The sequence below is a fragment of the Brevibacillus sp. 7WMA2 genome (assembly GCF_010748895.1).
Lineage (GTDB): Bacteria > Bacillota > Bacilli > Brevibacillales > Brevibacillaceae > Brevibacillus_B > Brevibacillus_B halotolerans.
Map to the genome: position 1 here is coordinate 2,925,001 of NZ_CP048799.1, position 57,671 is coordinate 2,982,671.

Sequence of the window (57,671 nt, forward strand, 5' to 3'; positions counted from 1 at the left end):
CAATATTTCGTAGGAGATGAGTCCCTACCATTCGATTAACATCCATCGAAGGCATTGGGTAACGTTTATCAGCTCTGCGCGTGTCTACACGGAAGGTACGCGGAGCAGGGGTCAGAGACTGAACCAAGCGAAGCGTTCCTTCTTTAATAGCTTCATCGGTTTGTTCAACCTGAATCGTTGGGCTAATGGAGGTAATTCCAAACACTGCTTGTAACTTCTCCATTACCTCGTAGGGATTCTCTCCATTCAATTGGACATACATCCGCCCGTACCGTCGATATACCTCAACGGATGGGTGAACCTCCAGTACATTTCGGACATTTCTCATCAGCGTATCTTCAAATTGATCTCGATTACGTCCTTTTAGTGCTAATTCGCCATAGCGAATCAAAATTACATCATAGTTCATTGCTGTCATCCTCTACACTTTTGTATATGGTAAAATGCGATTTTTGCATGTTTGCAGCGCTACTAAAAATTTCTCCACGTCATCCATGGTATTTTGTTTACCTAGGCTTATTCGCAAAGAAGATTTGGCCTGTTCGCGACTCATTCCTGTTGCTACCAATACTGGACTTGGCTCATCAGACTTAGCTGAGCAAGCGGAGCGAGTAGACACACAGAATCCTTCCGCTTCTAGGGCATGTAACAAAACCTCGGCTTTCATCCCTAGCACGGAAATATTTATGATATGAGGTGCCGCTTCTGTTTCAGGAGAATTAATTATACATCCAGGAATTTGTTGAATTCCGTCTCTTAAACGTTGCTGCATCTCTTTTAGCCTTGACATATCCTGTGTAGCCGTCTCTTCAATTAAACGCATGGCTTTTGCCATTCCTGCAATTCCGGGGATGTTTTCCGTACCGGAACGCAGTCCACTTTCCTGACCTCCACCTTTTAATAAAGGCTCAATCAGCATATTCTCACGTTTTACAAGAATACCAACACCACGAGGACCGTGAAATTTGTGAGCAGATAAGCTTAGCAAATCAACTCCCCACTCATTTATACGAAGGGGTACCTTTCCAAAGCTTTGTACTGCATCGACATGAAAGATAACCTTAGGAAACAGCTTCAGATATGTACCAATCTGATTAATCGGTTGGATAGTCCCTAACTCATTATTGACATGCATAATAGATACAAGAATCGTATCAGGGCGCATAGCCTGTTTCACATCTTCTAGGGAGACTCTCCCTTCCTTATTAACAGGAAGATAAGTTACATCGTAGCCAAATTCCTCTAGCTGTTTACAAACATCCAAAACAGAGGCATGCTCTATTTGGCTTGTAATAATATGGCGACCACGCTCACGATAACGCATGGCTACACCTTTAATGGCTGTATTGTTACTTTCCGTGCCACCGGAAGTGAAGAAAATCTCTGTTGGTTTCTTTTGCAAAGCGTGGGCAGCAATTTGACGAGCCTGTTTTAAAACATTCTCTGCCTCTACTCCCAAACGATGCAAGGAAGAAGGATTCCCATAATATGCTTCCATAGTCCGCTTCATGGTGTCAATCACCTGCGGATGGGGTTGGGTCGTGGCACTGTTATCCAGGTAAATCACGGCAAAGACACCCTTCCTACAATTCAAATCTGGGTCGAACTGTCTTACATCATACCATATTGTTTGTTTTTACAACTACCTTCATGCTGTAGTTCTTTACTTTGGCTTGATAATTGCTGTAGGGCGTTAGCCGTCCTTTGGTATAAAAAGCGGCTTCTTGTCTTATCCTAACCATCAGTCGAATGAATCTACCAAGCGCTCGTTCACATTTAAGTCATAGTTGTAAACGTTTTCAACAAAGATCGCTGCTTTACACACTTCTTTATACTTGTTAGAATTATCAATAAATTCAGCTAGAAAGGGGACCTTATCATGACAGTAATGGAAAAAATCAAACAAATGGAGGATGAATTGCAAAAGCTAAAGCAAGAGGTTGAAAAGGCAGAAAAATCAAAGCAAATCTATATTGATGATGAAACCTCCCACGATGTCTTAACAGAGGTATACAACTAAAGATGAACATGAAAATTCTCATATGTCTACTGGCTAGTTTCTATAGGAAAAGTGGTTACTCACACGATAAGGAGATAACCACTTTTTTGCCCTCTTTTATCTAAAATAAAGGATGCTATTGATCTAGTAACGGCAATGCTCCAAAATACTCACCTGCAAATACCTCGGCGGCTGCACCTGTCATATAAACATGCTGATCAGCCTCACGCCATTCTATCTGCAAATCGCCTCCCAGTAAATGTATCGTGGCCATTCGCTCTGCTTTTCCTTCTAAAACAGCGGCTACTAATGCAGCACATGCTCCCGTTCCGCAAGCAAGTGTTACACCAGAGCCCCGCTCCCATACACGAAAGGTAATATCAGAAGGTGTATTTACGGAAATAAATTCAATGTTCGCTCTTTCAGGAAATAAAGCATGCTTTTCTAGTAATGGACCATAGGTTGTTACTTCTTCTTCGGAGATTTTATCCGTTAGAATCACTACATGAGGATTCCCCATAGAAACTGCTGTGAAAGTCAAGGTCCGCCCGTTGATTTGCACCTGTTCACCAATCGCTTTCGTATCGGGGTCCCCCGCCATAGGGATTTGTCCACGCAATAAACGTGGTTTTCCCATATCAACTGTCACCTTCTCTACTTTCCCATCCGCACCTATATGTACAACCGGGGTAACAATTCCCCCATTTGTTTCAATGGTAAAGGATGTCTCCTTCGTCAAGCCATGGTCAAAAACATACTTACTCACGCAACGTAGTCCGTTACCACAATTACGGGCCTCGCTACCATCGTTATTAAATACTCTCATCCGAAAATCTGCTATTGTTGAAGGCATAATCAAAATTAAACCGTCTGCCCCGATTCCGAAGTGTTGCTGGCTTACTCTTCGTGAAAGTTCCGGCAAATCTACATTCGTGAGAGACTCTTCAAAACAATTGACATATACGTAATCGTTGCCTATCCCATGCATTTTCGTAAACCTCATGCCCGACTCCCACCATTCCGATATTTTTTCTCATTGTATCACAGGCGATGTAGTTCATGATTTCTTCTTTACAGCTTGTTTCGTTTCTATTAAAGAAATCTATTCGATAAGCTTTAACATGCACGTTTAATAGATACACTTCCAACCTGTTATAATAATCAAGAAGCAAAAGGTGGGAGTGAAAACTATTGTATAAAACGCTTGCTTTAGGAAGTCAGAATCAGGCTAAACAGAAAGCCATCTTTTTAGCTACTGATATTCAGCCTCAGTGTGTAAGTGTGCCTTCTGGGGTAGCTGAGCAGCCTTTATCTGAGGATGAAACGATTAGAGGGGCCATTACGCGGGCCAAGCTAGCCCTTGAGGCTGTCCCTAATGCTGAGATAGGCTTCGGACTAGAGGGTGGTCTGACCTTTGATGCTATCTATACGAAACAGTGGTATCTCATCTCCATCTGTGCCGCTTGGAATGGGGAAACCTTACATATTGGGAAAGGACTTTCTTTTCCCATCCCTAATCATATTGGAGAAGATATGAAAAGATCGGGTAGGGAATTACGCGAAGTGATTGATAGGTTATCAGGAACTAGTAATAGTAATCACAAAGAGGGAGCATATGGTCTTTTTACAAATGGTAAAATTACTCGCGCTCATGTTTTTAAAGAAGCGGTAATCGCCGCTCTTACACCGTTTGAGTCCGTTTTGTATCGCTGAGAATAAGTCCTCACCCTACATAGGATGAGGACTTTGGTGATGCTTTCTGATCTTCTACTATTCTTCAAATTTACCGGTTATCGCATCCATACTGCCTGATCCTCTCTTGTTTGGTATAGGCGTATAGGCAAGGATCGGGGTTTGTTGAAGGTTTTCATCTTTCACTGGGTAAACGTATGTCAGATGAGTGGCGGGTTATTACTATCATTTTTTTGTTCTTCCATTACGAGAATGATCGATGGCTACATACCTCGCTATTCTCAAGATCCACGTCTTCATAGTCGAATGCAAGAATTGAAGTTACACATGTCCAAATCTAAATGATAAAAATCTCAGCATCAATTGCAAGATTAGCACTTTTCTATCGTATTTTCCCTTTATTTCACACAAAGGAGGGGCTAGCCTTGCAGGTTCAATGCCTACAAGTCAGCCCCTCGCTTTGCTTTATTTTGTCGATAATAATGATTTACCGGGCAGAGTAATACGGATAAATTAAAAGTGCTCCTACAAAGGCAAGAGCTCCGATAACCATTGCCCACGTCCCCATTGATCTTGCCTCACGACGATAAGCTAGGAATCCCAGCACAATTCCCAGAGGGCCTAGAACATAAGGTAGCAGGAATAAGGACAAGATGGATGAGCCTATTCCTACCATTCCTATTCCGCTACCTTGGACTAAATTGCCATCCTTATCTTCAGCTTGTCTTGCTTCTCGCAAGCTAGAATTATCGCCATTGCGTAACCGTGTCGGACGGTATGGCTCGGCGATTTCCGCAGCTGTTTCTGTTGAGACATCATTTCGATACGACATGGAATCATTATTATTGACCTGAGAAGATTTCGCCACCGCTTGTGTAGATTGATTTTGATCGCCTGAATAGCGCTCCGTCTGTGTCAAAGGATTATATTCAACATTCCCCTTCGTTTGGGTAGCGCCTGGCTCCAGTGAAGCCCGCATCCATGAATCCTGAGCTAGCTCCGTATCATACGACTTAGTATCAATTTTGTCTCTGCGGCTTTGAGCAGTCCCCGCTTCCTTCTGCTCACCACGTAAACGTCGTTTCTGATCGTTACCCATGCTGTGCTCCAACCCCTTTTTAATCAGGATGAAATGAAGGAAGTAGCCTTATTCTCTGTCTTCGGTGTACAATTTACTCAGGAGGCGAGGAGATGACAAACAAAAAATCACTAAAAATTGGTATTGATATTGACGGTACAGTTACCGATCCTAGCAGTATTGTCCCTTTTTTGAATCGATCCTTTGGCAAAAATTTAACACTACAAGATTGCTTTGAATATAATTTAGCGAATGTATATGGAATCACAGATGAAGAGTTTACTACCTGGCTTTTACAAAATAGCCAAGAGGTCTACTCCCACTCTCTTCTACATGGCAACGCCTCCGAAATTTTGCAAAACTGGCACTTCACTCATGAACTTATTTATATCAGTGCCAGAGCTTCAGAGGATATGCAGGTAACCAAAGCTTGGTTTGCTAAACATCATATCCCTTATCATCATATCGATTTGGTTGGCAGTCATGATAAAGTTCGTGCCGCGAAAGCATGGGGCATTGATCTATTTATGGAGGATCGATTAGAAAATGCCTTACAATTATCCAGTGAACTGAACATCCCTGTTCTATTGTTTGACACGCCGTATAACCAAGGTGAGCTTCCGTCCTTAGTCCATCGCATTACGAACTGGAATGAAGCGGAATCCTTTATTAGACGTCTGGAAGTGGAGCATGTCCTGACTTTAGTAGAGAAACAAGCCCTGTAGGTTTGAAAAATGCATTTGATTTACTTTAAAGTTCCCAAATAAAAAAGACGTAACCTTTTAAGGGGATACGTCAGGGTGTCGAAAAGATTTCGGCGACCTTTTTTATATGACAAGATACCCCGTTTATCCAGAGATATTATGGGATGCGGTGGTATCTTTGTTGTATTTATTAATAAAAGATGATGTAAGCAGTCGCTCGCAGATGGTATTTACCTAGGGCTCTTCCTCTTATAAAAAAACCCTAAAAGCCCAATGACAAATATCTAATATCTCTTACAAAGATCCGTATTAAGAAAAATTACAGGACTAGGTTATAACAAAAACAACGATAATTGGTACCCCGGGGTCAAGTGTGTCTCCTCCTGGAATACCAAGTGTAGTTGTGCTAACAGTCGAGGCATTAGCTAACTGAAGCACACCGTTAATATAAAGATTGTAATAGGTAAATGACGGGAATGCTGTAGCCGCTGCATTAGTATCATCTGTAAAAGCTGTAGCTGCAATTGCAAATGCCGCACCTGTTCCTGTACCAGCTCCTGCTGTGGACACAAATCTTCTCGATGTAACAAAGGGTTTGGTAATTGCCATTTTTCTTCACACCTTTTCAATATGTGGGAATCTCTTTTCGAGTTTCCTTGATTTATCATATACAACCCTTACTAGTTTCGTAATGGACAACCGACTCAGCATATTAGCTGTATTTTGCGTTTCTCTTTATATTAATTAAATTTTTTCAATATTTTATCTATTAGGCAAAACTTCGTATAAAAAAAGAATTAAACAATATTTGTACGCAATCAAGCATTTGCTCAGTCTAATAATTACAATTGGTTTATCATAATACATTTCTTGCCATGACACCGCTATGCTCACTTCCGAAGAAGCTGCTGATGCTGCTGAAATTGTCAAGCTTTCATCTGGACTTAGCTCAATGTCTATTTCTCCCAAAACCAGTTGTCCTGAATCTACCCTACCAAGGGCAATTAAAAGTACAGTTTTTCCGTCTGAAACAGTTGTACCATCCGTATCAAATTCCATAACGCTTGTATCTGTAGAAACATCAGTAAAGACTGGAGTTCCTTCTAAAGTGGCATTCTTGACTAGACGAATAACCGTTGACCTGGTCCCATCTACACTAAACGATATATAATCCATACGAATTGGCTTAAATAAATCAGTATTAACATTATAAGTAAACGTCCATCCAACTATTGGCATAAGATCAATGGTACGTAAATCCCCGATGACGAAAGCGGAAATTCATCACTTAGGGGTACAATTATTGACATTTGAATTTCACATCTCTTTTATAAATAATACTATTATCAGATGAATATTAGAGTTGAAACGAAAGGTACAAATAACATTTTTTACATAAAAAGGCATCAGCTACCCGTATATGCTTTCTTCGGGATATATTTTTGAATATTCAACCATATAAAAAGCTGCTTGTAGGCCTTTTAAGCCTTATCTTGTCCTAAGCTTCTTGTCTTATTTTCATTTAGACGTAAATCAACACTTTCCTTGATTAGCAATCGTACTTGTTCTATGATGCTAAACGTAAATTCAGATACACCACCCCCTAATTAGCCTAAATGCATAAAAATAGATTTCAACCTACCAGATATTAGTTGAAAGTCTAATTCACTAATAGGTAAAAAACGTAGCATAAATAGTAGTGGAAAATATTAGGGGGGGCTTACATTGGAAATCTATGATTCAAGAAGAAAATGTAAAAATAAAACTTATTATAAACAAAGAAAAAGATGTAAGACAACTGTCTGTGTAACTTGTCGCCCTTCTAAAGTAGTTATATGTTATCCTCAGTGCGGGCCTACCGGGCCTCAAGGCGTTACCGGACCTCAAGGCGTTACTGGACCCCAAGGCATTACTGGACCTCAAGGCGCTACCGGACCTCAAGGCGTTACTGGACCTCAGGGGATTTCTGGACCTCAAGGGGCTACTGGACCTCAGGGGATTTCTGGACCTCAAGGCATCACTGGACCTCAAGGCATCACTGGACCCCAAGGCATCACTGGACCCCAAGGCATCACCGGACCTCAAGGCATCACTGGACCTCAAGGCGTTACTGGACCTCAAGGCATCACCGGACCTCAAGGCATCACTGGACCCCAAGGCATCACTGGACCTCAAGGCATCACTGGACCTCAAGGCGTTACTGGACCTCAAGGCATCACCGGACCCCAAGGCATCACTGGACCTCAAGGCATCACCGGACCCCAAGGCATCACTGGACCTCAAGGCATCACTGGACCTCAAGGCGTTACTGGACCCCAAGGCATTACTGGGCCTCAAGGCATCACTGGACCTCAAGGCATCACTGGACCTCAAGGCATCACTGGACCCCAAGGCATCACTGGACCTCAAGGCATCACCGGACCCCAAGGCATCACTGGACCTCAAGGCGTTACTGGACCTCAAGGCGCTACCGGACCTCAAGGCGTTACTGGACCTCAAGGCGCTACCGGATCTCAAGGCGTTACTGGACCTCAAGGCGTTACTGGACCCCAAGGCGTTACTGGACCCCAAGGCGTTACTGGACCCCAAGGCGTTACTGGACCCCAAGGCATCACTGGACCTCAAGGTGCTACTGGACCTCAAGGTGCTACTGGACCTCAAGGTGCTACTGGACCTCAAGGCGCTACCGGACCTCAAGGCGTTACTGGACCTCAAGGCATCACTGGACCCCAAGGTGCTACTGGACCTCAAGGTGCTACTGGACCTCAAGGCGCTACCGGACCTCAAGGCGTTACTGGACCTCAAGGCATCACTGGACCCCAAGGCATCACCGGACCCCAAGGAATTACTGGACCCCAAGGCATCACCGGACCTCAAGGCATCACTGGACCCCAAGGCGTTACTGGACCTCAAGGTATCACCGGACCCCAAGGCATCACTGGACCTCAAGGCATCACTGGACCTCAAGGACCTACAGGACCTCAGGGACCTACCGGATCCATCAATTCCATTAGTATTTTCCCAACTGTTAATCGATACTTTTTTACCGCCAGCTCAGATATTGAACTAACTACCCCTACAGTTATTCTCGCTACTCAATTTACTAATGATTTAGGTAACTTGAGTACGGGATTTATTGGACTCGGGCAAAATAGCTATAACAATTTATACATCAACGGGATATTGCAGGAAGGCAGTCTATATGTAGTAAATCCAAATGCTCTTATTTTCTATCCGAAAGGAGGTACGATTTTTTTAGGAAGTCCAATCATTGTAGAAATTGTTCATTTTACGGTTCAATTAATTCTCTAAAAATGATTTAGAGCGATCAATTGATCCGCCCTGTCCTTTATTCAATTACTTGCATTTAATATAATAGAAAGGAGGTGCATGTAAAATGGCGATTACAAAACCTTTTATTGCCGGTAGAAGATTCGCGTCTACTGCAGGAGCTGGAACGGGTACCGGCGCTACATTTTCAGTTGCAGCAACAGTTTTCACTAATGACGCTGGTGCGGCCGCGACTGCATTTCCAGCATCATTTTCCTACTACAATCTTTATATAAATGGCGTACTTCAAACAGCCGATACTTCTTCTGTCACGACGACAGCAATCACAATTCCTGGTGGCGATGCGCTCGATCCAGGTACACCGATCATTGTAGAATTTGTAGTTACGTAACTCCTTATCACTTTTCAAACACCGGCAATTCCTTTCTTGAATTGTCGGTGTTTCCATAAAATGATAGGGCCATCTCTGTACTACACATATATACTGGTCAAGACATCAGCATAAAATAATAGTAAACATCTAGAAAAAATTGATTTTTCAGAACCATTCGAGTTAATCTGATAGTTCTATTACTGAAAGCTTTTAATCAATTGAACAAATTTTATAGGGTGAAAAAAAGCATGCACAGCCTTCTCTACACTGTTCGTAAAAGACAAAGCAATGGTATAAGACCGGCACTACTGATCAGCAACTGTACAGAATAAAAAAGATCGCTCTGCACCTTACTAAGTGAGAACGATCTTCTTTTATAATACTTTCGTACAGTATGATCAAATTCGATTTAAGGAAAATAAAAGTTTCTCCGCAGTATGACGTACCCTGATCAGAGATTACGTCCTTTTTCTTTGTCGCTACACATTGAATCCCCCTGCCAAAATCTAACCCACTTTCGGCAGGGGGATTCTTTCAACCTAGGAAGCGATTACGCCTTTGGCTTGAACGTATGACAACAGGTTTCTCGAGAAGTTGTTGCATAATCACGGTGCTCGGTATCATAACCGAACTCGTTTGCAAATTCAGCATCATAATCTTTGTTTGCATGAGGATCAATGTCCACCATAATAGCATCAGCATTACAATTGTTTCCTTGTCCCCAGTACGTGCAACTCGCTACACTGCATTTTACAACTGGCATATTGGTCACCTCCTATGGCTATACTGCACCCAGACAAGGACTTTTATAACCTTTCCCTTCAGGTTTTTTTTACATAGAATATCGTTAATGGTAGGATGTTTTATAGGAGGTGAATGAGTAGCATTATGAGTAAACCAGTAGTAATTGTTACAGGCGGTACCGGTGGACTTGGGATGGCACTTGCCAAGGAGTACATTCGTGAGGGATACCATGTGGTTATTACAAGCAGAGATCACACGAAACTAAAAAGAATCCAGCGTGAATGGAACCGTCCCCCAATGCTTCACATCTATAAACTAGACCTGTCCGATAATGAAGCAGTAAGAGCCTTTTCTGCTTGGATAAAGATTCGCTTTGGCCGTTGCGATATTCTCATCAATAATGCAGGCTCTGCTTTATTTAAGCCCTTTTTAGATCATTCACTGGAAGAGATTCACCAGACCATTGAATCAAATTTATTGGGCACATTATATATGACTCGTGCTTTCCTGCCTATGATGCTCGCTCAATCAGAAGCTAGGATTGTGAATATTGCTTCTCTAGCAGGTCGTGTTGCTTCTGCTAAAACGGCTGTATATGCTGCAACAAAAGCCGCTGTTATAAGATTCAGCGAGTCACTTCGACATGAGCTAGCTGCTACACACATCTCAGTTACCTGTGCCTTACCTGGTCCGATTGATACGCCATTTCTCATGTACGCAGACAATACAGGCACATATAAACAAAAAGTAAGTGGTTATCTGCTATCTCCCGAAAAAACGGCAAAAGCTATAATGAAAGCAACAAAACAGAAACGCTTTGAGGTAGCCCTACCAAAGCGTCTCCATCTACTGTCGCTCATTTATCCTTTATTACCAGATTTTATTATGAAACGAGTCGCACCCTTGCTGAATCGCAAATAATCCTAAATTATCGTAAAGCTCGCAACCTTACCATCGCTATGATCCCAACCAACATACATAGCACGGCACAATAAACAAAGATACGATCCATTCCTAATGAAGAAGCCAGGAGGCCGGATAAGAAACTTCCAACAGGTAAACCAAATCCTGTGATGGAACGATTGGCAGTTAAAACTCGCCCCAAAATCTCATTCGGCACCTGTTTTTGAATATAGGTTGAAATTAATACGTTAAATGGAGCAAAAACAACCCCACCAACAAAGAAGCACACAACAGCAATCTCCATGCGCTGCGTAAACCCTAGAGGGAATATAGCTAAACCCCACAAAAAAATAATCGCCCCGACTGTCACTCCAATTGGGTATTTCCAATTCTTGGCGATAAATAGCATCGAACTACCCAATGATCCGATCGCTATCGCTGTAAGCATATAACCTTGATAAGCCTCTTTTCCAATCCCCCATACTTGCTGTATGTATACAGGCAATAATTCTACAGGTGAATATCCCATATTAAAAAACAGACTAAAGAATAACAGAGAAAGGAGCATCGAATTCGTTCCTATATATCGATAACCTACCACAAGATCTTTCCAAAAATGAAGTAACGCCTCTCTTTTTGTCTGACTTGATATGTTTGAGTTTGGCTTATATGTATAGGAAACTCGTAAAAAGCACGCTGCACATAAAAAGAAACTAATTGAATCGATAATAATGACATTGGCCGGTCCGATTAACGTAACCGCTAACCCGGCTAGCATAGGCCCAAAAAGCCAAACAATCTGCCATTGCGCACTCATCACGCTATTTGCTTTAATGAGCAGTTCCTTATCCTTGATTAAGTTCGGAAGCATTGCTTGCTGACCAGTGCTGCTTAGTGGTGACAACATACCAGCTAAGGCCATGATGATATAAACGGTAGCGACTGGTACGGCTGGTAAAGACAGCAAAAAAACAAGCAATCCATATAAAGAGCCTCTTACCACATTATCAAAAATAATGAGTTTCCTTCGATCAATGCGATCCAATAAAACGCCTGCTATTAATCCAGATATCAGAGCTGGTACATAATAGGACAAAATAGAAGTCCCCATAATCGCTCCAGAACCTGTTCGATGTAATAAATACCAGCTTACCCCAAACGATCCAAATGAATTTCCGACAGCTGATAAAAAGATACCAAGCCAGAACCAACGAAATGATGGAGTTCTCCATAGCTCTTTCATGCTGTACACCTCCTAATCAAAAAGATATCATAATTATACGACTTTTTAAATATAAAAATTTAATAAGTAAAAATATTTAGTATTATCTACACGTAGATATCATTTCTTTACTACAGTAAAGTTTCACATGAAACATTAAAAATAATAAAAAAAGGCATGCCCGAAATAGGCATGCCTTACAACTGGAAGGAGAACATGGTAATCGTTACTACTGGCTTATGTGATTATGATGTTTTCCATTTTTCTAACTCAGAATGGAATTTATCATTTAGCACCTTAATATAGGTTCCCTTCATACCAAGAGAACGCGATTCAAGAACTCCTGCACTAGCAAGCTTACGCAATGCATTAACGATCACAGAACGGGTCAATCCAGCCTGATCTGCTAATTGACTAGCTACCAGCAACCCTTCCTTAGCATCCAATTGCTCCATGATTTTTTCAATCGCAATTTGCTCACTATAGGAAAGAGAAGACAAGGCAATCTTAGCAAATGTTTTATCACGAACTTCATTTTCAATCTGTTCTGTTCGCTGACGTACAATTTTCATCCCAACTACAGTTGCACCAATCTCAGCTAGGATGAGATCGTCCGTCTCAAAAGCACCAAATGCACGAGTTAATACTAATGTTCCTAATCGACTGCCACCTGCATTAATAGGTACGATGGTGGTCATCATTTGAGGGAACAGATTTTTCCACTCAGCAGGAACCATGCTGTAGTTACTGTGAACTGCCTCGTTAGCTACTGAGAAATGAATCTCTAATAATTTTTCCTTATAGTTTTCAGGTAAAAAGCTCGTAAAACGACCTGTTTCCTGAATCGAAATCTCTTGTGCAAAACCACTTCCTAAAATCTGACCATCTGCCGTGATGATATACATATTGGAATTGATGATATCAGAGAGCAATTTAGCAATATCCTGATATGATACCCCGTTTCCGCCCATCGTCTTTTGTAGCATCGCATTTATTCGTCTCGTTTTTTCTAACAAATTCATTTGGAAAATTCCTCCTCTAAATGTTTCATGCTCACAGTATTGTCTGAAAAATGTGCCTTGATACCTCGTATTCGAAAAAAATTTTTTCAGACGGTGTACGGCATACCATTTTGAGACGAAAATCGATGCTTAATCGGGGTTACTCAATAAAAAAAGCCTGGCATCTGCCAAGCTTTTCTGACTAACAATCTCAACTTATTCTGTCTGGATCATTCCACGACGATTCCACAAAAAAGTAATTCCTGATACGATCATGATCGCTAAAAAAGAATAAAAATAATGGGGCGTATCGCCTAGCAGTGCGCCTATCAACAAGATGATGATATCAAATACAAAGATCACAATCCCAATATTAATTCGTATTACATCAGATAGAAGTTTAGCCACCAAATCAAATCCATCTGTCGTTGTATTAAATCTAAGTAACAGCCCAATTCCCATGCCAATAAACAAGCCTCCCAAAATACTACTGAATAATAGAGAACAGGAGGTAAATACAGAGACATGCTGCAAAGGCGAAAATAAATCAATCAAAAAGGACGAAAGCAACAATCCATTGACGCTATCGTAAAAATAAGATCGCTTTGTAAACCAAGCATATAGATAAATTGGAATACTCATAACGATCATGACCAGCCCTACTTTATAGCCCGCCATATAGTTGATTATTAAAGCAATTCCGGTCAAGCCGCCGTCCATTAATTGATGCGGAATGATGAAACCGTTTACTCCAAGTGCAAGTAATCCACTGCCAATAAGCAAGGCTACTCCTTTACGTATCATATATACCATGCTCTACTCCTTGGGATGAGATCAAGACTAGTGTGTGAAGCAAGCTTGTATCTCATACCAAGGAGTTACGACTAGCTTTTTTCCTATCCAATGCTTTTCATAATCATCTGCTCAATCCATGCTGTCAGCTCTCGAATTGGTCTATTTTGATCCTGCTCAGTTAAACGCAGCCTCACATACCGCTCATCCATATCGAATGCTTCCTCCAGCATGCCTGCAAATCCGCGCTTACGTTTATCAACCTCTAACAGAACCTCTAGTTCATTTTCCTGTAAAAAGAAAATGACCTCCAGTTCATCTACATATTTACGGAACCGCCCTTGTGGCCGAAATTCAAATTCTTGTACAAATGGATAAGGCTGACCAAGCCGACGATTCCATTCACAATCGACTTTATATAACTGAAATCCTAATGTAGAGAGTGCCTCTAATACGTTCCCCATCATCGGATGCGGTTGTACCTCAATATAATCTGAGTCACCAGGATCAATTGCATTTTTTATATCTAGGCCTGTACGTAAATAGACCGGTTGTCTTCCTATCGTCAAAGGCGTTGCATAAGGTAATGGAAATGAAAACGAATAGACCTTTGTTTCCTGCGGTTCTATGCTAAAGGGTTCTGTCAAACGATGCTTTAACAGGATACATTCTTCTTTTGTCTTGTTTTGATTATTTTCTCGTTCATAATGAGTAATAACATAAATATAAATCTCATCAATATCCTGCTGAATATCTCCTCCCATAATATGAACTTCGCCTGTTACCAATTCACCAGGAAGCAATGTTTCCTTGAAAAGGCGTGTGTCTACAGTAGCTGCTCCAATTCCTACACGCGCCATCATCTTTTTAAATAACGACATCCCCCATGCCCCCTCGTTCCAAAAGCCCTTCTTATTTTGTTATAACTATATACGAACAAGCTGGGGTTTTGTTGCATTTTTCTCTTACAGCCATACACAAGCTATCCGATTGTTTTTGGTTGCTCTTTAGCCACTACATATAAGTGCAAAACCCGTGAAATAACGAGGGTTTTTATATTTACCTCTATGACCTTTCCTTGGATAATGTACTCTTTTTTTTGCAGTAATTCATGCAATATTTCATGCATTTCGCCTACTTGCTCCACTTTTTTCCTTTTCAATTGGGCCAAGTCTTTTTCTAGGCTATGCTTTAATTCTTCTTCGACAAAGGTGTTCGGGCGTTGTCCTAAAAAGGTGATCTCAACATCTTCAATCACGACATTCTGCTTTTTTCGTGCTACTTTATGCAGCTCGTTAAGATTATCCATTTCGTTTTGGAGACGATCATTTAATACATATAAATTTTTGTTCTCCAGCATTAGATCTTCCATTCTTTGAATAAATAAAAATAGAAATATCGCTCCTCCTGCGACACCTCCTAAAATAAACAAGCTGATATACCGAAGATATCGACGTACTTTAGGTAATCGCTCCTCTTGTAGAGTTGTCATGAAGCTTTCCCCTGCGTCAGCCATAGCATCGAAATCGTTCCGAGATGCGCTCCGATAAACGCTGCAAAAATATAAATGAGCTGTTTTAAAACAGGTGAGAAATTGCCGACAAATAATTTTTCAATTTGTAAAAATGAGTCAAATGTTCCTCCAAGGGCTCCCACCAGCCCCATAATTTTGAGCTGGATTGCTAGATCTGACATGACAAGTAACGGAGCTCGATCACTAAAAAAAGCACCCATGCCTCCTAGTATTGATCCCCCAATCACGATTCCATAAGCAACACAAAACGTTAAAATGACTTGAGCCACTTTTCTCACGCTCCTTGTGCTTCATACTTGTACCAATTTTGCGTATGCTCTACCCTACGCGCGAATAGAGCCAAATATGATTGTCGCTAAAGGAAAGCTTATAAAACCTCTCTCTTTTATTTATTCAAATCCATCATCCAACACGATGGAGATAAGAAAGACGACAACGATGATTCCAATGACCATCTCAAGACCACCTAATTTAAAAATACTCCCCATAAAATTCCCTCCTACTAGCCTCTTTTTATAGGGATATGTCACGGTTTACAAAAAGTCTCTAGGCATCTGCCCAGTTTCATGCATTTTGGGCTACGAATAAAGGGCGTCCCTCTTTTCACATACTAAGTCTGACATCAGAAGAGAGAGGAGGGACAATACCTTGGCCACCGCACGCCACTTACTTGGTAACCGCACATTTCTCTTTCTGTTGATTGCAGCTCTTTTTATGCATATTGCAATCTTTCTGGTGACCCCTATTTTTCCTATCTTTTTGGAAAAGGCACGCCATTTGCATGCAAGTCAAATTGGTTTCATTCTTGCTATCGCTAGCTTAATGTACCAAATCGGAAGTCTCGTTGGTGGATTTTTATCTGATCGTGTGTCACGTAAGCTTGTCATGGTAAGTGGAGCAGCCATTCAAGCAGGTGCTATGTTTGGTTTTAGTGTAAGCCAAACCTTTCTGCTTTTTATGGTATTTTCAGCCGTTAATGGCAGTGGTATGGGGTTAGTAGCCCCTGCCATAAAAGCAAAGATAGCTGATGTAGTAGGACAAGAAGATCGAACAACTGCATTTTCCTGGCGTGGAATCGCGGCCAACATTGGTATTATTATTGGGGGTCTTACGATTACGTTACTTGCATTAAGTACGAATCGAATTGTGTTCATTTATGCAGCAGGTGTTTATATTCTGTTGACCTTTTTTCTTCTATTTGCTTTACCTAAAGCCCGTCAGGAGAAAACGAAAAAGGATTCCTTATCATGGAGTCAGTATAAAGGTTTATTGGGTCATCGTAGCTTTTTGTTTTTCTGTCTGGTATCTTTGCTGGTTTGGGGGTTATATGCTCAATTTCCGCTTGTTGTTCCATTACGCGGACAACATATTATGGGGACAGGTGCCAAGGTAGGCTTGATATGGACGATTAATTCAACCTTTGTGGTTCTATTTCAAGGTGTTATTGCCCGTTATATCTTAGAAAAAATTAGTCCTTATTGGGCAATGGTCAGTGGTACCTTGTTCCTTGGTGCTGGCCTATTCGCGATGGGCTTTACTCATCAGTTTTGGACGTTTAGTGCAGCAGCCGTTGTGTTTATTATTGGTGAAATGCTGGCTGTACCTGTATTCGACAGTTTAGTTGGGCATTTTGCTAAGCCTCCTTTATTGGGAGCTTATTATGGGATCGGCAATGTAGTCACAGGGATTAGCGGTGCTTTAGGTAATGCGCTTGGTGGCTATATGATTGAGTCGCTTGGCGGCGTAGGCAGTATGCGACCATGGTATATGTACGGCATCATTACATTAATTTCTGTTGCCATTCTGACCGCTTTTGCTATCTATGCTAACGCCCGTCATAAAAATAAAGAATCTTCCTCTTCTCTACACCCTAAAAAGGAGCGTGCGCGATGAATTCTTCTACAGATGATCATAAGCAGCAAGGAGCCAATCTTCTTGATAAAGCACCGTTTTGCTCTTTATTGTTTCATATGGAAAATGAAGCTCATGAGTCAATACTTGAGGAATACAAAAGATATAAGCCTGAGTACAGGTTTTTGTTTTGGGAATAATAAGACCTTGAAAGGAATGATAAGAAGATGAATATGGATAAAAAACGCTTTTCCAATAACTCCAATGAACGCAGTGAAACAAATACACAGCCAAAGAAAACCCAAGACGATCGTCCGGGCTTTGGTGACAAAAAATTAGAAGGACCAGATCGTCCTTCCACATAATTCTGAGTGGCTTTCACTTGCTAAGTAGTAAGGCAGGTGGAAGCCTTTTTATATGAGGAAAGATACTTTTCTTGATGGAATGAGCCTCTAATTTTCTATGGAGGCTTTCCTGCTTCGTACGTAGTTGAATTGTTAGCATGTCAGCCAAAAAAGCACCCCTCTTTGTCCTGTAATACTCCTACAGAATAAAAAGGGATGCTCATAAAGCTTGTAGTTGATTCATAGATTATACTGCGCTGTGCATTCAATACTTTCTGTAACGAAATACATCTTCAGCCTACTTCTGAACTGCTTGAATCTGGTAAGGAACGTGCATGGCCCGAAGCAGTTCAAAAAATTGTTTTTCCTCCTCAAGAGGTATCACTACTAACAAATATTGATTAAAATATGAGACAATGCGATCTAATTCCTGTTCTTTTAGAGCAAACCGCGATAACTCACCAACATCTTTTAGTTCATAAAAATATTGAAAGCGTTCAGGCGTCATCTTTGCCGTAAAAGTGCGGCTTACAACCGTTTCACCCCGATAATTATTCTGTACATTTTCCGTAGAAGCTCCCAGCAGTGTAAGAATCCTCGCTGCATTTCCCCCTACTTTTTCCACCAGCATATTGTCGTTATACTCCACCTCTAAATCAGTAAGACGATTTTGGACAGAATGAAGCATAGCCATCAATACCTTACGTACCACTAAATTCGTTGGAGCAAATTTATGGTCATAAAAATTATATTCCAGTACGGCATCTGTAGCCGTTTCATGGCGATAAAATTTGATGGCATTCATTGAAAATCACGCTTCCTTTCACATACGCTTATCGGCGACGAGTAGCCTCAAGCGTAGCCCAATCCAACTTTTTAACCAGAGCAAACAATAGCTTTTTCGCATTTTGATAATCATCTTCATGCATGATGGATGCATGGCTATGAATGTAACGAGACGGAATACCAATAACTACTGAAGGAACACCTTTACCATGCATATGGACAGCCCCTGCATCAGTCCCACCTTGACTAATAAAGTATTGGTATTTGATCCCTAGTTCTTCGCATGTATCAATTAACAAATCACGTAAGCCTGGCTGCATAATCATTGTACGATCCAAAATACGTAATAGTAAGCCATCCCCCAATTTACCCATGCCATCTGTCACACCAGGAATGTCGCCAGCCGGGCTAGCATCTAATGCAATAAACATGTCAGGGTCAATCATGTGAGCCGCTGTCTTTGCACCACGTAAACCGACTTCTTCCTGTACGGTAGCACCTGCATAGATAACGTTAGGATGCTGTGGATTTTCGTGCAATTCTTTTAGTAATTCTAATGAAAGGGCGCATCCATAACGGTTATCCCAAGCTTTTGCCATGAATTTTTTCGGGTCAGCCATTTGGGTAAAGGGGCAAATCGGCAGGATTGGATGTCCTGGTTTAACCCCTGCCTTAAGAACTTCCTCTTTCGTATCACAACCGATATCAATATACATTTTCTTTATATCCATTGGGCGATTGCGCATATCTTCACTTAATACATGTGGTGGAATGGAACTAATTACCCCGATAATCGGGCCATTTTCTGTAATAATTTGAACTCGTTGGGCCAATAATACCTGACTCCACCAACCACCTAATGGCTGAAAGGAAATAAAACCTTTATCGGATATTTGGGTTACCATAAACCCTACTTCGTCCATATGGCCTGCAACCATAATACGAGGTCCTTGTTCATCCCCGCGCTTCACTCCAAAAATACTTCCCATATTATCATAGGTGACTTCTTCTGTATAAGAGGAGATATATTCTTTCATAATGGAGCGGACAGGTCCTTCAAATCCCGGAGCACCAGGCGCTTCTGTTAATTTTCTCCATAAATCTAACTGAAATTGATCGGCCATTACCTTGATCCTCCCAAACTGAGTCTTTTTTGTTGTATTCTATGTAAAGACAACTGTATACTTTTCCATTATCGACTACCTGTTAGACTTATGCAACCATGTAAGTAAGGGAAGCCTGAAGAGTACCACTGTGAAAAATACTGGTAGAAACCATGTAGAATGGCTTTTTTGAATGTAATGGCATACTTGATCTAACTTACATCTAGTTTGCCCAGTCAATATCTCCTTATCACATCTTGTGTAATGATGGAGAAAAATGTGCTTATTACTCTATACAGTAAATAAAAGGATGAACATTTCATGAAGAAAGAAAGATTTGATTGCATTGTTATCGGTGGCGGTCCCGCGGGGCTTATGGCCGCCTATTCAGCTGCCAAGCACGGAGCCAGTGTCTGTTTGCTTGAAAAAGGTGAAAAACTAGGACGCAAACTGATCATTTCAGGTGGCGGACGCTGTAATGTCACGAATGCTAAGGAGTTAGAAGAACTGATTAAACAAATTCCGGGAAATGGTCGTTTTATGCACAGTGCCTTTGCCCAATTTAACAATCAGGATATTATCTTCTTTTTTGAAGGAATAGGGGTTTCCTTGAAAGAGGAAGATCGTGGTCGAATGTTTCCAACGACAGATAAGGCTATTACTGTAGCCAACGCTCTTGTTAATCAGTTAAAACAGGAGGGAGTTCACATCCGTCTGCATGCAGAGGTAGAGCGTGTCCTGTATGAACAAGATGCCTGCACAGGGGTTGAATTAAAGAACGGAGAGATTCTGAAGACAAAAGCGGTTATTATAGCAGCAGGCGGATGCTCTGTTCCTCAAACAGGCTCCACCGGTGATGGCTATAAGTGGGCAAAAGCAGCAGGCCATACCATTACTGACCTATATCCAACAGAGGTACCATTACGAGCAAGTGATGAGATCATTAAACAAAAAACGTTACAGGGTCTCTCTTTACGTGAGGTCGAACTAACCCTTACTGATCCAAAAGGAAAGAGGGTAACTACACAGGAAGGAGATATGATCTTTACTCATTTCGGTGTATCTGGTCCGGCTGTCCTACGTTTAGGACATTATGTATCCGTTACTCAGCGTAAATTCGGCGCCGTTCCCCTCCAACTGACAATTGATTTATTTCCTGGGCGTTCAATCGACATCATTTCCCAGGAAACTTGGAAGCTTTGTGAGGAACAACCGAAAAAAGCGATCAAAAACGCTTTAAAGGGCTATGTGCCGGAAAGGCTTATCCCTGTTCTTTTGCAGAAAACAGAGCTAGAAGAAGAAACCACCTTCAGTCATCTTAACAAACAAAAATGGCAAAATTTCGCTCGTCTTCTGAAATCATTTCCGTTAACAATCATTGGAACCCTGTCGCTGGAAGAAGCCTTTATTACAGGCGGTGGCATTCATACTAAGGAAGTGGACCCGAAAACAATGCAGTCTAAAAAAGCTGCTGGTCTATTCTTCGCTGGAGAAGTTCTTGATGTCCATGCACATACAGGTGGATATAACATAACCATCGCCTTTTCTTCTGGTTATGTAGCAGGCCTACATGCGTCTCAATACTCCCTATCAAGCTAGTTATCGGGAGTCTACTCAACTTTTAGACAAATAGTAGATGACGTACATTTTTTTAAAATACATGTTTAACGATCTGTTTTATTGGGGAATATATTACTAATTGCTCTTCCTCCCAGAAGAGCGTCTCAGAACCCTACTCCCCCTAAAAGTAGTTGGTTACTGATTCTCACACCTCTACTCCCTTTATCTTTATCTTTAGAAGCGTCGATCGTTGACGCTTCTTTTTTTTTACACATCATCAACAAAAAAAGCACGCCTTTAAAAAAGACGTGCCTTCCCTTATCATGACGAACCTATGTCTAGTGAAACCTATTCCTCTTGCTAGCTGACTAAAGTACGCAGTAGCAAAAAGCATCCCAGTATCACACATGATACACCCAACAGATAAAACGTATTCGCTCGTTGCTTCACGCGTTTTTCGTTACCTGCGAAATGAGCGCTCAAGCGTCGCTTCCACCGTTTGGTTGTAGGCTGGATGGCAACTACTACGCCTGCTACCAGCAAAACATACGGCATAGGATCATTCATCGACTAACGCTCTCCTCTTTTTTTCTTACGTAGCATCCAGCGCCCGCCTGCATCGTCATCATGATCACCCTCAATAATCAGGCGAGCTTCTTCTGCCAACTGGTAGGCTTCGGTAAAATACAACTGACGGAAAGCTTGCTCTGATTTTGTTAGCAATTCATTTACCTGACGATTTAAGCGTCGGTAGCGATTCGTGTATTGAATAGCCCCCTCCGCTGATTGGCAAGCTGCAATAGTATTTTCAGCCATGTAATGTGTATCCATTAGCTGTTCATGCGCCTCTTCCAGATAATAAGCAACCTCACGAATGTCATATCGAGTATTCTCCATTCGTAGCTGAATTTGCCCTAATAGACCGACAACAGTGTCAAACTTTGTTTTCAAGTCATCTGGTACGCCCGGCAAGTAACTACGCTTAATGCGCTGTCGGATACATATTAATTCGCCTGAGATACGCTCCATTTCGTCCAAAATATCATCTTCTGTTTCAATAAATGGTCTTTCCTCAATTTTAACCAGCTTCTCAGATTCCTGTGACATTGGTTTAGGAATTTTCGGCATGACCAATTCATACTCATGCTGCTCTTCTCCGTCCGCTTGTCCCCGCTTCCTGCTATTTATAAGAGAACGGCCCTTTTGCAGATCACTTTGCGGAGCAGGGGCGCTTTGCTTTGCAGCAGGCGCGTCCTCTGTCATTGTTTCACTTACCGCGGCTTCCCGGTATGCTACCGTCGTATCTGCCGCATCAGAAGGTTGAGTAGCAGGATGATCTGTCTCTTCCCTCGGTTCTTCATTGCTTCGTTCGGCATTTTCCTGAATAGCTTCCCTTGTATTCTCGGCAGTGACTTCTTGATGGTCATCTGCAAGCTCTTTGAAGGTATCCTCATGTGTTAGAGTAGATGAGGACTCTACGGGCTGAGCCTGATCGGTAAGCCCCTCCCCTTTTTCTCCAAGCACGGCTTGTTCCAGATTGCTGTAAATCGATTCCACCTTTAAGACGAATGCTTTTACATGTGTTTGCAGCATGTGGAAATTGCCCTCTTCTAATGCATTCCCAGCAGCGGTCACCAATTGTTTTACTTGTAGCAATTCCTCATCTAAAGCCGTTTGGTTCAGATCATACTGACCACCTAATGCAGTCTCGATATCCTGTTCAAGCTGATGCAGCTCTTCTTTCATTTCGGTACGCACTTGATTGACATAGGTAGGCAGCTGTTCTAATAAGTCGCTCGTTTCTCTTAAAATAGAGTGAGCTTCAAAAGCTACTTCTGCCGCTTTGACATTATCTCCACTAGCAATAGCAGATTTAATTGTTGCCTTCATGTCGCCAACGCGATCTAAATCGGTTTTTAATTCATGGAAGGAAAGGCCATACTCCAATCTTACATCAGACAGTTTTCGTTCCACCTGTTCTAGCATCTTTTCAAGCTCTGGTATCGCTTGCTTATTCTCATTTTTAGCTTGTACAACCTGAGTCGTATCATTCTTAAGATCTTCTAGTTCATCCTCAATGTCATTGAGCATCGTTTCGCCTTCAAGAATCAGGTTATTGGCTACTTTAAAACGGAAACGATCACAAGCTTCATCCGCTTCTATAATCAACATTTCGATATCGGGAATACTGGTTCCAAGCAGTTTTTCCTTACGTGCTGCAAGGGCTACATAGCGTTCCTCAGTCACCCCTGACACGCGACGCTTATTTTTTTCCACTTCTATTTTTTCAATTTTTTCCAGCAATTCATCTTTCCAATCTTCTAGTTCATCAATATCACGCATAAGCGTGCGACGACGCATCGTGAGTATCATCAAATAAATGAGTCCCACAAACAAAGCTCCTGCCAAAACAAATACCCACCACGGCAGCCAATTCAACAATGTATTTTCCTGAGATTCGATGTTTGGATCTGCATCAGTCGCAGTCGCTGTTTCCGCAGGCTTTGGCAATTTACTCAATTCACTCTGAACTTCCTTGGCAAATTGAGAGATACCCTGATCAAATTTAGCCGTGTTCTTCCAAGGATCGAAATAAGCGGTCAATTTCCCCTTTAATAGCTCGGATTTTGCTCCTTGTTGAACAAGCTTAGGGCCGGCATAAACACCTAAATCCTTCTTTTGCTTGTCCAACACCATCAAAAGGGAATCTTCTTCTAATTTATACTCAGCATAGAGCTTCTGGGCATACTCATCAGGAGACTTTGCTTCTGGCTCTGTACTTTCGACTACAACAACCTTATAGTTACCTGGTGTTTGTTTAAGTGATTCTTCAAGATTTTTTCGTTCATCTTTTTTAAAAATCTTTGCTTGGTCTTGTACAATGTCACTCGTCTTCTTCGGAAATGGAGACGCCATTGCCACATTGTGAAAGCAAAGAGTACCGGCAAGACATAACAACAACAGCCTTTTTTTCACGGTTGGACAACCCCTTTACCAACTTGTTTCTCATTCAACTTGTATGTACTAAGAGGGAACGCAAAAATTGAACGCTTGAGGTGACAAGCCATTCACAAAAATCAGCAGAACCCGGTTCTAAATAATATACTTCACGGACAATTTGTGGATTCAGGTATGGATAGGTCAAAATACTGGAAAGATTCATCAAAACAGCATCGACACCGACACCTCGAAACTCCCCTGTCCGTATCCCATCTTCTATCACGGTAGCAAAGCAATGCTTCAATTGATGTATATAGACGGTCATTACCTCTCGTGCGAGCATGGATTCCACACTTAATTCCCGCTGAATTAGCCTAGTTACCAACGCATGTTCATGTTGATAAAAAATAAATAACCTTACGATCTTTTCTAACTGTCCCATCGAATCCTGCGGCTTTTCCCTCTCCCATTGCTCCTGTACGATTTGGAAAAAATGATCATAGTAGTGGCTGATCAGCTTTTCCAAAACTCCCTGCTTGCCTTGAAAATGGTAAGAAATTAAAGCAACGTTAACCTGAGCCTTCTCAGCAATTTGACGCACAGTAGTACGATCATATCCCTGTGAATAAAATAATGAGGCTGCGGCTACCAGTATTCTTTCTTTCGTGTTATGCTGTTCAGTTCTCATCTTTATCATCCTCGGCTACTTCTTCTCCGTTTTTTTCCTACGATAGATCCAAGCCATATGAACTTACCTATAGCGGCAGTCCTTAGCAAAAAACGTAGTGTATGAGCGTGAAATTCTAAAAATCATGTCCCATTGTAGCCTCTAAGATGGTGTGTTGATATCTTGCCAAATCATGCTGTAAACCGTAAAGAGCGATTACATCTAGCAAAAAAGGCTGCTGGCTCACTTTTTTTGGCCCAATCAAAAGAGGATCAGGTACCGAACCATAAAAAAGCGGAGAGTAGCCCCTAAGTCGTAGACAGCCATGTAATAAAAAAGCTGGCTATCTCGCCAAATATCAGAACCGTTACACCTACAAGCAATAAAAAGGGGACAAAACGGAAAGAAGGTTAGTAGGACGGCGATAATACAGCTTACCACAATCGCCCAAATGCCAAAAGAGTGTATATAATGAGCAATACGTTTGCAGATTCTCCTGTACCAATATGTTCCCTAGTTTCACCTACGTTACTAAAAAAGAACTAGTAAAAGGTAGGAGTAACGGAAGAATGATTTTGATCATCCATCCACCTCTCTATCTTGAATAGGAACTCATTTATTATAGTACAGATCGACATGCAAAAAAAGGGTGCTTCCCTGTTCTTTCGACAATAAAAGCTATGTATAAAATTACCTTACTACTAGTTCCTTACTCACTCTCTCTACATAGAAAGACGCAAGATAGGAGGGAGAGGATTCATTTCACTAAAAAGTCCTTACCCGCTTTGTCTAACAGGAAAGGACTTTTACTGAAGGAAGGATTATAGTGAATAATAGAGAACGCCCTCTTTATTTTGTACGTGTATCTGATGAACCATCACTAGTAAATCAATATGTCCCAAGGTTTCAGAAATAACGAGAGGCAATTCCTTGAGGTAGAGCAGCGGAAATAAAAGGACAGCTAATTCAAAGGCGGTCTTTGGACCATCATGCAAAAAACGGCGGATCGCATTGGTACGCTCCCAGGTCTTCTGCAATCGCTCAAAAATCAGCTCGCGACTGTTCTCGATCGGTTCACCATGTCCAGAAACCACTAGCTTAATATCCATCCCTGCACACATCTCCAAGGCGGTCCGGTACTGCACTAATGTTAGCGGTCGAGTCATGCTACGATCTCGTGGTGGTTCAATAAATGCATTGGAAGAAATGGAAGAGATCAGATGATCCCCCGCTACCAATAATTGATCAGAGGCCCGATATAGTGATAAATGAGACTGAGAATGTCCTGGTGTAAATAATACTTGCCACTCAGGAAAATGAGGAAGGGCTTGCTCATGAACAAGAGATTTATCCACCTTGCTTTTCTCTTGGAAGGTGGCCATCATCCTGCGAAATTTTTCCACAACAGATAGTAATTCCTCTGGTAGTCCACACTCTTTATACAAAGTAATAAAAAATTCATCATGGAACTGCATGAATTCCTCATCTTGTTCAACATATGGTGCTGCCAGAGGGTGGGCATATACCTTTGCTTGTGATAGATGTTTTACCTTCTCCAATTGTCCAATGTGATCCACATGGTGATGTGTAAGCACAATTTGCCCCACGTCTTCCAGCCGATATCCAATCGAGGCTAGTCCATTCTCTAAACTACTCCACGCCTCTTCTGTTAACGGACCTACATCGACTAGCGTGATACATTCTTGACCTTCAATTACATATACGTTCACATCTCCTACTGTAAATGGAGTAGGCAGAGAAATTTGATACACTCCCTTTGCTATCTCTGTAGCGGCCTTTGACAATCTATTCTTTGATACGGCAGACATCCTATCTCCCCCAGATTTTTACGGATAGCATTTTCCCATAGCCTACCATATTTTACTCGACTCACTCTTTCTTACCTGATTTCGCCCCTCTTGCTTTGCTTTATATAAGGCCACATCTGCATCGTGAAACAGTTCTTCTGCCGAGCGATTTTGTTGAACATCCCTGCTCCACATAGCAACGCCGCAGGAAATCGTAACACTTGGTTTACTTTCCTGTTGCACACGAATACGAATGCGTTCTGCTATTTTACTGGCAATCAGCACATCAACATGCGGCAGGTAAATCGCTATCTCTTCGCCGCCCCATCTTGCTGGAATATCGCTGTCCCTAATACAGTTCTTAATAACAGAAGCTACCTGATACAATATCTCGTCCCCAACAAGGTGGCCATAGGTATCATTAATTCTCTTGAAGTAATCAATATCAATTAAAATTAAGGAGCCCTGCTCATCTGCAAGTAAGGATTTCTTCACGTTCTCATTTAAGTATCTACGTGTAAAAAGCCCTGTTAAATTATCGGTGATAACCATGCGTTCCACTTCACTAAGCAAGAGAGCATTAGTAATAGCTAAGCTAGTGTGTTGCCCAAATAATTCCAGTAATTTATAGTCATCATAGGTAAAGAAATTAGGCTTATGATCTGCTACCAGTAAGAGTCCTGATACTTCTGAATCTTGCAACAAAGGAACCCCCATCACAGAATGATAGGGAAATAACTGATGAGGTAAATGAGTAAAGCTGTCGGAAGAAGGCAAAATTTTCCGCTTATCAATTACAATTTCAGCAATCGGAGTAGCCGAAATCGGTACGAATTGTCCGATCTGATCGCTCTTGGATGAAGAGATGATTTGCATCCGCTCACCGTCTGATGCTTTTTGCAGGATAGCAGAATAGCTCGCATCAAACGTTCGATGCAGCATCTTAATCACGAACTCAAGTATATCTATCATGTTCAAACTACGATTAATCTGCTGGGCCATCTCATTGATTAAGCGCAATTCACGAACCATGTCGCGTGATTGCTGATACAACTGAGCGTTTTCAAAGGCGTTCCCTGCTGTTTCCGCTAAAATAGAAATAAATTCGGTCTCTTTCGCGGATAAATTAATGATTTCATGGGTAGCCAATTGGAGAATCCCATAAATTCCTTGTCTCCCATGTAACGGAGCAGCGACAAAAGTAATCGCTTGCTCATCTATGATCTCTTGGCCCATCATTAGCTTTCCTTCCAGATAAGCCTGCTGACTGACCTGATTATGTTGTTTTTTTAAGGAAAAGGTCTTGATTGGTAGATTTGTTTCCATTTCCATAGTAAGATACAGTTCCGCTGAAAAATACGGATATAATTGCTTGATACTTGCAAGCACTCCAGCTAGTACGTCATTTACGTCAATCGAGGCATGAATTTGTTTTGTCAGTTGATAAAGAAGCTCCTTCTTTTGAGTTTCCCGTAAGATATCATGCATGTGTAAAGTCCTATGCAACTGATGGCTGACCTGTTCTCCAGTCGAATGAAGCATCTCGATATCCAATTTATCTAAGCATTGCTGTTCTTGATCGGCTACATGAAGAATAAGTGCCGCGATCGGTTCATCCTCCACATAAATTGGATACATCGCAACGCGGGAATCTTCTTGATAAACCTCTGCCTTTTTAGATACAAAGCAATGTAACACCTGATGTATTTTAGAACCTGCGTATACAGCGGAATCTGTTGTGTAACGCTCCTGCGGCAATAAATGTCCACTTTCATCCAATTTAATAAGCGAACAATGCCCCCTTCCCACCATAGCGTGTAAACCGTTAACAACTGTCTTCATAAATGGAGTGGCTTCCTTACATTTGCTCGCTTCCACTACGATCTCACTGGCCATGCGCTGAATAAACCCTTTATAACCAAGCGAATATAATCCTTTTACCATTTCACCGTAGGTTCGTATATTGACCAAAGCTTCCTGTGCACAAGTAAGAATGCCTGCAATCGCATGTATATCATCTGGTTGAGGACCTAAGGCTTGCAACAGCCATTTGTAATCACCACACTCAGAAGTAACTCGCTCCTTACTAATTACCTGGCCTTTTTTCCAAGCTTTGGTTACCTCCTGCTTAACTAGCTCCTCCATAGCATCTTGAAAAAAAGTTGGAGGCAAATGTGCCGGGAGTGTTCCCAATTCATAAGTAGCGATTACACCACGCTCTGGAGTAGCAAAGAAAAGGAGCCCTGGTGCTTGTATGGGCCAAGAAGGCAGAAAAAAGGGAACAACGCTATCAAATAATTTACCTACTGTTCCTATTTGCGTTCGTGTCCGCAATGCTGATTCCTTCTTCCTCTATATTAATCATTAATCGGTTATGGTTTCCTCTAGATGGTCAACTCGACTTATCTCCATAACTTTCCACGATTTATTCTCCACATGCAAAATGGTGATTCCCGTATTGCCAATTTTAGTGATCCCCGTACCAAGCTGACCTTCAGTAATATAATGCAGAAAAGCATTAATCAAACCACCGTGGCTTACAACGGCAATTTTTTGACCGGGATGTTTCTCAATAATTTCGCTTAGAACACAATCAGCTCTCTTTTGCATAGCGTGATAGGATTCAATCCCGCAGATTGACTGATGTGGTTCAACATTTAGCATATCCTTTTGTACATCAGCAAGGTGGCGCCCCTCCCAATCGCCATAGCAACGCTCACGTAATCCGCGTACTTTCGTGACAGGAACAGGAATCTGCTGGCGTTCTCCTACACGTTTCGCCGTCTCAAAGGCACGTTTTAAATCGCTTGAATACACATGAGCAAAGCCTTCTGAAGCAAGACGATTCGCCAGCTTTTCCGCTTGCTTATACCCTAGCTCGTTTAAATCGGTATCCGTATGACCTTGTATTTTCTGTATATGATTCCAATCCGTTTCTCCATGTCGGATTAAGTATACGATGGTTTCCATGATAGTAAGACACCCTACTTTCCTTGCATGAATATGTACAATTTAATTATAATGGATATAATCACGAGATACTAGAATCTTCAAAATTCAATAACACATTTTTCCTAATTTTTAAATTCCACTGAAATGCTCAAAACTCCTCTTTCGTTCTAGTTCTTTATACGACGCCAGCATGACTTCCTCGTCTCATTGCCTCCCTGTTGTTACCGTTATATATATGTCAGTTTCATGTACATACATTACACATTGCAGGTTTAGGAGATTTTATTTATGCATTCATTGATCCGTTCAATAAGCCTACTTAGCTTATCAGGCATGTTGCTACTTTCAGGCTCAGTCGTTGAAGCTAACACAAACACAAAATCACCCCAACAGCATCTCCAACCCACAGCTCCTCTAGTGAGCAAGTCCCAATTAACAAGAGAACAAGCACTCGCTATCACGTCTGAGTTCGCAAAGGAATGGTCCAGCATGAATCCAGTTCCAACCGATAGCTACTTTACATTAAATGAAGATATGAATTTATCTCCCACTTGGACGTTTGCTTGGGAGAATAGTGGTAACATTGATCGAAGAAAGCCATTCTTTTTACTAGTCGAAATCAATGCAAACTCAGGCGAATTAAATAGTTATTCTCTTTCACATCCATCTCTCTTAGCAAATAAAAGCAAGAAACCTATCTCACTAGAGCAAGCTCAACAAGCAGCCGAAGCGTTTCTACGTAAACATGCTGGCAAAAAATTATCAAGTATTTCCTTGAAGCCTACACCTCTTTCAGATAACAGAACAGCACTTACCTCTACAGAATACATTTTTACCTACCAAAGACAAATAAACGGAATACCTTTTCCTGATGATTCTGTAAGAGTTACAGTCAACCCTAATGGGACAATTGTATCTTACTTTTCTACATGGAGTGAAGATTTGAATTTCCCTGCTGATTCAAAGAAAATATCTCCTGAGGAAGCTACTAAAATTTTTAAAGAAAGCCCTTTTATTACTTTAAGCTATAAAATACCAGATTCTAAAGAAACGGAAATAACTGATCCTCGACTAATCTATGATTATGAATGAAACAAGAGGATCATCGTGATAAAAATCAACAGTCGTCAAAGTCAAATCCCTTGACTCTCGTCTATACACTACAACCCTCTAAGTCTCGGCATTAGTCATCCGCAAGCTTTGATTTTCCCAGTGGATTCCGGCTGTTATTCTTAGACAATCTCTTGACTTTACCTAGAGTCAGCATATAAAATAAGAGTTATGTTTGAATAGGGTAGCATTGATTGTAGGTAAAAACAAAAGGAATACGAGGTTTGCCTTTTAGTTTCACCCCCTTTGCCTTTTGACTGCGGCTGTTTTTCAAGAGGAGCACGATGCAGAAACGCTACCGTCTGAAGTTCGTGTATGAAGATGAAACTTGCCTTTTGGAAGTAAACACCTACGAATCCAACTTAAAGGAGAATGAGCATATGTCTCGTTATACAGGACCACGCCACAAGCTGGCTCGCCGTCTAGGTATCTCTCTAGATGGAACAGGAAAAGATCTTAAACGTAACTACGCACCAGGACAACACGGTCAAAGCCGTCGTAAATTGACTGAGTACGGTATTCAGTTACAAGAAAAACAAAAACTACGTCATATGTTCGGTGTAAACGAAAAGCAATTCCGTCGCACTTTCGAACACGCTCAAAAAATGAGAGGCGTATTGGGTGAGAACTTCATGAAGCTTCTTGAATCCCGCCTTGATAACGTAGTTTTCCGCATGGGCTTTGCTGCAACTCGCCCAGCTGCTCGTCAGTTGGTTAACCATGGTCACATGACTGTTAATGGTAAAAAAGTTGACATCGCTTCTTACCGCGTACAACCAGGAGATGTTATCACTCTTCGTGAAAAATCTCGTGGCCTTGCTATCGTAAAAGAATCTTTGGAAGCTCGCACTTTCGTACCAAACTTCATCACTTTCGATGATAACAAAGTAGAAGGTACTTTCACACGTCTACCAGACCGTTCTGAAATGCCTGCTGAAATCAACGAAACTCTGATCGTTGAGTGGTACAGCCGTTAGTCTTTACTTGGAAACATCAAGCTTCACATCCTTTGGGTGTGGAGCTTTTTTATTTGTACGCGACAATATTCGATTAAATCCTCGCTTCCCACCCCCTAGGTCTATTGCGTTTATAAAGACTCTTATGTGTCATCAGCTATCTTAGGATAAAGTCAGAAACATCAAAATTTAGAGGAATAGCCTAGTATTTCGAAACCTTGACGTTACATTTGCGTCAATTATTAGGGAGAGTTTTTTCGTTTACGTAGCAATAGCTTATTTACAGGGAAAATCTAGTATAGAAGGGCTTATTTGCTGGAAAAGAGAGGTTCAGCTTACTCTATCATTCTATTTTTCATACGCTAGCTAGCATTGCCAGATATGGATGTGATTCTGACCTACAAATGCCTTCATTCATGGTTATCGGTCATTTTACACTCAAATTACCTATGGCTCGACATGATTCTACCCCAGTATTTTTACTTATGGTATAATGGGGCTGATCTTTTAAGGGGGAAAGGACGTATATGCAGAATAAAGATGCTTCTGCCAAGAGGCCTAGACGCAAAATAGGGCAGCGCGGCAGAAAGAAGCACCCTGTACGAGTAGTTCTTGCATACTGTTTTTTGTTAGGATTTATGGGGCTGTTTCTCGCAGGTGGAGTTGCTACGGGCTACATAGCCGCTCTTGTGAATGATGAGCCGATCCGAAGCAAAGAAGAGATTCAAGAGCTCTTGTTTAGCAAGTTTCAAACAGGGTTCGCCTACTATCAAGATGGTTCCTTGATCGGTCAGCTTCGAGCTAAGGGAGAAGATCGCCGGATGGTGAAGATTTCGGAGATTTCACCCGCGCTCATTAACGCCATCATTGCCACAGAGGACAAGTATTTCTATGAACATAATGGAATAGTTATTCAATCTACCTTACGTGGAACCATTCAAGAGCTTACTAAACAAAGTGTTATAACAGGTGGTAGTACTCTTACACAACAATTGATTAAACGTACCATCCTCTCACCTGAAGTAAGCCATAAACGAAAAGCGAAAGAAATTCTTCATGCCATACGAATCGAAAGAATGTTTAGCAAGAATCAAATTTTGGAAGCTTACATGAATGACGTTTATTTTGGTAAGGACGCCAATGGCTCTAACATTTATGGCGTTCAAGCAGCGGCAAAAGGGATTTTTGGCAAAGATGCAAGCAATCTTGATCTAGCCGAAGCCTCTTACTTAGCTGGACTTCCGCAGAGTCCTATGGCCTACTCTCCTTTTAACAAGGAAGGGTATCGTCGCGGACTGGAGCGCCAGAAAATGGTGCTAGAACGGATGAGAGAGAACAATTACATAACAGCTGCTCAACAACAACAGGTCCTCTCCACTAATTTACAGGCACATCTCGCCAAACCAGAAAAGCGTGCATACGCTGAACACCCATTCCTTATGATGGAAATTGAGGAACGTACTGCTGAGGTTCTGTTGGACCAAAAGCTAGCAAACGAAGGTCGTGATAAATCACAAATTGGCCGCAATGAATATCGTCAGCTCCTAGAGGAGCAACGACGTCAAATTCTCCAAAAGGGCTATCATGTGTACACGACTGTGCATAAGGAAATTAATACCGCCATGGAAAAGATCGCTGCTAATCCCAAAAACTTTGGTAGCAATCGTACCTATTCTGTGACACGTGGTGGAAAAAAGGAAAAGATCGAAAACGCTCTAGAAGAAGTAGGCGCAACACTCATTGATAACAAAACAGGTGCAATCATCGGCATGATGGGTGGCCGCGACTTTAACGTTGAACAAACCAATCACGCCACCGCCTCTCGACAACCCGGTTCAGCTATGAAACCAATCGCCGCATATGCACCAGCATTGGAGCTTGGTATCTTACAGCCGGGAAGCCCAATTGACGATTCACCTGTACTATTGGCAGATGGAAGTAAAGGTACTCACCTGCCGCTTAACTGGGACCGCAAATACCATGGTATGATGAGTGCCCGCGAAGCTCTGCGTCAATCCTGGAACGTACCAGCTATTAAAACGTATTTGAAAGTCGGAATTCCGACCGCTTTAAATTATGTGAAAAAAATGGGTGTCACCACTCTGGTCGATAGTGATAATTATGCGGCTACCGGAGTTATTGGTGGGCTAGCTTACGGTCTAAACAGCGAAGAAATTACCAATGCATTTTCTACATTTGCCAACGATGGAAACTTTGTGGATGCCTACATGATTCAAAAAATCGTGGATAGCCGTGGAAATACCATTTATGAACACAATGTCACACCTGTTAAAGTATTTAGTCCACAGACCGCCTATCTGATGACAGACATGATGCGTACCGTTGTCAACTCCGGTACTGGTGCTTCTGTGCGAAAATATGTACCCAAAGGCGTAGATATGGCCGGAAAAACAGGAACTACCAATGATTCCTACGATCTTTGGTTTGTAGGCTACACACCTGATGTTACCCTTGGTGTATGGACAGGCTATGATGTTCCAACTACCATTCCTGGTTCTGCACAACGCCGACCAATGGAAATTTGGGGTAAGGTGATGACAGAGGTCTTTAAAATTGATTCCAAAGTGGCTGACAAATCAGCGAAGTTTAGTAAACCAAGCGGCATTGTCAGCGCAACAATTGATAGCAAGTCCGGCATGTTGCCAAGTGAGCTATCGAAACAAACCGGCCACGTGATTACCGATTTATTTAATCAAAGATTTGTACCAACCAAAGTGGACGATTCTCATCAAAAAGTTCGTGTTGTTCAAGTCGGTGAGGTTCTCTATCTGGCACAGGAAAATACACCAGATGATTTTGTAACAGAGGGCGTCTTCTTTAAGAGTCCAGAGCCACTCCCATCATCTGATCAAATTTCTGCGAAAAATAGCAGGGTTGGAACTAAACCTGCCGATTGGGCAGAGCGGATGCCGGAAAAAGAAGATCCACGCGTAGCTGTAGATGGAACACCTTCTGCTCCATCAGGCGTTACTATTGCGAAATCAGGTAGTGGCACGACCCTTACGTGGAATGCCAGCCCAGAGCAGGATGTACTAGGCTATCGTATCTATCGTGCAAGCGCAAACGGTGGATTTGAAAAAATCGCAACCGTTAAGGACCCGAAAACGACAACGTACACTGATGCGAAACGTAGTGACCATGGTTACTATGTAACAGCAGTTGACCTTTCAGGTAACGAGTCTCAGGCATCTTCTACGTCAGGTGCAGGTGTGGATATCCCAGGTGATAGCAATCCGCCTGTACAGCCAAATCCTGACCACAATCAACCAGGCACGGAAGTAGATCCTATTGCTCCACCTGATGGCGGCCAAACAACGCCCCCGCCAGTAGCTACTAGTGCACCGAGTAAAGTCCAAGGCGTTAGTGCTTCTAAAACAGCAGATGGAATTAAAGTCAGTTGGAAAAAGGGTCCAGCGAAAGATCACATCGTTGCCTACAACGTTTACTATGCTATGAATGGTACAACGAACTATCAATTGATGGATTCCGTATCCGAACCAAGCTTTGTATTAACCACAAGTGAGCCTGGAGGCAGCTTCTACATCACTGCAGTGAATACCTATGGTGAATCTGCTCCTTCAGCTCATGCGAAAGTAAAATAAATAACCACAAAAAAGACTGTTGGGGCATCCATCCCGGCAGTCTTTTTTTATCCATGGCGGATTCTTGAATTTTCAAAAATATAAGACTCCTTTTGTGTGGAATAAGATATACTAAGCATGTAGATTCGTGGGAAGCGATGGTGAGGCCTAGTGATTCATAGGAAAACATTTTATCAAAAAAAAGTATGGGTTCATGATAACCAAATTATAATTGAAGGGCCAGTATGCTCTGAGGACTTGGCTACTATGGAATTTGATGAAGGTTTAAAAGCATTTCGCGCTCCCAAGCAACAACAAGAAGCACTTGTCGAAATTGCTGGCCTGCCAGAAGGACGAATTATAGTGGCACGCCATGAAAATGTAGTTTTGGCCTACGTCACCTTCCTACATCCTGACCCACTGGAGCGTTGGTCTATGATTAAAATGGACGATTTGCTGGAGCTGGGAGCTATTGAGGTAAGCTCAAAGATTCGTAAAGGCGGTATAGCAAAGCAGATGCTAGAAGTGGCCTTTATGGACGATGCATTGGAGGATTACATTATATTATCAACAGAGTACTATTGGCATTGGGATTTACAAGGAACTGGTTTAAGTGTCTGGGACTATCGCAAGGTGATGGAGAAATTGATGGGCAGTGTCGGTATGATGTGGACGGCCACCGACGATTCCGAAATTTGCTCACATCCAGCAAACTGTCTAATGACACGCATTGGTAAACGAGTTCCGCTTGAAAGTATGACTACCTTTGACAGCATGCGTTTTCAATCACGTTATATGTATTAAGAAATTACGCTCTTGATTGTTGAAAGGAGTTTGTCTATGCGTTTAGAAGACTTTATGCGCAAACAGGTAGTCACAGCTACCGCTACCACAAGTATAGGCGAAGCATTAGCTCTCTTAAAGCAAAATCGCATTCGCCATCTACCTGTCCTAGATAATCAAATCCTTGTCGGAATCGTCTCCGACCGAGACTTACGTGATGCACTCCCCTCTTCCTTATACGCTAGAGCCGATGATCATATTATTATGACCAAACCCGTACAAGAGATTATGAATACAGAAGTGATAACCGCCCACCCTCTTGATTTTCTTGAGGAGGCTGCCAAGACCATGTACGAGTACAAGGTCGGGTCGTTGCCAGTGCTTGAGGAGAATAAATTAGTAGGCATTGTTACAGAATCCGATATTTTATATAAAATGATTGAACTGTTTGGTGTAAACAAAGCCAGCTCCCAGATAGAAATCGAAGTAGAAGATCGCTACGGCGTGTTAGCGGAAGTAAGCCAGATTATCCGTGAATCGAAAGTAAATGTTAGTAGCGTTATTGTGTTTCCCTCCACTACAGAAGGGAAGAAAAATCTGGTTTTTCGAGTGACGACCATGGATACTCGTACGGTGACAAGCATGTTACGTGACAAAGGCTTTCATGTACTCGACCCGATCAGGGGGGAATTCCTACGTGACTAGTACCCCCCGTCTAATCTATTCAGCCGACTATACCAAATATTTTTTTCATGAGGAGCATCCCTTTAATCAAAAACGTTTATTACTCACATATGATCTCATGCAAGCTTATGGATTACTCACCCCAGAGAATATTATAGCTCCACGCTATGCCACCGATGAAGAATTACTGCTCGTACACGATCCCAGGTATTTAGAAATAGTCAAACGACAGGGCACTCAGCCAGAAGAATTGCCGCTTGCAGCTAGCTATGGCTTAGGAACCGAAGATGTCCCTATATTTGCAAATATGCATGAAGCTACATCTCTAATTGTGGGAGGAAGTATTTCAGCAGTCGATATCGTGATGAACGGACAGGCGGAGCATTCCTTTAATCCTGCCGGTGGATTGCATCATGCCTTTCGGGGGAGAGCATCTGGCTTCTGTATTTACAACGATTGCTCTGTAGCAATCGCATACATACGTAAACATTGGGATGCCCGCGTCTTATATATCGATACAGATGCCCATCATGGTGACGGCGTTCAATGGGCCTTTTATGACGACCCCAATGTCATGACGATCTCCCTGCATGAGACAGGAAAATATCTTTTCCCAGGTACAGGAAATGTTACGGAGCGTGGAGATGGCCAGGGCTTTGGTTACTGTGTAAATGTACCACTTGATGCTTTCACTGAAGATGATTCTTTCCTTGAAATATACGAGTCGCTCCTCCCTAGAATCGCACATGGTTTTCAACCTGATATCATCATTACTCAAAACGGTTGCGATGCCCACAACTACGATCCTCTCACACATTTGAGCTGCTCTATGCGTATCTATCAGCAAATCCCCCGACTTGCTCATAAACTAGCTCATGAGTTATGCCAAGGAAGATGGGTAGCCGTTGGCGGTGGAGGCTATGATATTTGGCGTGTTGTTCCACGTGCTTGGACGCTATTATGGAGCGAGATGACAGATCAATGGCTATCAGATGGTCCTCTTCCTACTGAATGGTTACAAAAATGGCTTCCGTACAGTCCCTTAGAATTACCTCCCTGTTTATTTGACGATGTGAGTGCGTTCATGACGATCCCAAGACGTGGAGAAATTAGCGAAAAAAATCGTCTCTCCTTTGGTAAAGCAATCTTGCATGCTCCTCATTTATAAAATGATTGTCTCAGCCTTCTTATTTTTCTTTTAAAAAATAATCTCTAAAAGAGAAGAGTATTGTTACGTCTCCTCTCTAACACGATAAAAAGAGGTATGCCAATTCCAGCATACCTCTTCTCTTATCTATAACACCTACATTGTTACACGACTAAATGAATCGTATTGCCAAATGGATCTTTCGTAATCTTGATCCCGTTTTCTTCTGTGACAGTAGCCCCGAAGCTTTTTACCTGCTGAACCATTCTTTCTCTCGATTCCTCGTCAGGTAATACCAGCGTATAGGATTGTAAGCCAACGCTATTTGGGCTTGGCGCAGATGCACCGGCACTTACCCATGTATTCAAACCGATATGGTGGTGATATTTTCCTGTAGAAATAAAGAGTGCCTGATTCCCATATCTTGATACAACTTCAAATCCAAGCCCTTTCGTATAAAATTCCTCCGCCTGCTGTAAATTGGCTACCTGCAAATGGATATGCCCCATAATCGTACCGCTTGGCAATCCCCTCCAAGCATCCTCTTTATTTTCTTGTAACACTCCTTCGATATCCAAAGCTTCCGTGCTCATTCCTACAGAATCGCCCTCCCAAACCCATGTCTCAGATGGTCGATCCGCATAAATTTCAATTCCATTTCCATCCGGGTCTGCCAAATAAACTGCCTCACTGACAAGATGATCAGAAGCTCCTTGTAGCGGATATCCTTCTTGTAGGAGGTGTAACAACGTATTAGCCAAGTCCGCACGATTAGGAACCAAGAGGGCAAAATGATATAATCCTGTCTTCCATGGTTCTTTCGGTGTTACATGGTCTGGCTTCTCAATTGTTACCAGAGGAGTTTTTCCATTAGCAGTAAAAACCACTTTTGTTTCTGTTTGATCGAGAATCTTAAGCCCTAACATATCTTTGTAAAATGCTATAGAACGCTCTAGATTTTCAATGATAAGGTGAACCTGACTTACAAATGTATATGGATAACCATGGAAATTCATTCTTTCCAACCCCTTTTGCTCGATATATGGAATAACATCTTTTTGATTATTAAATAAAAGTAAGTTGATTACTTAATGTAAGTATATATAATATCAATGTCCTTGTCAATTCATTATCTATCGTAAATTTTCATGAGGAATTCCCCCTCCCCTGCCTGAAAAAGAAAAACGGATTCGTACGATGCATAATGCATACGATACAAACCCGCTTTTGTCATATAAGCGACCCTTACCATTAAGTATGAGTATATCTGCTTATTTTTATGTTATTTTGATTTTCCTAACATTTGTAAAATACCATCAGGCTGGTATCCTTTTACTGCTTTCCCATTCACGACAGTAACAGGAACACCCATAAACCCGAATGCTTCTACCTCTTCCTGATACTGGCTACTGCTCATAACGTCTCTCACTTCATAAGAAACGGATTTCTCATCTAGCATTTTTTTAACCATATCGCATTCAATACAGCCCTTTGTTGAGTATATAATTGCCTTTGATTGACTCATCTTGTTAAGCCCCCTCTTTTTTCATCGTATGAAGCATGTTCCTTACCATTTGATAGGAACGCTTGGAAGCAAGCTTCGTAAATTCAAGGAAATTAACATGAGCTGAACCATCTGCACAATCAGACATCGCACGTACAATAACAAAAGGCACCTCATTCATGGAGCATACCTGAGCGACTGCTGCCCCTTCCATCTCTGTGCATGATGCTTGGAATGTTTCCGATAATTGCTGGACTTTTTGGCGATCTGCAATAAATTGATCACCTGAGAGGATACGTCCTGTAACAATCTGAATATCAGCTTCTAACTGATGGCCAGCATTTATTGCTAATTCCTTCAATTTATCATCTGCGATCCAACACCATGTTTTCTCAAAAGGAATCTCCCCTGGTTTGAATCCAAGTGAAGTGGCATCGATATCATGCTGCATGCAATCTGTGGAAATAACAATGTCACCGATGTTTAAATCTGGATGGACAGCACCAGCCACACCAGTAAAGATCACCTGACTTACCTGAAATTCCTGAATGAGGATTTGTGTGCAGACAGCAGCATTTACTTTACCTACACCTGATTTGCAAAGCACTACTTTTTTCCCCAGAAATTCACCTATATGATAAGTGATACCCGCTTTTGTGACGGTTTCTTTATTTTGCATGTCTTCTAAATACAAAGCGATCTCTTCATCCATCGCTCCCATGATTCCGATAGTCATCTTCTCACCCTCTATCCCGCGTAACTATTCTTCTGCCATTTCCTTCGTACTTTGACGATACTCAATCCGATGTGGCAATAACACAATATGATCTTCAACTTGTTCATTATTCATATACTTGGTTAACAATCTCATCGCAACGGCCCCAATATCATACATTGGTTGAACAACTGTAGAAAGACGAGGGCGTACCATCTCTGCTAACCGCACATTGTCGTGACCAATTACTTCTACATCCTCAGGTACAGAGTGTCCCAAATCCTGAACAGCATGAATCGCACCTATTGCCATTTCATCGCTGGCTGCGAACACGGCTGTTGGAGGTTCTGCTAGTTTCATGAAGTCTCCCATGCTTTGAAGACCTGATTCATATCGGAAGGAACCATTAGCAACCAATTGTTCATCATACGGTAATCCCGCATCCAATAACGCTTGTTTATAGCCCTCAAAGCGCACGAGTCCTTCTAACGGGTATGACATTGGCCCTGTAATGATCGCTATACGTTTATGCCCACGTCTAATTAAGGCCTGAGTAGCATCATAAGCCGCTTGGAAATGATCTATTGTCACTGCTGGTAACTTTCCTTCTGGATCGCGAGTAGCCGCTAGAACCGTTGGAATGGACGCCGTTTTTAAGGAATGAAAATGATCTTCTTTGATCTCGGCTCCCATGAATAACAATCCATCCACCTGTTTTTCTAATAAGGTATTGATTAATTGCAATTCTTTTTCTAAGCGGTGATCTGAGTTACAAAGAATGATATTGTATTTATACATGGTAGCGATATCTTCAATACCCCGTGCTAGCTCAGAAAAAAACTGACTGGAGATATCCGGAATAATAACCCCTACCGTTGTGGTTCTCTTGCTTGCTAGACCCCTTGCTACTGCATTGGGGCGATAACCTAGACGTTCAATAGCGGTCATTACTTTTTTACGTGTTAATGGCTTTACATTCGGATTGCCATTAACGACCCTTGATACAGTTGCCATCGATACTCCTGCTTCACGTGCTACATCATATATTGTAATTGGCATATTACGTCCACCTATCTTTTCCAGATTATACCTTTCAGTATTATTTTCATAAATTTATAGCCATATAATACGATATGATACCCATAGTTGCAACCGTTTTCTCAACCTACATTTTTCCTATTAACGGCATGATTTCGCCGTTTTTGGTCCTTTCGTCTCTTAATAGGCTGGTTCCATTAGCACAGAGCCCGCCGGAAACCACCACCCTGCACTCTCTTCAAGCTATGTATAACATCTACTCCTGACTCACCCTACCATAAGAGAAAAGCAGACCGCTCCAATGAGAGGCCTGCTAGGGTTACACACGGTTTTGGTTCTGCTTTTATTTCAAAATAGCGGTTTCTGGTTTGTAAAGACCAGAAGCATAAAGTTCATCTAGCATTTCATTGAAAGCTGGGATCGTTAGCTGTTGTTTTGCATCGGATAATGCTACATCTGGATCAGGATGAACTTCAACCATGATACCATCCGAACCTACTGCCAAGCCCGCTTTCGCTGTTGGAAGCAATAGGTCTCGGCGGCCAGTCGAATGAGTCACATCTACAAATACAGGTAAATGAGTCTCTTGTTTTAAGATTGGCACAGCAGAGATATCAAGGGTGTTGCGGGTTGCTTTTTCATACGTACGAATACCACGTTCGCAAAGCATTACCTGCGTATTTCCTTCTGATAGAATATATTCAGCAGCGTAAATGAATTCCTCGATGGTCGCTGAAAGCCCACGTTTTAATAAGATAGGGTGATTAGTACGACCCGCCGCTTTTAGCAGTTCGAAGTTTTGCATGTTACGTGCACCAATTTGAATAACATCTACATATTTTGTCGCCATTTCAAGATCAGCTGGTGTTACGATCTCACTAATGGTTACTAAATTAAACTCATCGCCGATGCGTTTCAGAATCTCTAATCCTTCCACTCCAAGCCCTTGGAAGTCATATGGAGAGGTACGCGGCTTGTATGCACCACCGCGAAGCACACGCAATCCCTGTTTCACGTGATTTTCAGCTACAGCACGAACTTGATCATAGCTTTCTACTGAGCATGGGCCGGCAATCAGAATCTTCTCTTTTCCACCAAATTCCACGCCTTTAATAGTAAGAACCGTATCCTCTAGTTGTTTTTTACGGCTTACTAGTAGAATTTTCTTATCCTCATCCTTTTGCAGGTCAAGAGAAGCACTAAAGATTTGTTTGAATAAATGACGAATAGCCTCGTCGCTGAATGGTCCATTGTTATTCTCTACAATTAGATTCAACATGTCGCGTTCACGTTCTGGATCAAAACGATTCACGCCCTGCTTGCTCTTCTCTTGGCCTAGCTCTTGAACCAAAGAGGCACGCTTGTTGATCAATTCTAATAATTGCAAATTAATTGTGTCCAATTGGCGGCGAATGGCCTCAATTTGTTCATTTCTCATCTCTACTCCACCCTTCTACTTTTTCCCTTATCGTTTGCAAATCACAGTATGGTTATACATAAGACGTTCTGAGTTATCTGTTATTATAGTAGATGATTAGACGTTTGACCAGCCCTTTAGTACCAAAAAGCGCGAAAGTAATTGTTACAAGCTACATTTTTTTTGAAAAAGGTTAATTTAATGGGGTTTTATTATCTTTAGAAGCTAGTATATGATAGAGAAAATACGTAAATCTTCCATTCCAAATGGGAAGGAGACATTTCATTTGCTAGAAGAACATGCAGATAAGCAAAATAACACTCTTTTTGCTTTAGATATTGGTACCCGTAGTGTAGTAGGACTTATCGTTGAACCGCTTGAAGAGAAAGATAAGTTTCAAATTAAAGACTGTTACATTTTAGAGCATAAGGAACGCTCTATGCTGGACGGACAAATCCACGATGTACTTGCAGTCGCTGAAATCATCGAGAAGATCAAGCAGCATCTATCTGAAAAACACGGTCCCTTACAAGAAGTGGCAGTAGCAGCAGCAGGACGCTCGCTGAAAACAAAGCGCGTGCGCTTCGAGCTTCCTATCTCCCATTTACCCGTGTTGACCAAAGACGATGTGCTTACTCTGGAGTTTTCTGCGGTACAAAAGGCACAGGCAGAATTAGCCCAAGAACTGAATGAATTGGATATTACACGCTATTATTGCGTAGGGTACAGTGTGGTTAACTACTATTTGGATGAGGAGATTATCGGTAGCCTAATCGATCAACGTGGAACAAACGCTTCTGTTGATGTTATCGCAACGTTTCTTCCACGCATGGTTGTAGATTCCTTGTTAGCAGCTCTCAAACGAAGTGGTCTGGAGATGAAGGCCCTTACCTTAGAGCCGATTGCTGCCATTCATGTATTGATTCCTACTACGATGCGTCGATTAAACATAGCACTCGTTGATATCGGTGCTGGGACCTCTGATATTGCTTTAACAGAAGATGGAAGCATAACGGCTTATGGCATGGTGCCAACAGCCGGAGATGAGATTACAGATGCTCTTATGAATGCTTATTTACTCGATTTTCCTGTTGCAGAAGAGGTAAAGCGCCAGCTACACGATCAAGAAACCGTTCAGTTCCACGATATTTTAGGAATCGAACAGGAATTAGCTACAGATCAGGTCATTGCGGCTATTGATTCTGAAATCGAATCCCTTGCTGAACAGATCGCTCATAAAATTTTGGAGCTGAATGGCAAGGCTCCTCAAGCAGTTATGTTAATTGGGGGTGGAAGCTTAACTCCGACTCTGCCAACAAAGGTAGCCCAGCATTTAGGATTGCCAGCTAATCGTGTTGCCGTTCGAGGTGCTGATGCCATCAAGCAATTTGTTGGTGAACATCCCTTGCTAAACGGGCCTGCATTTGTAACACCTGTTGGAATTGCTCTCGCTGCACATTCCCAACCGATTCGTTATGTAACGGTTACTATTAATGATACACCTGTAAGGCTCTTTGATCTTCGGAAAATGACATTAGGTGACGCGCTCCTAGCGGCTGGTATGGATATTAAGCGGCTTCATGGCCGTCCAGGTCTAGCTATGTCAGTCAATGTGAATGGACGTCTTAAAATCATCCCTGGAGGACATGGAACCTCTCCTACCATTGTAATCAATGGTCGAACAGGCTCACTCGATTCTCTTATTTCTGATGGAGACATCATTCGTGTAAGTCCAGGTGAGAATGGTATGGAAGCAACTGCTTTGGCTCAGGATCTCATTGATTCAAGTCAGGTACTCCCCCTCACAATTAATGGCGAGGAGTTGTTACAGCCTCCTATTGTTTTACATGAGCGCATCATTCTAAAAAGCGATGCCTTGCTTTCTGATCGAATGGATTTGGAGATGCGTCTGCCTAAAACCGTCGGGGAAGCCATACAGTCCAGCAGGTTTGCCACATTGATACAGGAGGTAGCTGAAGCTCCTTTATTTACGATTACATGTAATCATCAAACCTATTCTCTTTCTTGCAAAGAATTACATATTCTTTTAAACGGCAAAAAGGCTACTCTATTGGATTTGGTTCATTCACAAGATACCATCCATTGCGAGGTTCACGATTTAGAGACCCCAACAATCGGTGATTTGATAAGTCCAGAGGATATGGTTCAGGAGACTGTAAATGTTTATGTAAACGACCAGCTTATCTGTCTAGAAACAGGTCACATGGATATACAGCTCAATGGTAATCCTGCTACCATTGAAACCCAGCTTCAGCATAACGATGTTGTAACGATACACTCCGCAGTAGGAGAAGCACCTATGGTAAGCGATATATTTCGTTATATAGAAATTCCCGCTCAGCCGATTGGAACAAACCAGCTACCTACTTTCATCATGAAGGTAAATCATGTAGCAGCTTCCTTCCAAACCCCTTTAGTAAGTGGGGATAAAGTAGAACTATACTGGGAGTAAAATAAGAAAGACCCCATGCTGAAGATGGGGTCTTTCTCCTATCTGCTTATTTCATAGCTTGCTCAATAGCGTCCTTCGTAATCTTCCAATGAGAGGTATGCCATGATACTGCACCGTCCTCAATAAGGAAGATTTGTGGTGATTCGTGTTTAATCTGAAATTGCTCCGCGATCTCATTGGAGACAGGGCGAGCTTCACGAACGAGAACCTCGGCAGCCTCTACATCGCTATTTGCTTGCAAATACGCATGAAAATGCTCATGAGCAGACGTACTGATCGGACAAACCGTACTATGCTTAAACAGCAATAGTTTGCCTGGTTTCTTTAAGAATTCTTGCAGGTCTTCTTGGGATTGCAACTGTTGAAATGCCAAATAAGCCCACTCCTTTCTCAATACCCTAGATGAACATTATGATAAAGAGAAAGCGAGCGAAAGGCAAATTTTTTCCTATTTCCATTACACTTCTATCTTAATTTGAGTCAGCTTTCTTTGGATTTCATTAATCCATTGCTGATCATTAAGCGATTTAGCCAGCAAGTATAAATCAAGTAGTTCATTTACTCTCTCATCAATCTTATCTTTTAATTCTTCATCCCCACTCTGTTCAGCGATGATGACGAGTAAATTCGCAAATTCACTGATTGCTTCGAAAGCAACCTCTTGCTCTTTTGGTTGATCTCCTAAGTTAGTCATCAGCTGTTTAAGATCATCCTTGACGAGATCGACAACCGATGTACAAGCACATGCTTCATCTTTGCAGACATGAATAGGCACATTACGAATTTTCACCCGACTGCGATAGATTACACTGCGCAGCGCGATGTCCATTTCTTTGCCACATTTGCTGCAATATTTCATTTGTATTTCTTCTCCTCTCTCAAAACTGCCTTCCGTCCAGCTTTATCTGTCTGTGTATTGATCTTATGTCTGTGTCACCCAGTTCGAGTGAAGGATATCATAATCCTGCTGAAGATCGATTGGTACATGATGGCAGTCATTTTTAACGCTAAACGCCCAAACGCTTTCTCCATATGTAAAAAGCGCATCCTCTACACATTGTAGGGGTTTCCTTTCACTTTTACATGTCATACTTTCTGTAACTAGATGAAAACTTTGGCATCCATCCGTTGATTTTGGTAGATAAATGCCAAAGATACCAGTATTCTTGCCCCAACAATTAGTGATAAATAGCGTTTACTTTCTCGCATGTAGGACAAATAGCAATTTTACCCGAATGTCCAATTTCATCCTCTACCCGATAACCGGTAATTTTTTCTGAGAAGCAAAAGAGACACTCTGAATTAAATTCCATATCGTATTGAGCTTTCCAAGCAATCGATTTGAAATCCTCACCTACACAAATAGTCATATACAAGTGCTCGTTTGGTTGTAACGCATTGATATCTCGATTCATCATATCCATTCCCCGCCTTTTTGTGAATGTCTTTATTATCATTCAGCTTTTCCACATTTTCAGAATAATAAACATCAATAAAAATATTTTTACCGAGGTACTTCGCTTTCCAAATTTTTTTGTGTACAATATGAGCAAGGTCATAAAAGTGAGGAGATACATATATGAAAGATCCACGTTTAGAAAAATTGGCACACAATTTGGTCAATTATTCCATTCGTGCTCAAAAGGGCGAGCACGTTCTTATTCATTCCACCGGCCATCAGCCTGAGTTAGTAAAAGCCCTCATTCGCAAAGTATACGAAGCTGGAGCTCACCCATATGTTCAGCTTCAAGACCCTGCCATTCAACGTGAATTATTAATGAACACAAACGAAGAACAACTGGCTGTCCTGCGAGATGCTGAAGTTGCCTTTATGAAAAAAATGGATTGTTTCATCGGAATTCGTGGAAGCAATAACATCACGGAGCTTTCTGATGTTCCAAGCGACAAAATGAGTATGTATTCGCGGCAATTACAAAGACCTGTTACAGATATCCGTGTCCCTGAAACAAAATGGGTCGTTATGCGTTATCCAAACGAATCCATGGCTCAATTGGCTAGCATGAGCACAGAAGCGTTTGAAAACTTTTACTTTGATGTTTGCAATTTAGATTACAGCAAAATGTCCAAGGCTATGGACAACCTGGTAGAGCTGATGAATAGAACGGATAAAGTTCGCTTAACTGCTCCAGGAACAGACCTAACCTTCTCCATTAAAGACATTCCAGCAATCAAATGCGCTGGAGAGTGTAACATTCCAGACGGTGAAATTTTTACTGCTCCTGTGAAGGACTCTGTAAATGGTACCCTTTCCTATAACACTCCATCTCCGTATCAAGGCTTTACCTTTGAAAATGTGAAGCTGACATTTAAAGATGGAAAAATCATTGAGGCTACCGCTAACGATACAGAACGTATTAACAAAATCTTCGATGAGGATGAAGGTGCACGTTACATTGGAGAATTTGCTATCGGTGTGAACCCTTATATCCAAAATCCAATGAAAGATATCCTGTTCGATGAAAAAATTGACGGAAGCATTCACTTTACGCCTGGACAGGCATATGATGAAGCGTTTAACGGAAATAAATCCTCCATTCACTGGGATATGGTATTAATTCAACGTCCAGAATGGGGTGGTGGAGAAATCTACTTCGATGATGTTTTAATCCGTAAAGATGGTCGTTTTGTCCTACCAGAGCTAGAATGCCTCAACCCTGAAAATCTTAAATAAAACAAAACTAATAAAACCTCGAGGGCTAATACCCCCGAGGTTTTATTAGTGTGACCGTTTTCAATTGAAGAAAGAGCCATATTCAGCTTTAGGATATATGAGCAACATTTTGCCCCTTGTCCATCATTTGCTTCTTCCCCTTTAGGAATTGAATAGCCCCATCTAGCTGATGCAGGGTATACTCCCAGCACATCTTTTGGTACTCATTTAAATCCTGCATGCTTTTTTGATAGCTGTTTCGAATAATTTCTTGACGCTTTTCCTGATAAGCAATCAAATCATCAAAAAAGTGCTTCTGATCCTCTGCGGTATGCAAATCACAAAAGAATAAACGGGTTAACATATCAGAGCGAACGATCGGCCCTTCAATTTCCGTCTTTAGTTCCTGATGAAATTGATCACGTCCTTGTTGTGTAAGACCATACATGATTTTGTTTGGCTTTCCTGACTGTAGGACCTCTTCTTTTGTAACATGTCCTTCCTGCTCCAGCTTTTTAAGAGCTGGATAGATTGCACCATAACTCGCATCGTAAAAGAAACCGATGCTACTCGTAAAGAACTGCTTTATATCGTAGCCGCTCATTTCACGATAATGTAATAAGCCTAAAATGATTGATTTGACGTCCATAACATTTCCTCCGGATGTAGGCTTTGTACAAAATTCCACTAATTTACTTACATTATTCTCTCTTTATTTCAATATTATAAAATGTTTAACTTCATATTAGCAACATTCTACCAAGAAATGAATCCTTCTCCCCCTTCCTACGAGAGTAACGCTTTAAATCGTTATAGCACAAGTTTCTTTAGGCTTATTTCCCTCTCTTTCATATAGTAAAAGCATCCTATATTCCTAGTTTTTGTATCTATTTTCAGGAATTTTCTGTGATATCTGATTACTTACATTTATTTTTGAGACTATTGTACTGGTCTCTCTCCATAATTGGGCGTTCCACCTTTATCCTTTCCTCCATAAGATGATGTATACCTATCTGCAGGGAAGTAAGGAGATGAAGTTGTGAAACCTAGAGGCTGGTCCTATACGAATACAAAATATCAGCAGATGAGTAATCTACATCCATTCAACTTCTTTGTTCCGTTAGTGGAACAGGTAAAGCACGGCGTAGTTTCCCTGATCTGCGAAGACAACACCTCCCCTCCCGACATCGATCAAATTTTGCAAAGCTTTTTGGACATGGAACCACTCGAAGCAGGCCAGACAGAAAAGAGCTTTGGTTCCGGCTTCATTTTTCATCCCAAAGGCTATATTCTCACCAGCGAGCACGTTATAGGAAAAGCTAAGTCGATTTTTGTGAAAATGTGGAATGGAAAAGTATTTGAAGCAAAGCTTGTTTTTAGTGACCCTCAACGAGATTACGCTATCGTAAAAATTGAATCCGACATACGTCTTAGCCCATTAACTCTAGGTAATTCAGGTGAGGCACGCGTAGGTGAATGGGTCATTAGTGTCGGGAGTCCCCTTGGCCTAGAGAATTCAGTTACAGCGGGAATTATCAGTGCAAAAAATAGGCGTATCCAAGTATCAAAACGCTTGTACGATGAAATTTTTCAAACAGATGCTGCCATTAACCCAGGTAATAGCGGAGGTCCCTTAATTAATTTACACGGTGAAGTAATTGGCTTAAACGCATTCATCATCCAGTCCAGTCAATGTCTCGGATTTGCCATTGGGATTGATAGTATCAAGAAAAAGATTCAGCAACTTTTATAACTTCATTTTTTCCTACCACACGTAACAATAAACGTCTAAACGAAAAAGAGTTGCCATCTCATCTCAAAGAGCTGGCAACCCCTTTTTTGCTACTAGTTCAAATCGCAAATCATCTAAGAAATTCACTCTACTGTGTATGTTTATCAACAAACCACAGAGCAATCGGTTCGTGATCACGTCCAATAATCTAACCACACCTAGCTTCTCCTAGAACCTACAGCATATTACCCGATGCCCCATAGCCTTTAAGGGAAGAGCTAGATGTTGAAAAGAAGAAATCCTCCAATCCTCTTTCGGTTCATTCCTTCTAAGGGCATTCAAGGCGGCCTGAGGATGGCACATGACCCTGAGGCGGCTAAAATGCCCATCAGCCCAAAGAACATACTGTACGTTCTCTTTTATAGTAAGACAAAAATAATTGCATGGTAGGTACGTTTATCAGGCTCTAAGCTATTATCATGCCGAGGATCAAGACAGAAGATGTGTTTTCCCTCGATTATTTAATAAAAAATCCTCCGTAGCCCATCGCTAGTATAATAACGAAGGCTGGATGAACCTTGCGTTGTTCCATCAGAAAATAGGATGCACTACCTAGTATCAATGTGTGCCATAAACCAATTTGCTCGCAGGAACCAAGAATAAATTGCACCGCCAGCGTACCCAGCAAAACGGTAACGATTGGACGAATCGAATGTGTCATCGCTTTGATTTGCGGCGCTTGGCGGAATAAATGAAATACACCTAATAAACCAATCATAGCAATCGCAGTTGGGGCAACCGTAGCAAATAAACCAACCATAGCTCCCGGAATCCCCGCCACTTGATAGCCAATATACCCACCCAGCTTTGTGGAAATTGGACTTGGCAAGGCGTTCGCTAATGCTAACGTTTCCCCGAACTCCTCAACTGTCATCCACATATAATGAGTAACGACTTCATTTTGGATCAGCGGAATACTCGGAGGTCCTCCCCCGTAGCCGAGAATATTGGTAATAAAAAACGCCCAAAAAATCTGTAGATAAATCATAGCGTTAGACTCCTTTGCTTAGTTTTACTGCTGGTTCTTTTGCCGCTTGGTATGCCAGGTGGAGTACGCAAAGGCGATCACTAAGGTAATAGCAACGAACAAACCCGGATGAATTTGAAAAGGAACTAACGCAATTACTGAAATGAACAATATCGTTAGAAAGCCTTGTTTTTCTTGCCTATTTTTACTATCCTTCCAGCCCTTTTTAAAAAAGTCATAAGTCATTACCACCATCATGACCGCAATGACTGGTTGGATGGCTTCGATCATCCCACGTACTGTCTCGGAGGTCTTCAGCACATTTACGAACTGCATCAGAACAATCATCAGAAACAGAACAGGAAAGACCATGGCTGAGATAGCGATGATGGCACCAAGCCATCCCTTTACCTTGTATCCAATATATGCAGCCATCTTGGTGGCAATCGGCCCAGGTAAGGTATTGCCAAGTGCATAGTTATCGGCGAACTCCTCCTCGCTAACCCATTTATATTTCTTGACGCACTCGGCATGCACTAGTGGTATCATGGTTGGGCCACCACCATATCCAAAAATGCCAATCCGAAAGAATGCCAAAAATAATTGCCAATAAACCATCTTCTCTCCTCCTGTCTCCATAAGATTTCTTTATCACATGTCACGAAATCAATTTTCCTTGACCTTTCCTGTCAAATCGGAGATATTGTCTTACATAAGTTTGCTTCTTGATTTGTTGTTCCATCGTATGTAATAAATTTAGAGAGATCTTTGGCTCCTGAAATCATAGTTACTATCATTGCCGCGAACCTATTGTATACTTCTTTCCGATCATTGTAATAAATTTTTATCCTTAAATAAAAGCTGCTCTTCCTATTTACCATTTCATTTCAAAAAACACATGCTCGAAAGACTGGCTATGCTCTTTCTCACATCGCGATTCCCCTACTAATCCCTGTGTTTTCCCATCCTTAGTTGGAAATTTCAATCCATCCACACCCAGATATCTTGCCATTTAAGGTGCATGATTCCTACAAAAAAGCGCTTTCATCAAAAAATAAAAAAAGCAAAATGGAATCGGTTCATCCATCTTGCTTTTATTCTCTATAAAAAATGATTTTCTCATAGTAATATTCATTGTCATAGTACACAGAAGTTCATAATTACACTTCCTGCTTTTTAGAAAACGCAATCAGATAGACTTCCTGACCGGTTTGAGTGTTGATTTCCTGTTCGATTTGCTTTAATTGTTGTAGCTGCGCAGAGTCTAACTCTGCAAATGGCATCTCACTAAGTTGTTTAATCGGTTCCATCTTCTCACCCACCTCCCATTATTAAGGATATTTTTTATCATATCCCCAAAGGAAGGAAAGTATGCACGTATGTAATCGTCAAAGATTGGGTGGTTATTTTTCCTACCTAAGCACTTACAGTTTGCATTTGAAGCACTTGCGATACAGCCGAGCAAGAACGTTTACAAAAACAAATAGGTACTTGCTTATCTTTGGCCTTAGACTTGATCTTTTTAGCTAGGTTATGATTAACAAAATCGGTTAGAACCAAGATCATTTTAACATCAGATGGAATTTTTAAACTGGTTTCTGAGCTTTTTCTACCTGTGATGTGGTGAATTTTTTTGTACCCAACCTCTTCAAGTATTTGTAAGATGTTACCTAACCTATCCCCACCGATAATTAATATAGACATAATAAAAATCCTCCTTTAGATAGTTTGTGCATATGACTCTGATGGTCAAAAACAGTTCGCGCACTGTTTATTGGTTATATGTCTCTGAAGCGAAAAAGTTAATTGAGAATAAATATCATTCTTATTGATAAATATTATCATTCCCAATTAAGTTTGACAATACTCTGTACTATTTTTTTCTCGTTTGTTCACACTATTTTTACTAGCTACAGCTCTATCCTTGATTGGATGGTTTTCCCACGGTTATAATCAGGCTATCACTAATTCTTAAAAAAGGAGGTGGGAGTTTATGTTGCAGGAAATTAAGCAGCTCCACACCATCTTTACCCGCACATTAGAAGGCATCAATGTTTTCCGCACCATGGTTCAACCTTTAATCGATCACGCTAGGGATGAACATATGAAGCTTTACTATCACCATATTTCTGAAGAAGAAGAACAACGAGAAGAGCGTCTACATGATCTCGTTCCGCGTTTGTCTCAGATCATTCAGGAAAAAAATTTGGACCAGCTAAGTGATCGCGAACTGTCTCATTTGCTCTCAGACCTAAACTTAGAACGATTTGGCCTGCACAATTTCCGTGAGCACTTGGAATTAGCGCTGTATGAGTTTACAGACGAGCCTAGTCGTTTAAAGCTAGATAGCATGCGTGAAAACACACATCAGGATTATTTAGCAACCAAAGAGATCATGGTGAAGTTGAGCGAGAAATTCTCCGATGTCGTTCCAGCAAAAATGGATACGCATGATCATGACCATGGCCATGATATCCATCAGGTGAATCATTTTGAGGCTTCGTCTGCATTGCAGGATTCAAGCAGCTCTAAGCAGCCAGCAACCGTACATGCCGACACTCACAGCCACTCAGCAGAAACATCTGTTATGAAAAAAGGCCTTACTGTTGGAAGTCTGCGTCATCTCAATCGTCATGTATAAGAGAAAAAGTTAAGATCGGAGGATTTTATGGATAAATCACAAAAATTCCCAGACTCCCCATTATCTAAGGAAGAATGGCGTCAATTAGATGAAACCATCGTTGACATGGCTCGCCGCCAACTAGTAGGCCGTCGATTCATTGACATTTATGGCCCATTAGGAGAAGGTATTCAAACCATTACCAACGATATTTATGATGAATCTCGTTTTGGAAATATGAGCTTGCGCGGTGAATCATTAGAGCTAACGCAACCTAGTAAACGTGTTAGCTTAACGATCCCTATCGTATACAAGGATTTCATGCTGTACTGGCGTGATATGGCTCAAGCCCGTACATTGGGTATGCCAATTGACCTTAGCCCTGCTGCTAATGCCGCTAGTAGCTGCGCTCTTATGGAGGATGATCTGATCTTTAATGGTAATCCTGAGTTTGACCTACCAGGTATTATGAATGTAAAAGGACGCCTCACCCATATTAAGAGTGACTGGATGGAATCTGGAAATGCTTTTGCTGATATCGTAGAAGCTCGTAATAAGCTATTAAAAATGGGGCACAGCGGTCCTTATGCCCTTGTTGTATCTCCAGAGCTGTATTCATTACTCCATCGTGTACACAAAGGTACCAATGTCCTTGAGATTGATCACATTCGCAACTTGGTTACAGATGGTGTATTCCAATCTCCAGTGATCAAAGGCGGTGCTCTGGTAGCTACAGGAAGACATAACCTGGACCTTGCCATTGCTGAGGATTTTGATTCTGCTTTCCTAGGTGACGAACAAATGAACAGCCTAATGCGTGTTTATGAGTGCGCTGTTCTCCGCATTAAACGTCCAAGTGCGATTTGCACATTAGAAATGACAGAGGAATAAAAGAGATATACAAGAAAGAGAGATAGCCGTTTGTAAGTAAAAGGCTGTCTCTCTTTTCATTTCTTCATCGTTAACGTATTTTCATGACTGAATATTCAGTTTTTATTAAGGGTAAAAAAACCTTAGGGATGAACCTAAGGGTAGAATCCTTTCCATTTGGAAAATAATTAAGCAATCCGAACAACCTTTTGAGGATCAGTTGTATGTAAGAAAGGCATATCCACGTGGCTAGCCGCAATTTCATAGCCAATATCGCAGACTAAGATATCTACCTCTTCACGGAAAGGCAACGTACAGCTTCCTTCGTTTAATTCACATAGACGTTTTAAATGTTTAAGTCGCTCGTTCACTTTTTGCTCACGCATATGTTGATTTTCTAAATCACAAACATTGACATGACGTGCATCTACGACCATGCTGATATCCTGAATGTGAACGATTAGACGTTTTCCCTCTTCTGTAACAAATCCAAGCGAACAGAATTGAGAATCGGACATTTCTAGACGAGTAATCACCGCATGCTTATACTCTTCACCAGAGCGAAGCTTGATGGTATCAGCTTCGACAGCACCACCTATTTTACGCTCGTTGGATACAACCGTATACATATCGGTATAACCGTTAATTTGGTATCTCGTCATCGGAAATTCACTCCTATTCTTATCCTATCTGCTAATGAGACTCATTATCAATTTTATCTGTATCGTATAATGAAAATCATTATTAGTCAATATTGAGACTGTAACGAATGTTTTTATCTACTAAATAGGTTTTCCTCGATAACTCAGATTTAATCTGTAAAAATGACCCAATACCTATTCGCTACATTTCCTAGCATAAATCTATGATCCTCCTAATATCCAAAAAGGGCCTAATTGTGCCAGATCAGAATTTACATCTCGGCTACGATTAGGCAGTCTTATCAAGCTAAAATTGTTCCTTCTATTGGATTAAGCAGTTTTATTTTTATAAAAAATATAGACAGCAACCATAATGCCAGAGAACCAAATAGACATTAAAGCAAAATCTAAAGCAACTTTATATCCAAGGGAAACAAATGATAGCTTGGTTGTCAGAAAGGAAAGGAGGATTCCAATCACAGCAATGGAATACCCTAATGTATATCCATTAGCTAAAATTTGTTGACCACGTTCATCTTTTCCTTCTGACCTCGTGAAAGCAACGGTGTATGACACCGAAATGACATAGGTAATCACAAGGAAAATAAATAGAAACTCTAACATTCTGGCACATCTCCCTTATCTACTTCATATTGAAATACTTCATTTATATCAACCTCAAATAAATGAGCAATTTTAAAGGCTAGCATAAGAGACGGATTGTAGCGATTTGCCTCTAAAGACACAATCGTTTGTCTGCTAACACCTAATTTGTCAGCTACCTCCTTTTGCGACCAGCGTTTCTTTGCACGTAGCATAAATAATTCATTTCGTATTTTCCCTTCCTTTTCCAAAAAACCACATCCTCTCGACTTGAATGTAATATATTTTTTACATAATGTAAATGATTTTTATCAAAAAGTAAAAAATATATGCATATCTACCTTGAAATATCCAAAATAAAAAAGCTCACTAGCAGTATGGAAAACCGCCAGATGAGCTTTGATCTATGAAGACGTCTGTACATGATCTTTTTTTGAGGCTTATTTCGTAAACAGCTGTAGCTTCTGAATTCGTTTCACTGCTTCGCGCAAGCGTTCCTCTGTGTTCAACAGTCCTAACCGTACATATCCCTCACCATGCGCTCCAAAGCCTACCCCAGGAGCAACCATTACATGAGCTTTACATAAGAGCTCATCAGCCAATTGGGCAGATGTATAACCAGTTGGAATGGGAAGCCAAGCAAAGAACGATCCCTGTGATGGTGTCGCCTTCCAGCCAATTTCATGCAGTGCTGTATACAGGGCGTTTCGGCGGCTTTCATAGGTAGCCACCAGCTCTCGGACGCAGTCCTGAGAATCCGTCATAGCTTTAGCCGCTGCCATTTGAACAGCTCCGAACAAGCTTACAAAGTAATGGTCCTGCAACGTGTTGATTAGCTTAACCAGCTCTTTGTTTCCTACCATTGCGCCTACACGCCAGCCTGCCATGTTATAGGTTTTTGATAGGGTGTAGAACTCAACTCCTACCTCTTTTGCACCTGGAACCTGCATGAAACTGACTGGTTTTTTTCCATCAAAGGAAATGGCTCCATATGCAAAATCAGAACAAACCACAATTTCATGCTTTCGAGCAAACTTGATGGTTTCCTCATAAAATTCGAAAGGTGCGTTGACTGCTGTCGGGTTGTTCGGATAGTTTAAAAACATCAGTTTAGCTTTTTCTAAATCAGCCGCATCTAATTGGCCATAATCAGGTAAAAACTGATTATCTACAGTCAAAGGCATGGGAACCATACGTCCGCCTACCACAGCTACTCCCGACCAATAATCTGGATAACCAGGATCAGGAACCAAGGCGACATCTCCCGGATTCATCAATACCTGACAAATCTCTACTAGCCCTGTCTTACTGCCAAATAAAATGGCTACCTCTTCTTCCGGATCAAGGTCTACATCAAATTCCTGCTTATACCAATGTGCTACGGCTTGCTTTAATTCCAGCCGTCCCTGAAAAGGCGGATACTTATGATGCATAGGATCTTTCGCCTGTTTTGCCATTTCTTCTACAATATGGGGAGGTGTCGGTAAATCAGGATTTCCCTGCCCCAGATTAATAACGTCATGACCCTCACTAATTACCTTGTTAACCTTTGCTACCATCGTTGAAAAAAATTGGGTGGGTAACTGTTCCATCATGGAAGCAGGCGTGATACGCATCGCTTTCCCTACTTTCTTTTTCAGAGTAAACTGACATTTATGTAATCAAAAACAGCTTTTTGATCTGTAAGAGAAAGACCCCTTTCTTTTTGTAAGCAAAGAAAGGAGTCGTTTGTAACAATGATTTTATACTAGTTAGTGTAGCTAGTTTTTGTCAATCCATTTTTTGAATCTCAACTTTTCCTCCGTCTTTAAGCATGGACTGGCCTCTGATAACTACTTTTTCTCCCAAAGAAACACCTTTTTTAATCTCAATTAGATCGCTTGATTCCTCGCCAGTTTCTACAGCTACTTTCTTAGCGATATCGCCTTCCACTTTATATATATACTTTTTGCCGTTTTCATCGAACACAGCTTTACGTGGAATGGCAACAGCCTTCTGAGCTTTACTGGAGGTTGATTGGATTTTTAAATTAACAACCATATCTGCCTTTAATTCGTTTTTCGGATTTGGCACAGTGATTTCGATTGGATATGCTTTCAACTGTTGATCCATTGTAGGACTGATAGCGGTAATTGTTGCCTCTATTTTTTTATTCAAGGCAGTCAATTCAACCGTTGTACGATCCCCTACTTTTATCTTAGTAATTTCATCCTCTGATAAGTTTGCTTTTACTAAGAGTGGATTGGTGTTAACCAGAACAACAACTGGGACCTGCCCCGAAGCTATTTCTCCCACATGTCCCCCCACCTGAGCTACAAAGCCAGAGATTGGAGCTGCTACTGTAGAATTGCTCAACTGCTCACGGGCACTGGCAAGCGCAACTCGCGCTTGGTTAACAGATGCTTCTGAAACCACGATGCCTGATTTTTTAGAGGCTGAGTTATAGTCTACCTTTGCGTTATTAAAAGCAGTTTCCGCATTCTTCAATGCTGCTTGCGCTTGTTCATTCTGCTGCTGAGCCAGGGCTCCTTGATTAAATAGCTCTTGGCTTCGAGTGGCATCACGCTTTGCATCCTGATAGGCACGCTCTGCCTGTGCTAATGCATTCTTAGCTGTTTCAACAGATTGTGCTGTGCTAGTACCACTTTGGCTGAGTCCCGCTACCGACACCTGATACTGGGCTTCGGCCTGACGAACCGCATTTCTGAGGTCATCTTGGTCTAGCGTAAATAGT

At 41.5% G+C, this 57,671-nt stretch carries 61 protein-coding genes (2 of these 61 only partly in view); 21 read left to right on the plus strand and 40 right to left on the minus strand.

The window, feature by feature from the left end; translation table 11 throughout:
* A protein-coding gene (gene thiI, locus GOP56_RS12025; protein WP_163245709.1) for a tRNA uracil 4-sulfurtransferase ThiI crosses the window boundary here: on the minus strand, positions 1-409 show its 5' portion. The gene continues 791 nt to the left of window position 1, outside the view; only the first 409 of its 1,200 coding nucleotides appear in the window; it begins with the start codon at positions 407-409; its stop codon lies off the left edge, out of view.
* Positions 410-421: 12 nt separating this feature from the next.
* The gene (locus tag GOP56_RS12030) at positions 422-1,510 is read right to left on the minus strand and encodes a cysteine desulfurase family protein (RefSeq protein WP_254068408.1); all 1,089 of its coding nucleotides are present in this window, start codon (positions 1,508-1,510) and stop codon (positions 422-424) included.
* Between the two features lie 369 nt (positions 1,511-1,879).
* On the opposite strand from GOP56_RS12030, the gene GOP56_RS23410 reads away from it, so the two are divergent.
* A complete protein-coding gene (locus GOP56_RS23410; RefSeq protein ID WP_003338667.1) occupies positions 1,880-2,020 on the plus strand; it encodes a hypothetical protein in 141 nt (46 codons plus the stop codon).
* A gap of 115 nt (positions 2,021-2,135) precedes the next feature.
* On the opposite strand, the gene dapF is transcribed toward GOP56_RS23410, so the two are convergent.
* Positions 2,136-3,002: a diaminopimelate epimerase gene (dapF, locus tag GOP56_RS12035; protein ID WP_101669054.1), complete on the minus strand. Its 867-nt coding sequence runs from the start codon at positions 3,000-3,002 to the stop codon at positions 2,136-2,138.
* 188 nt (positions 3,003-3,190) lie between these two features.
* Here dapF and GOP56_RS12040 point away from each other — a divergent pair, with 188 nt between their 5' ends.
* Positions 3,191-3,712, plus strand: coding sequence for a DUF84 family protein (locus GOP56_RS12040; RefSeq protein ID WP_163245710.1), 522 nt, complete (start codon positions 3,191-3,193; stop codon positions 3,710-3,712).
* Between the two features lie 466 nt (positions 3,713-4,178).
* Here the strand turns inward: GOP56_RS12040 and GOP56_RS12045 are convergent, their stop codons facing one another.
* Positions 4,179-4,790, minus strand: a complete 612-nt coding sequence (locus tag GOP56_RS12045) for a cytochrome d ubiquinol oxidase subunit II (protein ID WP_163245711.1) — start codon at positions 4,788-4,790, stop codon at positions 4,179-4,181.
* Positions 4,791-4,882: 92 nt separating this feature from the next.
* On the opposite strand from GOP56_RS12045, the gene GOP56_RS12050 reads away from it, so the two are divergent.
* Positions 4,883-5,494 carry a 5' nucleotidase, NT5C type gene (locus tag GOP56_RS12050; RefSeq protein ID WP_096887593.1) on the plus strand — a complete coding sequence of 204 codons (612 nt, stop codon included), beginning with the start codon at positions 4,883-4,885 and terminating at the stop codon, positions 5,492-5,494.
* A 306-nt stretch (positions 5,495-5,800) separates the two neighbouring features.
* Here the strand turns inward: GOP56_RS12050 and GOP56_RS12055 are convergent, their stop codons facing one another.
* Together GOP56_RS12055 and GOP56_RS12060 are read right to left on the minus strand one after the other, a co-directional pair.
* Positions 5,801-6,082, minus strand: a complete 282-nt coding sequence (locus GOP56_RS12055; RefSeq protein ID WP_022586564.1) for a DUF4183 domain-containing protein — start codon at positions 6,080-6,082, stop codon at positions 5,801-5,803.
* A gap of 153 nt (positions 6,083-6,235) precedes the next feature.
* Positions 6,236-6,712: a hypothetical protein gene (locus GOP56_RS12060; protein ID WP_163245712.1), complete on the minus strand. Its 477-nt coding sequence runs from the start codon at positions 6,710-6,712 to the stop codon at positions 6,236-6,238.
* Between the two features lie 486 nt (positions 6,713-7,198).
* Here GOP56_RS12060 and GOP56_RS12065 point away from each other — a divergent pair, with 486 nt between their 5' ends.
* Positions 7,199-8,785, plus strand: coding sequence for a DUF4183 domain-containing protein (locus GOP56_RS12065; RefSeq protein ID WP_163245713.1), 1,587 nt, complete (start codon positions 7,199-7,201; stop codon positions 8,783-8,785).
* Positions 8,786-8,870: 85 nt separating this feature from the next.
* Complete coding sequence (locus tag GOP56_RS12070; protein WP_163245714.1) at positions 8,871-9,155, plus strand: DUF4183 domain-containing protein; 285 nt, start codon at positions 8,871-8,873, stop codon at positions 9,153-9,155.
* 532 nt (positions 9,156-9,687) lie between these two features.
* Here the strand turns inward: GOP56_RS12070 and GOP56_RS12075 are convergent.
* Positions 9,688-9,900, minus strand: a complete 213-nt coding sequence (locus tag GOP56_RS12075; RefSeq protein ID WP_163245715.1) for a DUF1540 domain-containing protein — start codon at positions 9,898-9,900, stop codon at positions 9,688-9,690.
* Between the two features lie 125 nt (positions 9,901-10,025).
* On the opposite strand from GOP56_RS12075, the gene GOP56_RS12080 reads away from it, so the two are divergent.
* A complete protein-coding gene (locus GOP56_RS12080; RefSeq protein ID WP_163246850.1) occupies positions 10,026-10,802 on the plus strand; it encodes an SDR family NAD(P)-dependent oxidoreductase in 777 nt (258 codons plus the stop codon).
* 7 nt (positions 10,803-10,809) lie between these two features.
* On the opposite strand, the gene GOP56_RS12085 is transcribed toward GOP56_RS12080, so the two are convergent.
* The 6 genes from GOP56_RS12085 to GOP56_RS12110 form a co-directional block, all read right to left on the minus strand.
* Complete coding sequence (locus GOP56_RS12085; protein ID WP_163245716.1) at positions 10,810-12,027, minus strand: MFS transporter; 1,218 nt, start codon at positions 12,025-12,027, stop codon at positions 10,810-10,812.
* Positions 12,028-12,251: 224 nt separating this feature from the next.
* Positions 12,252-13,028 carry a GTP-sensing pleiotropic transcriptional regulator CodY gene (gene codY, locus GOP56_RS12090; protein ID WP_003334868.1) on the minus strand — a complete coding sequence of 259 codons (777 nt, stop codon included), beginning with the start codon at positions 13,026-13,028 and terminating at the stop codon, positions 12,252-12,254.
* 195 nt (positions 13,029-13,223) lie between these two features.
* Positions 13,224-13,820 carry a YitT family protein gene (locus GOP56_RS12095; RefSeq protein ID WP_003334867.1) on the minus strand — a complete coding sequence of 199 codons (597 nt, stop codon included), beginning with the start codon at positions 13,818-13,820 and terminating at the stop codon, positions 13,224-13,226.
* 83 nt (positions 13,821-13,903) lie between these two features.
* Positions 13,904-14,680: a sporulation protein gene (locus tag GOP56_RS12100; protein WP_163245717.1), complete on the minus strand. Its 777-nt coding sequence runs from the start codon at positions 14,678-14,680 to the stop codon at positions 13,904-13,906.
* Between the two features lie 101 nt (positions 14,681-14,781).
* On the minus strand, positions 14,782-15,291 hold the full coding sequence (locus GOP56_RS12105) for a sporulation membrane protein YtrI (protein WP_003334865.1): 510 nt from the start codon (positions 15,289-15,291) through the stop codon (positions 14,782-14,784).
* Positions 15,288-15,602 carry a YtrH family sporulation protein gene (locus tag GOP56_RS12110; protein ID WP_003334864.1) on the minus strand — a complete coding sequence of 105 codons (315 nt, stop codon included), beginning with the start codon at positions 15,600-15,602 and terminating at the stop codon, positions 15,288-15,290. The genes GOP56_RS12105 and GOP56_RS12110 overlap by 4 nt, the downstream gene beginning before the upstream one ends.
* 379 nt (positions 15,603-15,981) lie before the next feature.
* On the opposite strand from GOP56_RS12110, the gene GOP56_RS12115 reads away from it, so the two are divergent.
* The 3 genes from GOP56_RS12115 to GOP56_RS23420 are packed head-to-tail and all read left to right on the plus strand — an operon-like array spanning position 15,982 to position 17,549.
* Positions 15,982-17,226 (plus strand): MFS transporter, encoded by a 1,245-nt coding sequence (locus GOP56_RS12115; protein WP_003334862.1) that lies wholly within the window; start codon positions 15,982-15,984, stop codon positions 17,224-17,226.
* The gene (locus GOP56_RS23415) at positions 17,223-17,384 is read left to right on the plus strand and encodes a hypothetical protein (protein WP_022584925.1); all 162 of its coding nucleotides are present in this window, start codon (positions 17,223-17,225) and stop codon (positions 17,382-17,384) included. The genes GOP56_RS12115 and GOP56_RS23415 overlap by 4 nt, the downstream gene beginning before the upstream one ends.
* Before the next feature lie 27 nt (positions 17,385-17,411).
* Positions 17,412-17,549 (plus strand): hypothetical protein, encoded by a 138-nt coding sequence (locus GOP56_RS23420; protein WP_003334859.1) that lies wholly within the window; start codon positions 17,412-17,414, stop codon positions 17,547-17,549.
* Positions 17,550-17,826: 277 nt separating this feature from the next.
* On the opposite strand, the gene GOP56_RS12120 is transcribed toward GOP56_RS23420, so the two are convergent.
* The gene (locus GOP56_RS12120; protein ID WP_003334857.1) at positions 17,827-18,333 is read right to left on the minus strand and encodes a hypothetical protein; all 507 of its coding nucleotides are present in this window, start codon (positions 18,331-18,333) and stop codon (positions 17,827-17,829) included.
* 28 nt (positions 18,334-18,361) lie between these two features.
* Complete coding sequence (locus GOP56_RS12125) at positions 18,362-19,438, minus strand: M42 family metallopeptidase (RefSeq protein ID WP_163245718.1); 1,077 nt, start codon at positions 19,436-19,438, stop codon at positions 18,362-18,364.
* 300 nt (positions 19,439-19,738) lie between these two features.
* On the opposite strand from GOP56_RS12125, the gene GOP56_RS12130 reads away from it, so the two are divergent.
* Positions 19,739-21,016 carry a BaiN/RdsA family NAD(P)/FAD-dependent oxidoreductase gene (locus GOP56_RS12130; RefSeq protein ID WP_163245719.1) on the plus strand — a complete coding sequence of 426 codons (1,278 nt, stop codon included), beginning with the start codon at positions 19,739-19,741 and terminating at the stop codon, positions 21,014-21,016.
* Between the two features lie 321 nt (positions 21,017-21,337).
* Here GOP56_RS12130 and GOP56_RS12135 read toward each other — a convergent pair whose 3' ends face one another.
* The 6 genes from GOP56_RS12135 to GOP56_RS12160 form a co-directional block, all read right to left on the minus strand.
* A complete protein-coding gene (locus tag GOP56_RS12135) occupies positions 21,338-21,544 on the minus strand; it encodes a hypothetical protein (RefSeq protein ID WP_003334853.1) in 207 nt (68 codons plus the stop codon).
* 3 nt (positions 21,545-21,547) lie between these two features.
* A complete protein-coding gene (locus tag GOP56_RS12140) occupies positions 21,548-23,953 on the minus strand; it encodes a septation ring formation regulator EzrA (protein WP_163245720.1) in 2,406 nt (801 codons plus the stop codon).
* Between the two features lie 34 nt (positions 23,954-23,987).
* Positions 23,988-24,605 carry a forespore capture DNA-binding protein RefZ gene (gene refZ / locus GOP56_RS12145; protein WP_003334851.1) on the minus strand — a complete coding sequence of 206 codons (618 nt, stop codon included), beginning with the start codon at positions 24,603-24,605 and terminating at the stop codon, positions 23,988-23,990.
* A gap of 800 nt (positions 24,606-25,405) precedes the next feature.
* A complete protein-coding gene (locus GOP56_RS12150; protein WP_163245721.1) occupies positions 25,406-26,413 on the minus strand; it encodes an MBL fold metallo-hydrolase in 1,008 nt (335 codons plus the stop codon).
* Between the two features lie 42 nt (positions 26,414-26,455).
* The gene (locus tag GOP56_RS12155; RefSeq protein ID WP_163245722.1) at positions 26,456-28,726 is read right to left on the minus strand and encodes a sensor domain-containing diguanylate cyclase; all 2,271 of its coding nucleotides are present in this window, start codon (positions 28,724-28,726) and stop codon (positions 26,456-26,458) included.
* A gap of 30 nt (positions 28,727-28,756) precedes the next feature.
* Positions 28,757-29,362: a histidine phosphatase family protein gene (locus GOP56_RS12160; RefSeq protein ID WP_163245723.1), complete on the minus strand. Its 606-nt coding sequence runs from the start codon at positions 29,360-29,362 to the stop codon at positions 28,757-28,759.
* 270 nt (positions 29,363-29,632) lie between these two features.
* Here GOP56_RS12160 and GOP56_RS12165 point away from each other — a divergent pair, with 270 nt between their 5' ends.
* The 6 genes from GOP56_RS12165 (at position 29,633) to GOP56_RS12190 (ending at position 37,647) form a co-directional block, all read left to right on the plus strand.
* Positions 29,633-30,436 (plus strand): YcdB/YcdC domain-containing protein, encoded by an 804-nt coding sequence (locus GOP56_RS12165; protein WP_254068410.1) that lies wholly within the window; start codon positions 29,633-29,635, stop codon positions 30,434-30,436.
* A 398-nt stretch (positions 30,437-30,834) separates the two neighbouring features.
* Positions 30,835-31,431, plus strand: a complete 597-nt coding sequence (gene rpsD / locus GOP56_RS12170) for a 30S ribosomal protein S4 (RefSeq protein WP_031309519.1) — start codon at positions 30,835-30,837, stop codon at positions 31,429-31,431.
* 506 nt (positions 31,432-31,937) lie between these two features.
* A complete protein-coding gene (locus GOP56_RS12175; protein ID WP_163245724.1) occupies positions 31,938-35,033 on the plus strand; it encodes a penicillin-binding protein 1A in 3,096 nt (1,031 codons plus the stop codon).
* Between the two features lie 150 nt (positions 35,034-35,183).
* The gene (locus GOP56_RS12180; protein ID WP_163245725.1) at positions 35,184-35,816 is read left to right on the plus strand and encodes a GNAT family N-acetyltransferase; all 633 of its coding nucleotides are present in this window, start codon (positions 35,184-35,186) and stop codon (positions 35,814-35,816) included.
* Positions 35,817-35,852: 36 nt separating this feature from the next.
* Positions 35,853-36,500: a CBS and ACT domain-containing protein gene (locus GOP56_RS12185; protein WP_163245726.1), complete on the plus strand. Its 648-nt coding sequence runs from the start codon at positions 35,853-35,855 to the stop codon at positions 36,498-36,500.
* Positions 36,493-37,647: an acetoin utilization protein AcuC gene (locus tag GOP56_RS12190; RefSeq protein ID WP_035318664.1), complete on the plus strand. Its 1,155-nt coding sequence runs from the start codon at positions 36,493-36,495 to the stop codon at positions 37,645-37,647. The genes GOP56_RS12185 and GOP56_RS12190 overlap by 8 nt, the downstream gene beginning before the upstream one ends.
* Positions 37,648-37,790: 143 nt before the next feature.
* On the opposite strand, the gene GOP56_RS12195 is transcribed toward GOP56_RS12190, so the two are convergent.
* From GOP56_RS12195 to GOP56_RS12215, 5 genes are all read right to left on the minus strand, one after another.
* On the minus strand, positions 37,791-38,642 hold the full coding sequence (locus GOP56_RS12195) for a VOC family protein (protein WP_163245727.1): 852 nt from the start codon (positions 38,640-38,642) through the stop codon (positions 37,791-37,793).
* Positions 38,643-38,908: 266 nt separating this feature from the next.
* Entirely contained in the window at positions 38,909-39,151 is a 243-nt protein-coding gene (locus GOP56_RS12200) for a glutaredoxin family protein (RefSeq protein ID WP_003342511.1), read from the minus strand.
* A gap of 4 nt (positions 39,152-39,155) precedes the next feature.
* The gene (locus tag GOP56_RS12205) at positions 39,156-39,866 is read right to left on the minus strand and encodes a 5'-methylthioadenosine/adenosylhomocysteine nucleosidase (protein ID WP_003334836.1); all 711 of its coding nucleotides are present in this window, start codon (positions 39,864-39,866) and stop codon (positions 39,156-39,158) included.
* Positions 39,867-39,890: 24 nt separating this feature from the next.
* Positions 39,891-40,904, minus strand: a complete 1,014-nt coding sequence (gene ccpA, locus GOP56_RS12210; RefSeq protein WP_022585820.1) for a catabolite control protein A — start codon at positions 40,902-40,904, stop codon at positions 39,891-39,893.
* 322 nt (positions 40,905-41,226) lie between these two features.
* Positions 41,227-42,321, minus strand: a complete 1,095-nt coding sequence (locus GOP56_RS12215; RefSeq protein WP_003334834.1) for a bifunctional 3-deoxy-7-phosphoheptulonate synthase/chorismate mutase — start codon at positions 42,319-42,321, stop codon at positions 41,227-41,229.
* Positions 42,322-42,586: 265 nt separating this feature from the next.
* Between GOP56_RS12215 and GOP56_RS12220 the strand changes: the two genes are divergently transcribed.
* The gene (locus tag GOP56_RS12220) at positions 42,587-44,773 is read left to right on the plus strand and encodes a cell division protein FtsA (RefSeq protein WP_163245728.1); all 2,187 of its coding nucleotides are present in this window, start codon (positions 42,587-42,589) and stop codon (positions 44,771-44,773) included.
* A 46-nt stretch (positions 44,774-44,819) separates the two neighbouring features.
* Here the strand turns inward: GOP56_RS12220 and ytxJ are convergent, their stop codons facing one another.
* The 3 genes from ytxJ to GOP56_RS12235 form a co-directional block, all read right to left on the minus strand.
* Positions 44,820-45,146, minus strand: coding sequence for a bacillithiol system redox-active protein YtxJ (ytxJ, locus tag GOP56_RS12225; RefSeq protein WP_003334832.1), 327 nt, complete (start codon positions 45,144-45,146; stop codon positions 44,820-44,822).
* Between the two features lie 84 nt (positions 45,147-45,230).
* A complete protein-coding gene (locus tag GOP56_RS12230) occupies positions 45,231-45,632 on the minus strand; it encodes a hypothetical protein (RefSeq protein ID WP_003334831.1) in 402 nt (133 codons plus the stop codon).
* Positions 45,633-45,951: 319 nt separating this feature from the next.
* The gene (locus GOP56_RS12235) at positions 45,952-46,191 is read right to left on the minus strand and encodes a hypothetical protein (RefSeq protein WP_371807969.1); all 240 of its coding nucleotides are present in this window, start codon (positions 46,189-46,191) and stop codon (positions 45,952-45,954) included.
* Positions 46,192-46,352: 161 nt separating this feature from the next.
* On the opposite strand from GOP56_RS12235, the gene GOP56_RS12240 reads away from it, so the two are divergent.
* Positions 46,353-47,465 (plus strand): aminopeptidase, encoded by a 1,113-nt coding sequence (locus tag GOP56_RS12240; protein ID WP_003334828.1) that lies wholly within the window; start codon positions 46,353-46,355, stop codon positions 47,463-47,465.
* Between the two features lie 88 nt (positions 47,466-47,553).
* Here the strand turns inward: GOP56_RS12240 and GOP56_RS12245 are convergent, their stop codons facing one another.
* Entirely contained in the window at positions 47,554-48,093 is a 540-nt protein-coding gene (locus tag GOP56_RS12245) for a PadR family transcriptional regulator (RefSeq protein ID WP_003334827.1), read from the minus strand.
* Positions 48,094-48,483: 390 nt separating this feature from the next.
* Between GOP56_RS12245 and GOP56_RS12250 the strand changes: the two genes are divergently transcribed.
* Positions 48,484-49,197 carry a S1C family serine protease gene (locus tag GOP56_RS12250; RefSeq protein ID WP_003334825.1) on the plus strand — a complete coding sequence of 238 codons (714 nt, stop codon included), beginning with the start codon at positions 48,484-48,486 and terminating at the stop codon, positions 49,195-49,197.
* Between the two features lie 63 nt (positions 49,198-49,260).
* Here GOP56_RS12250 and GOP56_RS24205 read toward each other — a convergent pair whose 3' ends face one another.
* From GOP56_RS24205 to GOP56_RS12265, 5 genes are all read right to left on the minus strand, one after another.
* On the minus strand, positions 49,261-49,392 hold the full coding sequence (locus GOP56_RS24205) for a hypothetical protein (protein WP_256379982.1): 132 nt from the start codon (positions 49,390-49,392) through the stop codon (positions 49,261-49,263).
* 301 nt (positions 49,393-49,693) lie between these two features.
* Complete coding sequence (locus tag GOP56_RS12255; protein WP_003342503.1) at positions 49,694-50,224, minus strand: chromate transporter; 531 nt, start codon at positions 50,222-50,224, stop codon at positions 49,694-49,696.
* A 24-nt stretch (positions 50,225-50,248) separates the two neighbouring features.
* Positions 50,249-50,821 (minus strand): chromate transporter, encoded by a 573-nt coding sequence (locus GOP56_RS12260; RefSeq protein WP_163245729.1) that lies wholly within the window; start codon positions 50,819-50,821, stop codon positions 50,249-50,251.
* A gap of 542 nt (positions 50,822-51,363) precedes the next feature.
* Entirely contained in the window at positions 51,364-51,513 is a 150-nt protein-coding gene (locus GOP56_RS23425; protein ID WP_003342496.1) for a hypothetical protein, read from the minus strand.
* A gap of 106 nt (positions 51,514-51,619) precedes the next feature.
* Positions 51,620-51,907: a DUF2325 domain-containing protein gene (locus tag GOP56_RS12265; RefSeq protein WP_003334818.1), complete on the minus strand. Its 288-nt coding sequence runs from the start codon at positions 51,905-51,907 to the stop codon at positions 51,620-51,622.
* A gap of 289 nt (positions 51,908-52,196) precedes the next feature.
* Between GOP56_RS12265 and GOP56_RS12270 the strand changes: the two genes are divergently transcribed.
* Positions 52,197-52,844 carry an IMEF encapsulin system ferritin-like cargo protein gene (locus tag GOP56_RS12270; RefSeq protein ID WP_003334817.1) on the plus strand — a complete coding sequence of 216 codons (648 nt, stop codon included), beginning with the start codon at positions 52,197-52,199 and terminating at the stop codon, positions 52,842-52,844.
* A gap of 27 nt (positions 52,845-52,871) precedes the next feature.
* The gene (locus GOP56_RS12275) at positions 52,872-53,714 is read left to right on the plus strand and encodes a family 1 encapsulin nanocompartment shell protein (RefSeq protein WP_003334816.1); all 843 of its coding nucleotides are present in this window, start codon (positions 52,872-52,874) and stop codon (positions 53,712-53,714) included.
* 167 nt (positions 53,715-53,881) lie between these two features.
* Here the strand turns inward: GOP56_RS12275 and GOP56_RS12280 are convergent, their stop codons facing one another.
* The 5 genes from GOP56_RS12280 to GOP56_RS12300 all read right to left on the minus strand — a co-directional run.
* A complete protein-coding gene (locus GOP56_RS12280; RefSeq protein WP_022585989.1) occupies positions 53,882-54,355 on the minus strand; it encodes a hypothetical protein in 474 nt (157 codons plus the stop codon).
* 309 nt (positions 54,356-54,664) lie between these two features.
* Positions 54,665-54,958, minus strand: a complete 294-nt coding sequence (locus GOP56_RS12285; protein ID WP_003334814.1) for a hypothetical protein — start codon at positions 54,956-54,958, stop codon at positions 54,665-54,667.
* Positions 54,952-55,188 carry a helix-turn-helix transcriptional regulator gene (locus tag GOP56_RS12290; RefSeq protein WP_003334813.1) on the minus strand — a complete coding sequence of 79 codons (237 nt, stop codon included), beginning with the start codon at positions 55,186-55,188 and terminating at the stop codon, positions 54,952-54,954. The genes GOP56_RS12285 and GOP56_RS12290 overlap by 7 nt, the downstream gene beginning before the upstream one ends.
* 189 nt (positions 55,189-55,377) lie before the next feature.
* A complete protein-coding gene (locus GOP56_RS12295) occupies positions 55,378-56,553 on the minus strand; it encodes a pyridoxal phosphate-dependent aminotransferase (RefSeq protein ID WP_163245730.1) in 1,176 nt (391 codons plus the stop codon).
* 154 nt (positions 56,554-56,707) lie between these two features.
* On the minus strand, positions 56,708-57,671 hold the 3' portion of the coding sequence (locus tag GOP56_RS12300; protein WP_003334810.1) for an efflux RND transporter periplasmic adaptor subunit. It continues 278 nt past the right edge of the window; only the last 964 of its 1,242 coding nucleotides appear in the window; its start codon lies beyond the right edge, outside the window; the stop codon is at positions 56,708-56,710.

Coding starts and splice junctions, on each gene's coding strand:
- GOP56_RS12030 (WP_254068408.1), bottom strand. CDS start 1,510: ATGAAGCGGACTATGGAAGCATATTATGGGAATCCTTCTTCCTTGCAT.
- GOP56_RS23410 (WP_003338667.1), top strand. CDS start 1,880: ATGACAGTAATGGAAAAAATCAAACAAATGGAGGATGAATTGCAAAAG.
- dapF (WP_101669054.1), bottom strand. CDS start 3,002: ATGAGGTTTACGAAAATGCATGGGATAGGCAACGATTACGTATATGTC.
- GOP56_RS12045 (WP_163245711.1), bottom strand. CDS start 4,790: ATGGGTAACGATCAGAAACGACGTTTACGTGGTGAGCAGAAGGAAGCG.
- GOP56_RS12050 (WP_096887593.1), top strand. CDS start 4,883: ATGACAAACAAAAAATCACTAAAAATTGGTATTGATATTGACGGTACA.
- GOP56_RS12055 (WP_022586564.1), bottom strand. CDS start 6,082: ATGGCAATTACCAAACCCTTTGTTACATCGAGAAGATTTGTGTCCACA.
- GOP56_RS12060 (WP_163245712.1), bottom strand. CDS start 6,712: ATGCCAATAGTTGGATGGACGTTTACTTATAATGTTAATACTGATTTA.
- GOP56_RS12070 (WP_163245714.1), top strand. CDS start 8,871: ATGGCGATTACAAAACCTTTTATTGCCGGTAGAAGATTCGCGTCTACT.
- GOP56_RS12075 (WP_163245715.1), bottom strand. CDS start 9,900: ATGCCAGTTGTAAAATGCAGTGTAGCGAGTTGCACGTACTGGGGACAA.
- GOP56_RS12080 (WP_163246850.1), top strand. CDS start 10,026: ATGAGTAAACCAGTAGTAATTGTTACAGGCGGTACCGGTGGACTTGGG.
- GOP56_RS12085 (WP_163245716.1), bottom strand. CDS start 12,027: ATGAAAGAGCTATGGAGAACTCCATCATTTCGTTGGTTCTGGCTTGGT.
- codY (WP_003334868.1), bottom strand. CDS start 13,028: ATGAATTTGTTAGAAAAAACGAGACGAATAAATGCGATGCTACAAAAG.
- GOP56_RS12095 (WP_003334867.1), bottom strand. CDS start 13,820: ATGGTATATATGATACGTAAAGGAGTAGCCTTGCTTATTGGCAGTGGA.
- GOP56_RS12100 (WP_163245717.1), bottom strand. CDS start 14,680: ATGTCGTTATTTAAAAAGATGATGGCGCGTGTAGGAATTGGAGCAGCT.
- GOP56_RS12105 (WP_003334865.1), bottom strand. CDS start 15,291: ATGACAACTCTACAAGAGGAGCGATTACCTAAAGTACGTCGATATCTT.
- GOP56_RS23415 (WP_022584925.1), top strand. CDS start 17,223: ATGAATTCTTCTACAGATGATCATAAGCAGCAAGGAGCCAATCTTCTT.
- GOP56_RS23420 (WP_003334859.1), top strand. CDS start 17,412: ATGAATATGGATAAAAAACGCTTTTCCAATAACTCCAATGAACGCAGT.
- GOP56_RS12120 (WP_003334857.1), bottom strand. CDS start 18,333: ATGAATGCCATCAAATTTTATCGCCATGAAACGGCTACAGATGCCGTA.
- GOP56_RS12125 (WP_163245718.1), bottom strand. CDS start 19,438: ATGGCCGATCAATTTCAGTTAGATTTATGGAGAAAATTAACAGAAGCG.
- GOP56_RS12130 (WP_163245719.1), top strand. CDS start 19,739: ATGAAGAAAGAAAGATTTGATTGCATTGTTATCGGTGGCGGTCCCGCG.
- GOP56_RS12135 (WP_003334853.1), bottom strand. CDS start 21,544: ATGAATGATCCTATGCCGTATGTTTTGCTGGTAGCAGGCGTAGTAGTT.
- refZ (WP_003334851.1), bottom strand. CDS start 24,605: ATGAGAACTGAACAGCATAACACGAAAGAAAGAATACTGGTAGCCGCA.
- GOP56_RS12150 (WP_163245721.1), bottom strand. CDS start 26,413: ATGTCTGCCGTATCAAAGAATAGATTGTCAAAGGCCGCTACAGAGATA.
- GOP56_RS12160 (WP_163245723.1), bottom strand. CDS start 29,362: ATGGAAACCATCGTATACTTAATCCGACATGGAGAAACGGATTGGAAT.
- GOP56_RS12165 (WP_254068410.1), top strand. CDS start 29,633: ATGCATTCATTGATCCGTTCAATAAGCCTACTTAGCTTATCAGGCATG.
- rpsD (WP_031309519.1), top strand. CDS start 30,835: ATGTCTCGTTATACAGGACCACGCCACAAGCTGGCTCGCCGTCTAGGT.
- GOP56_RS12175 (WP_163245724.1), top strand. CDS start 31,938: ATGCAGAATAAAGATGCTTCTGCCAAGAGGCCTAGACGCAAAATAGGG.
- GOP56_RS12185 (WP_163245726.1), top strand. CDS start 35,853: ATGCGTTTAGAAGACTTTATGCGCAAACAGGTAGTCACAGCTACCGCT.
- GOP56_RS12195 (WP_163245727.1), bottom strand. CDS start 38,642: ATGAATTTCCATGGTTATCCATATACATTTGTAAGTCAGGTTCACCTT.
- GOP56_RS12200 (WP_003342511.1), bottom strand. CDS start 39,151: ATGAGTCAATCAAAGGCAATTATATACTCAACAAAGGGCTGTATTGAA.
- GOP56_RS12205 (WP_003334836.1), bottom strand. CDS start 39,866: ATGACTATCGGAATCATGGGAGCGATGGATGAAGAGATCGCTTTGTAT.
- ccpA (WP_022585820.1), bottom strand. CDS start 40,904: ATGCCAATTACAATATATGATGTAGCACGTGAAGCAGGAGTATCGATG.
- GOP56_RS12215 (WP_003334834.1), bottom strand. CDS start 42,321: ATGAGAAATGAACAAATTGAGGCCATTCGCCGCCAATTGGACACAATT.
- GOP56_RS12230 (WP_003334831.1), bottom strand. CDS start 45,632: ATGAAATATTGCAGCAAATGTGGCAAAGAAATGGACATCGCGCTGCGC.
- GOP56_RS12235 (WP_371807969.1), bottom strand. CDS start 46,191: ATGATGAATCGAGATATCAATGCGTTACAACCAAACGAGCACTTGTAT.
- GOP56_RS12240 (WP_003334828.1), top strand. CDS start 46,353: ATGAAAGATCCACGTTTAGAAAAATTGGCACACAATTTGGTCAATTAT.
- GOP56_RS12245 (WP_003334827.1), bottom strand. CDS start 48,093: ATGGACGTCAAATCAATCATTTTAGGCTTATTACATTATCGTGAAATG.
- GOP56_RS12255 (WP_003342503.1), bottom strand. CDS start 50,224: ATGATTTATCTACAGATTTTTTGGGCGTTTTTTATTACCAATATTCTC.
- GOP56_RS12260 (WP_163245729.1), bottom strand. CDS start 50,821: ATGGTTTATTGGCAATTATTTTTGGCATTCTTTCGGATTGGCATTTTT.
- GOP56_RS23425 (WP_003342496.1), bottom strand. CDS start 51,513: ATGGAACCGATTAAACAACTTAGTGAGATGCCATTTGCAGAGTTAGAC.
- GOP56_RS12265 (WP_003334818.1), bottom strand. CDS start 51,907: ATGTCTATATTAATTATCGGTGGGGATAGGTTAGGTAACATCTTACAA.
- GOP56_RS12270 (WP_003334817.1), top strand. CDS start 52,197: ATGTTGCAGGAAATTAAGCAGCTCCACACCATCTTTACCCGCACATTA.
- GOP56_RS12275 (WP_003334816.1), top strand. CDS start 52,872: ATGGATAAATCACAAAAATTCCCAGACTCCCCATTATCTAAGGAAGAA.
- GOP56_RS12280 (WP_022585989.1), bottom strand. CDS start 54,355: ATGACGAGATACCAAATTAACGGTTATACCGATATGTATACGGTTGTA.
- GOP56_RS12285 (WP_003334814.1), bottom strand. CDS start 54,958: ATGTTAGAGTTTCTATTTATTTTCCTTGTGATTACCTATGTCATTTCG.
- GOP56_RS12295 (WP_163245730.1), bottom strand. CDS start 56,553: ATGCGTATCACGCCTGCTTCCATGATGGAACAGTTACCCACCCAATTT.